The sequence below is a fragment of the Denitratimonas organivorans genome (assembly GCF_037478135.1).
In the GTDB taxonomy this organism is placed as follows: Bacteria; Pseudomonadota; Gammaproteobacteria; order Xanthomonadales; family Xanthomonadaceae; genus Denitratimonas.
In genome coordinates this window covers 1-56739 of sequence record NZ_JBBHDV010000016.1, presented here as the reverse complement: position 1 = coordinate 56739, position 56739 = coordinate 1, and the positions used below count along the sequence as shown (strand labels likewise).

General features: G+C 65.4%; 49 protein-coding genes, 1 tRNA gene and 1 riboswitch (1 of these 51 only partly in view). Of the genes, 27 read left to right on the top strand and 23 right to left on the bottom strand.

Annotated features, from left to right (window positions below; translation table 11 throughout):
- From WDB66_RS14015 to WDB66_RS14005, 3 genes are all read right to left on the bottom strand, one after another.
- Nucleotides 1-404: the 5' portion of a VOC family protein gene (locus tag WDB66_RS14015; protein ID WP_339399230.1), read on the bottom strand. It extends 16 nt beyond the left edge of the window; 404 of the gene's 420 nt are visible here — the first part of the coding sequence; it begins with the start codon at nt 402-404; its stop codon lies beyond the left edge, outside the window.
- Nucleotides 405-588: 184 nt separating this feature from the next.
- The gene (locus tag WDB66_RS14010) at nt 589-882 is read right to left on the bottom strand and encodes a ComEA family DNA-binding protein (protein WP_339399229.1); all 294 of its coding nucleotides are present in this window, start codon (nt 880-882) and stop codon (nt 589-591) included.
- A gap of 309 nt (nt 883-1191) precedes the next feature.
- A complete protein-coding gene (locus WDB66_RS14005) occupies nt 1192-1740 on the bottom strand; it encodes a phosphoribosyltransferase family protein (RefSeq protein ID WP_339399228.1) in 549 nt (182 codons plus the stop codon).
- Between the two features lie 226 nt (nt 1741-1966).
- Here WDB66_RS14005 and WDB66_RS14000 point away from each other — a divergent pair, with 226 nt between their 5' ends.
- Nucleotides 1967-2329, top strand: a complete 363-nt coding sequence (locus WDB66_RS14000; RefSeq protein ID WP_339399227.1) for an Hpt domain-containing protein — start codon at nt 1967-1969, stop codon at nt 2327-2329.
- Nucleotides 2330-2575: 246 nt separating this feature from the next.
- On the opposite strand, the gene WDB66_RS13995 is transcribed toward WDB66_RS14000, so the two are convergent.
- On the bottom strand, nt 2576-4315 hold the full coding sequence (locus WDB66_RS13995; RefSeq protein WP_339399226.1) for a M28 family metallopeptidase: 1740 nt from the start codon (nt 4313-4315) through the stop codon (nt 2576-2578).
- 179 nt (nt 4316-4494) lie between these two features.
- Here WDB66_RS13995 and WDB66_RS13990 point away from each other — a divergent pair, with 179 nt between their 5' ends.
- Nucleotides 4495-4632, top strand: coding sequence for a hypothetical protein (locus WDB66_RS13990; RefSeq protein WP_339399225.1), 138 nt, complete (start codon nt 4495-4497; stop codon nt 4630-4632).
- Nucleotides 4633-4747: 115 nt separating this feature from the next.
- Here WDB66_RS13990 and WDB66_RS13985 read toward each other — a convergent pair whose 3' ends face one another.
- The 4 genes from WDB66_RS13985 to thiC form a co-directional block, all read right to left on the bottom strand.
- A complete protein-coding gene (locus WDB66_RS13985) occupies nt 4748-8431 on the bottom strand; it encodes a class I SAM-dependent DNA methyltransferase (RefSeq protein ID WP_339399224.1) in 3684 nt (1227 codons plus the stop codon).
- A 119-nt stretch (nt 8432-8550) separates the two neighbouring features.
- A complete protein-coding gene (locus WDB66_RS13980; protein ID WP_339399223.1) occupies nt 8551-9006 on the bottom strand; it encodes a putative toxin-antitoxin system toxin component, PIN family in 456 nt (151 codons plus the stop codon).
- Nucleotides 8996-9247 (bottom strand): type II toxin-antitoxin system Phd/YefM family antitoxin, encoded by a 252-nt coding sequence (locus WDB66_RS13975; protein WP_339399222.1) that lies wholly within the window; start codon nt 9245-9247, stop codon nt 8996-8998. Before WDB66_RS13975 ends, WDB66_RS13980 begins: the two co-directional genes overlap by 11 nt.
- A 44-nt stretch (nt 9248-9291) precedes the next feature.
- Nucleotides 9292-11172 (bottom strand): phosphomethylpyrimidine synthase ThiC, encoded by a 1881-nt coding sequence (gene thiC, locus WDB66_RS13970; RefSeq protein ID WP_339399221.1) that lies wholly within the window; start codon nt 11170-11172, stop codon nt 9292-9294.
- Between the two features lie 97 nt (nt 11173-11269).
- A riboswitch (TPP riboswitch) is annotated at nt 11270-11367 on the bottom strand.
- A 122-nt stretch (nt 11368-11489) separates the two neighbouring features.
- Here thiC and WDB66_RS13965 point away from each other — a divergent pair.
- The 6 genes from WDB66_RS13965 (at nt 11490) to WDB66_RS13940 (ending at nt 20363) form a co-directional block, all read left to right on the top strand.
- The gene (locus WDB66_RS13965; protein WP_339399220.1) at nt 11490-13292 is read left to right on the top strand and encodes a S8 family serine peptidase; all 1803 of its coding nucleotides are present in this window, start codon (nt 11490-11492) and stop codon (nt 13290-13292) included.
- Between the two features lie 204 nt (nt 13293-13496).
- The gene (locus tag WDB66_RS13960; protein WP_339399219.1) at nt 13497-14540 is read left to right on the top strand and encodes a hypothetical protein; all 1044 of its coding nucleotides are present in this window, start codon (nt 13497-13499) and stop codon (nt 14538-14540) included.
- Between the two features lies 1 nt (nt 14541).
- On the top strand, nt 14542-14946 hold the full coding sequence (locus WDB66_RS13955; RefSeq protein ID WP_339399218.1) for a hypothetical protein: 405 nt from the start codon (nt 14542-14544) through the stop codon (nt 14944-14946).
- Nucleotides 14947-15010: 64 nt separating this feature from the next.
- Complete coding sequence (locus tag WDB66_RS13950; RefSeq protein WP_339399217.1) at nt 15011-16195, top strand: sialidase family protein; 1185 nt, start codon at nt 15011-15013, stop codon at nt 16193-16195.
- Nucleotides 16192-19827 (top strand): hypothetical protein, encoded by a 3636-nt coding sequence (locus WDB66_RS13945; protein ID WP_339399216.1) that lies wholly within the window; start codon nt 16192-16194, stop codon nt 19825-19827. Before WDB66_RS13950 ends, WDB66_RS13945 begins: the two co-directional genes overlap by 4 nt.
- Entirely contained in the window at nt 19824-20363 is a 540-nt protein-coding gene (locus WDB66_RS13940; RefSeq protein WP_339399215.1) for a hypothetical protein, read from the top strand. Before WDB66_RS13945 ends, WDB66_RS13940 begins: the two co-directional genes overlap by 4 nt.
- An 86-nt stretch (nt 20364-20449) precedes the next feature.
- Here the strand turns inward: WDB66_RS13940 and WDB66_RS13935 are convergent, their stop codons facing one another.
- Both WDB66_RS13935 and WDB66_RS13930 read right to left on the bottom strand, forming a co-directional pair.
- The gene (locus WDB66_RS13935) at nt 20450-23035 is read right to left on the bottom strand and encodes a tetratricopeptide repeat protein (protein ID WP_339399214.1); all 2586 of its coding nucleotides are present in this window, start codon (nt 23033-23035) and stop codon (nt 20450-20452) included.
- Between the two features lie 45 nt (nt 23036-23080).
- Nucleotides 23081-23695: a copper resistance protein NlpE gene (locus tag WDB66_RS13930; RefSeq protein WP_339399213.1), complete on the bottom strand. Its 615-nt coding sequence runs from the start codon at nt 23693-23695 to the stop codon at nt 23081-23083.
- 11 nt (nt 23696-23706) lie between these two features.
- Between WDB66_RS13930 and WDB66_RS13925 the strand changes: the two genes are divergently transcribed.
- Complete coding sequence (locus WDB66_RS13925; protein WP_339399212.1) at nt 23707-24489, top strand: hypothetical protein; 783 nt, start codon at nt 23707-23709, stop codon at nt 24487-24489.
- A gap of 148 nt (nt 24490-24637) precedes the next feature.
- Nucleotides 24638-25408, top strand: a complete 771-nt coding sequence (locus WDB66_RS13920; protein ID WP_339399211.1) for a hypothetical protein — start codon at nt 24638-24640, stop codon at nt 25406-25408.
- A 51-nt stretch (nt 25409-25459) separates the two neighbouring features.
- Here WDB66_RS13920 and WDB66_RS13915 read toward each other — a convergent pair whose 3' ends face one another.
- Nucleotides 25460-26080, bottom strand: a complete 621-nt coding sequence (locus WDB66_RS13915) for a carbonic anhydrase (RefSeq protein ID WP_339399210.1) — start codon at nt 26078-26080, stop codon at nt 25460-25462.
- Nucleotides 26081-26498: 418 nt separating this feature from the next.
- Here WDB66_RS13915 and WDB66_RS13910 point away from each other — a divergent pair, with 418 nt between their 5' ends.
- On the top strand, nt 26499-28721 hold the full coding sequence (locus tag WDB66_RS13910) for a carboxy terminal-processing peptidase (RefSeq protein WP_339399209.1): 2223 nt from the start codon (nt 26499-26501) through the stop codon (nt 28719-28721).
- A 93-nt stretch (nt 28722-28814) separates the two neighbouring features.
- Nucleotides 28815-29705, top strand: coding sequence for a drug/metabolite exporter YedA (gene yedA / locus WDB66_RS13905; protein WP_339399208.1), 891 nt, complete (start codon nt 28815-28817; stop codon nt 29703-29705).
- Between the two features lie 104 nt (nt 29706-29809).
- Here yedA and WDB66_RS13900 read toward each other — a convergent pair whose 3' ends face one another.
- Nucleotides 29810-30577, bottom strand: coding sequence for a DUF481 domain-containing protein (locus tag WDB66_RS13900; protein WP_339399207.1), 768 nt, complete (start codon nt 30575-30577; stop codon nt 29810-29812).
- Nucleotides 30578-30784: 207 nt separating this feature from the next.
- Here WDB66_RS13900 and WDB66_RS13895 point away from each other — a divergent pair, with 207 nt between their 5' ends.
- Complete coding sequence (locus tag WDB66_RS13895) at nt 30785-31234, top strand: acyloxyacyl hydrolase (protein ID WP_339399206.1); 450 nt, start codon at nt 30785-30787, stop codon at nt 31232-31234.
- 24 nt (nt 31235-31258) lie between these two features.
- Here the strand turns inward: WDB66_RS13895 and WDB66_RS13890 are convergent, their stop codons facing one another.
- The 4 genes from WDB66_RS13890 to WDB66_RS13875 all read right to left on the bottom strand — a co-directional run bounded on the left by WDB66_RS13890 (nt 31259) and on the right by WDB66_RS13875 (nt 35616).
- A complete protein-coding gene (locus WDB66_RS13890) occupies nt 31259-31909 on the bottom strand; it encodes a hypothetical protein (protein ID WP_339399205.1) in 651 nt (216 codons plus the stop codon).
- 185 nt (nt 31910-32094) lie between these two features.
- On the bottom strand, nt 32095-32907 hold the full coding sequence (locus tag WDB66_RS13885) for a BPSS1780 family membrane protein (protein WP_339399204.1): 813 nt from the start codon (nt 32905-32907) through the stop codon (nt 32095-32097).
- A gap of 51 nt (nt 32908-32958) precedes the next feature.
- On the bottom strand, nt 32959-34767 hold the full coding sequence (locus tag WDB66_RS13880; RefSeq protein WP_339399203.1) for a GspE/PulE family protein: 1809 nt from the start codon (nt 34765-34767) through the stop codon (nt 32959-32961).
- Between the two features lie 84 nt (nt 34768-34851).
- Nucleotides 34852-35616 carry a spermidine synthase gene (locus WDB66_RS13875; RefSeq protein WP_339399202.1) on the bottom strand — a complete coding sequence of 255 codons (765 nt, stop codon included), beginning with the start codon at nt 35614-35616 and terminating at the stop codon, nt 34852-34854.
- A 151-nt stretch (nt 35617-35767) separates the two neighbouring features.
- Here WDB66_RS13875 and glyQ point away from each other — a divergent pair, with 151 nt between their 5' ends.
- Entirely contained in the window at nt 35768-36661 is an 894-nt protein-coding gene (gene glyQ, locus WDB66_RS13870; protein WP_489670869.1) for a glycine--tRNA ligase subunit alpha, read from the top strand.
- Between the two features lie 136 nt (nt 36662-36797).
- On the top strand, nt 36798-38966 hold the full coding sequence (gene glyS / locus WDB66_RS13865) for a glycine--tRNA ligase subunit beta (RefSeq protein WP_339399200.1): 2169 nt from the start codon (nt 36798-36800) through the stop codon (nt 38964-38966).
- 146 nt (nt 38967-39112) lie between these two features.
- Here the strand turns inward: glyS and WDB66_RS13860 are convergent, their stop codons facing one another.
- The gene (locus WDB66_RS13860) at nt 39113-39493 is read right to left on the bottom strand and encodes a DUF6746 family protein (protein WP_339399199.1); all 381 of its coding nucleotides are present in this window, start codon (nt 39491-39493) and stop codon (nt 39113-39115) included.
- A 324-nt stretch (nt 39494-39817) separates the two neighbouring features.
- Here WDB66_RS13860 and WDB66_RS13855 point away from each other — a divergent pair.
- A tRNA-Arg gene (locus WDB66_RS13855) sits at nt 39818-39894 on the top strand.
- Nucleotides 39895-40281: 387 nt separating this feature from the next.
- On the opposite strand, the gene WDB66_RS13850 is transcribed toward WDB66_RS13855, so the two are convergent.
- A complete protein-coding gene (locus WDB66_RS13850; protein WP_339399198.1) occupies nt 40282-40515 on the bottom strand; it encodes a helix-turn-helix domain-containing protein in 234 nt (77 codons plus the stop codon).
- Nucleotides 40516-40626: 111 nt separating this feature from the next.
- On the opposite strand from WDB66_RS13850, the gene WDB66_RS13845 reads away from it, so the two are divergent.
- Genes WDB66_RS13845 through WDB66_RS13835 form a run of 3 tightly spaced genes read left to right on the top strand, consistent with a single transcriptional unit; the run spans nt 40627 to nt 43124 of the window.
- The gene (locus WDB66_RS13845; RefSeq protein WP_339399197.1) at nt 40627-40881 is read left to right on the top strand and encodes a hypothetical protein; all 255 of its coding nucleotides are present in this window, start codon (nt 40627-40629) and stop codon (nt 40879-40881) included.
- Complete coding sequence (locus WDB66_RS13840; RefSeq protein WP_339399196.1) at nt 40874-42208, top strand: Arm DNA-binding domain-containing protein; 1335 nt, start codon at nt 40874-40876, stop codon at nt 42206-42208. Before WDB66_RS13845 ends, WDB66_RS13840 begins: the two co-directional genes overlap by 8 nt.
- A complete protein-coding gene (locus tag WDB66_RS13835) occupies nt 42198-43124 on the top strand; it encodes an HD domain-containing protein (RefSeq protein ID WP_339399195.1) in 927 nt (308 codons plus the stop codon). The genes WDB66_RS13840 and WDB66_RS13835 overlap by 11 nt, the downstream gene beginning before the upstream one ends.
- Here WDB66_RS13835 and WDB66_RS13830 read toward each other — a convergent pair whose 3' ends face one another.
- From WDB66_RS13830 to WDB66_RS13820, 3 genes are all read right to left on the bottom strand, one after another.
- On the bottom strand, nt 43125-43583 hold the full coding sequence (locus WDB66_RS13830; protein WP_339399194.1) for a hypothetical protein: 459 nt from the start codon (nt 43581-43583) through the stop codon (nt 43125-43127).
- Nucleotides 43584-44090: 507 nt separating this feature from the next.
- Entirely contained in the window at nt 44091-45518 is a 1428-nt protein-coding gene (locus WDB66_RS13825; RefSeq protein ID WP_339399193.1) for a Cu(+)/Ag(+) sensor histidine kinase, read from the bottom strand.
- A complete protein-coding gene (locus WDB66_RS13820) occupies nt 45508-46191 on the bottom strand; it encodes a heavy metal response regulator transcription factor (RefSeq protein ID WP_339399192.1) in 684 nt (227 codons plus the stop codon). The genes WDB66_RS13825 and WDB66_RS13820 overlap by 11 nt, the downstream gene beginning before the upstream one ends.
- 206 nt (nt 46192-46397) lie before the next feature.
- Here WDB66_RS13820 and WDB66_RS13815 point away from each other — a divergent pair, with 206 nt between their 5' ends.
- Together WDB66_RS13815 and WDB66_RS13810 are read left to right on the top strand one after the other, a co-directional pair.
- Complete coding sequence (locus WDB66_RS13815) at nt 46398-46967, top strand: hypothetical protein (RefSeq protein WP_339399191.1); 570 nt, start codon at nt 46398-46400, stop codon at nt 46965-46967.
- 68 nt (nt 46968-47035) lie between these two features.
- Nucleotides 47036-47395 carry a four-helix bundle copper-binding protein gene (locus WDB66_RS13810; RefSeq protein ID WP_339399190.1) on the top strand — a complete coding sequence of 120 codons (360 nt, stop codon included), beginning with the start codon at nt 47036-47038 and terminating at the stop codon, nt 47393-47395.
- A gap of 115 nt (nt 47396-47510) precedes the next feature.
- Here the strand turns inward: WDB66_RS13810 and WDB66_RS13805 are convergent, their stop codons facing one another.
- Together WDB66_RS13805 and WDB66_RS13800 are read right to left on the bottom strand one after the other, a co-directional pair.
- Nucleotides 47511-48524 (bottom strand): copper resistance protein B, encoded by a 1014-nt coding sequence (locus WDB66_RS13805; protein WP_339399189.1) that lies wholly within the window; start codon nt 48522-48524, stop codon nt 47511-47513.
- Nucleotides 48525-48529: 5 nt separating this feature from the next.
- Complete coding sequence (locus WDB66_RS13800) at nt 48530-50347, bottom strand: copper resistance system multicopper oxidase (RefSeq protein WP_339399188.1); 1818 nt, start codon at nt 50345-50347, stop codon at nt 48530-48532.
- A 327-nt stretch (nt 50348-50674) separates the two neighbouring features.
- On the opposite strand from WDB66_RS13800, the gene WDB66_RS13795 reads away from it, so the two are divergent.
- The 6 genes from WDB66_RS13795 to WDB66_RS13770 all read left to right on the top strand — a co-directional run.
- Complete coding sequence (locus tag WDB66_RS13795) at nt 50675-51064, top strand: copper resistance protein CopC (RefSeq protein WP_339399187.1); 390 nt, start codon at nt 50675-50677, stop codon at nt 51062-51064.
- Between the two features lie 12 nt (nt 51065-51076).
- Nucleotides 51077-52000 (top strand): copper homeostasis membrane protein CopD, encoded by a 924-nt coding sequence (copD, locus tag WDB66_RS13790; RefSeq protein ID WP_339399186.1) that lies wholly within the window; start codon nt 51077-51079, stop codon nt 51998-52000.
- A gap of 25 nt (nt 52001-52025) precedes the next feature.
- Nucleotides 52026-52565 (top strand): DUF411 domain-containing protein, encoded by a 540-nt coding sequence (locus tag WDB66_RS13785; protein WP_489670868.1) that lies wholly within the window; start codon nt 52026-52028, stop codon nt 52563-52565.
- Between the two features lie 11 nt (nt 52566-52576).
- On the top strand, nt 52577-53833 hold the full coding sequence (locus WDB66_RS13780) for a TolC family protein (protein ID WP_339399185.1): 1257 nt from the start codon (nt 52577-52579) through the stop codon (nt 53831-53833).
- Nucleotides 53830-55242: an efflux RND transporter periplasmic adaptor subunit gene (locus tag WDB66_RS13775; RefSeq protein WP_066922002.1), complete on the top strand. Its 1413-nt coding sequence runs from the start codon at nt 53830-53832 to the stop codon at nt 55240-55242. Before WDB66_RS13780 ends, WDB66_RS13775 begins: the two co-directional genes overlap by 4 nt.
- Nucleotides 55154-56739 (top strand): efflux RND transporter permease subunit (locus tag WDB66_RS13770; RefSeq protein ID WP_339399183.1); only part of this gene is annotated, 1586 nt, incomplete at its 3' end. The genes WDB66_RS13775 and WDB66_RS13770, both read left to right, overlap by 89 nt.

Sequence of the window (56739 nt, the reverse complement as noted above, 5' to 3'; positions counted from 1 at the left end):
TTCGGCATCGAAGCCCAGGGTTCGGCCGGTGGCAACGCCGCACCTTTCTGCAGCAGTTCGATCGAGATCAGATCCGGCGAGCGCACGAAAGCCATGCGGCCATCGCGCGGTGGGCGGTTGATCGTCACCCCCATCGCCGCCAGGTGCGCGCAAGCGGCATAGATGTCGTCGACCTGGAAGGCCAGATGCCCGAAGTTGCGGGCGCTGCCGTAATCCTCGTCGTCGTAATTGAAGGTTAGCTCGATTTCCGCTTCCGGATTTTCCGGCGCACCCAGATAGACCAGGGTGTAGCGGTGCTCGGGAACATCGATGCGCCGGGTTTCCTGCAAACCCAGCCCATCGCGGAAGAAGCGCAGCGACGCATCCAAGTCGCGCACTCGCACCATCGCGTGGAGGTATTTCATCTGTGGCTCCTGTCGAACGTGGCGCCGCCGTCCGGCGCAGGCCGACACGATAGCGCGCCGCAGCACGAATGGCCCGACGCCACACAATGCGAAGCGCAAAAACACACTGCCCGCCACACGACGCCGTGCAGCGGGCAGCAAGACGCATCAGGGCCCGGGGGAGCCCCGCTGCGCGACAGGGCTGTTATCGGGGCACGTCGCGGTCGGACAAACCCACCACGATGCGGTCCCGGTTTTTTTCGAGCGTGGCCGGCCCGATGCCCTTCACGCGGACCAGTTCGTCGGGGTGTACGAACGGACCCACCGTTTCACGTGAACTGATGATCGCCTCGGCCCGGGTCATGCCCACGCCACTGAGCTTGGCGGCCAGTTCCAGCGCGTCGGCATGGTTGATGTCGACCGTATCGGCCGCCCACAGCGGCGTGCAGGCCAGCAACAGCACCAGCCAGGCGGCTTGGCAGCGTCGGATCAGGTGCATGGTTTACTCCCGTCAGGCGATGTCGGCCGCAGGAGTGCGACCGACCGGCACAGTCTGAGATTCGCGCGCGCGGCGTGGCATCGGCGCAATGCCGATTGGCGGCTCGGAGTTTTCCTGTTCTGGCCTAGGAAATTTCCTAGAAGCCTCTGAGCAAGGTGTTATTCCAGCGGCTTTCAACAGCCGAATGGCTGGCCATCCAGCTCTTCGGCAAGCTGTTGAAAAACTGGATCCCGGCTTGACCAGCTTCGCTGTTGGAAGCCGCCGGGATGACGTTATGAGACGTGATCAGAATTTCCCTGGCCGCCGGCTTCAGCCTTCAAGCCGCAGCAGGTCGATCGCGAATTCTTCCTCGAACGGCGGCACATTGCACTCGATGACATCCTGCGGCGCGATCTGCAATTTCAGCCCGACGATGTCGGCCTGCACCGGCAAGGTGGCGCAGCAGCGGTCCACCAGCATCGCCAGATGCACATCGCCGGCCTTGTGCGCGCGCAGGAATTCCAGCACCGCAGCGGCGGAATGGCCCTGGTACAGCACATCGTCCACCACCACCAGGCGGCGGCCGGAAAAATCCGCCTGCTGTTGCTGTGCCGTCGCACTCAGACGGGTATCGGGATGCAGCAGGGTCAGATCGTCGCCGTAGCGCTTGACCTCCAGATTAATTCGTTCGATCGCCCACTCCGGGCGCAGTTGCGCGATGCGCTGGTGCAAGCGTTCGGCCAGCGGCACGCCGCGACGCTGCAATCCGATCAGGGTCAGCGGTGTGGCATCGAAGCGCATCGCGATCTGGCGCGCCATCGCGTCGATCACCGCTTCAAGCGCGGCAGCGTCATACAGGCGGAAACGGGTCTGTTGCATTGGAGATCCTCACAAGCTGGCCCGGACCGGATCGCGGCCGTGCCCACATCGCACACAGGGGCCGCAGTGGCGCATTCCGGTGATGCCGGAGGCCTGCGGCAAGGCCGCACCCTACCGCAAACCCGGTTTTGCCGGCCACGTGCGCGCATCACCGCGCACATCGCGTTATGCTGCGCGCCATCGAAACTTTTTCGATGCATCCCGCCCAGCCTGCCCTGATACCGAGATGACCGCGCCGATCACCCTGCATCCTGATGCCCTCGCGCTGCTGAGTACCCTGGACCAGAGCCAGCCCGGCAGCAGTGCCAAGCTGATCCGCCTGTTCGCCGCCGATGCACCGGCCCTGCTGAGCCGGATCGAACTGGGGCACGAGCGCCGCGACGTGGCCGAGATCAACCAGGCCGCCCATTTCCTGCGCTCCTCGGCGCTGGCACTGGGCGCCACCGACCTGGCCGATGCCGCATTCCGGCTTGAACACATGGACGCCTCGCAATTCGGTGGCAATGCCGCCGAGCTTCGCCTGGCGCAACTGCGCGTCTGCCTGCGTGACACCCTGCTGGGCCTGCTGGAACTGTCGCTGGAAGGCTGAACCTTCCGGCTGCGGAATCGGCACCGCAGCGTCCTGATCCTGTTTTCCATCCGCGTCGTGATGGCGCCGTGCCGCCGGCATGGCGGAGATTTCCTGCACGCAGTTTTTCGGCGCGCAAAAGAAAGACCCGCTTCGCGAACGAAGCGGGTCCCTCCCTCCCCACATCTTGTTTTGCCGCATCCTACGGAGCCCGACGCCGATGTGCACGCTGCACTGCACATAAACGCCGGGCGTGACGCGCCTGCATCAGTCCGCAGCAGCTTCCGCACGCTGTGCATCGCGCACCGCGCGGAAGGCGTGGCCGCTGTACCAGTTCGGCCAGGCATCGCCATTGGCCAGCTGGCTGCCCAGTTCGTACAGCGCTTCCAGATCCTGCACCACGCCTTCCAGATCCCAGTCCGGATCGACCACGTCGCCGGGCATGTGATAGCGGTTGGCAACGTAGTCGGCAGCCACCTGGGCGCCGTATTCCTCGCCCTTTTCGACATGGTCGTTGCCGGCCTTGGCGTACAGCGCCGGCACCCCGGCCTTGGCGAAATTGAAGTGGTCCGAACGGAAGTAATAGCCCTTCTCGACACTGGCCTCGGCGTGCAGCACGCGGCCCTGGCGCTCGGCGATCGGGCGCAGCAGGTCTTCCAGCTCCGAGGCGCCGTAACCATTGACGACAATGTCGCGGGTCTTGCCGATGATGTTCATCGCATCCAGGTTGATCACACCGACGGTGTCGCGCATCGGGAAGCTCGGGTGCGCGACGTAGTGGGCCGAACCCAGCAGACCCGATTCCTCCAGCGTCACCGCCGCGAACAGCACCGAGCGCTTCGGCCGCTGCCCGCCACGCGCGAAGGCGTCGGCGATTTCCAGGATGCCAGCCACGCCGCTGGCGTTGTCGATCGCGCCGTTGAAGATCTGCACGCTGCCGTCAGGTGCGGTCTGGGTGCCCAGATGATCCCAATGTGCCAGATACACGATGACCTCGTCGGGCCGCTCGCTGCCCGGGATCAGCGCCAACACATTGTTGGATTCGGACGTGCTGACCGCGCTTTCCAGCGCCACCGACAGCGTCGCCGGCAACGGCACGGCGCGGAAGCCGGGCTTGTTGGCGGCCAGACGCATCGCCTCCAGCGCCATGCCGGAACGCGCGAACAGATCCTGCGCGGTGTCGGCGCTGATCCAGCCCTGCAACGGCAGGCGCGGTTCGGGATCGGCGGCTGCCGGCAGATCGAACTGCGGCCCGCTCCAGCCACCCTCGACCACGCCCCAGCCGTAACCGGCACCGTCGGTATCGTGGATGATGATCGCCGCCGCCGCACCCTGGCGCGCAGCTTCCTCGAACTTGTAGGTCCAGCGCCCGTAATAGGTCATGCGCTTGCCGCCGAACAGCGCCGGATCATCGACATGGAAACCCGGATCGTTGATCAGCATGACCACGGTCTTGCCCTTCACATCCAGGCCGGCGTAGTCGTTCCAGTTTTCCTCCGGCGCCACCACGCCGTAGCCGACGAACACCAGCTCGCTGGAATCCAGCTCCACCCGCGCCTGCCCGGTGCGCGTACCGCCGACCCACTGCGGGCCGAACTGCCATTCCACCGGCGTGCCGCGCACATCCAGCGTCGCATTCGCAGGCGTGGCGGTGGTCTGCACCATCGGCACCGGCTGGTACCAGCTGTCGCCGTTGCCCGGCTTCAGGCCCATCTCCTGGAAGCGGTCGCGCAGGTATTCGATGGTCAGCGTTTCACCCTTCGTGCCCGGCGCGCGGCCGGCAAACTCGTCGGACGCCAGCACCGAGGTGTATTCGAGGAAATCAGCCGCCGTGATTGCGGCCTGGAAGGTGTGCGCCGGGCGCGCCACCGCAGCGGGTGCGTCTGCTGCGGCTTCGGCACTGGACGCAGGCAACGTGGCCGGGGCATCGGCGGAAGGCTCGCTGGAACGGTCACAGCCTGACAGCAGCACGCAGGCCAACGCGGCCACCAACATCGGGTATCGCATGGTCATTTCCTCATTGGATGACAGACCGCGCATTGTAAGCATCGCGGGCGGCGGCTTGTGGAGCGGGTGTCTGCGCGATCCGACTGCCTTAGCTTTTCTGTCCCGACGGAAGTTCCGCGCCATTTCGGCAGCCCGGAAGTGTACAGATGGGATGCCGCGCTCGCTGATGATCAGACCCGATGATTGCCGCACATGCACATGCACATGCACATGCACATGCACATGCACATGCACATGTACTGGCGCTGGATGCAGCGCGGGTCGGCACCGCAGCGGCGCTGCGTATCCCCGGCTGGATCGACGGCAAGGTTGCGTGAGCACCGTACACATCGGCTCCGCCGCTATGCGGCTTGAGCCGGCCTACGGGAGCTGGGCGATCATGATCATGGGCAGTGCGGGATTGTCGTCGCCGACTTCCACGGGGTGATGTCTTCAGCCACTGAAGCGTCCGTCCTGTTCCGTGGCGCGGCCCAGGGCGGTCAGCATGTCCAGCAGTTGCGGCAGGCGTTTTTTCCACGGGCCGCGACCGCTGAAGCGGGCGGCGATGTCGTCGAGGGTGAGTGCTGCCGGGCTGGCGCCGAGCAGGTCGGCGATGGCGCGAATCTGGTCCACGGTGTCCTTGGGCCAGGGAATGGGTTTGATGGAGGCAGGCGCGATGGCGGGTGTTTCGTCGATTTCTGCTTTTGCTCCCTCTCCCCCGCTCGCGGGGGAGAGGGTTGGGGTGAGGGGGGCTTGTGGGTTCTGGAACTCCGGACGCAGCCAGCGCACCACGCCGCGGGCTTCTTCGGCGGCGCGTTCGGCATTGAGCGCGACGAGGCGTTCGAGGATGGCTTCATCGAAGGCGCGCTCGGCGTCGTCGCGCCCCTGGCCTTCGGATGGCGCCTCGTTGCCGTGCGCGACGCGCAGCAGCGGCAGCAGGTCGGACCAGCCATAGGCTTCGAGCACGGCGGCGTCCAGTTCGTCGTGCAACTGGCGCAGCACCGACACCAGACCGTGCTCGTGGATCGTGCGTTCCTTCGCGCTCAGCGCTTCGCCGCTGCGCAGCTTGTCGAGCACGTTGTACATGCCGGTCAGCGTCAGGCCGGGATGGGCGGCCTGCTGGCGTTTGCGGTGGGCGTCGAGTTGTTCGGCGAGGTTGCGAATGCGGTCGGACGGGGTATCGCCGAGGGTTTCAGTTTCGACGGTGGTGCCGTCGGCGTTGACGGGGGCGGCGCTGATTGAGCCGCTGAGTTTGTCGGCGGAGTGGAAGCCGGGAAAAGGGAAAGTTTCGAAACAGGAGCTTTGGTTATAGCGCGGCCGGTCCTCAAGCGTTCCACCGGAGTGCAAAGCCCAGACGCCGTGCACAGCACTGGAGAGAACTCCTAAGCCAACTGCGTCCTGCAAGAGCACGGGTACCAGTCCTTGATCAGGCAGTGCAATCGTGTCCAAGAAGGTGAACAGGCGATGCTTCGCTGTCATTGGCGTGACGAGGTAGCGAGGAAGTCCCGCAACTGCTTCTCGAAATTCAGATCTAGGCTCTGCAAACACCCACCAGCGTTTGCGATAAATCTCGCGCGCATTCTGCTCGCGCTCTGGCTTGACACGATCCAATAGCCACTGATAAAGCGCGGGCGCCTTATTCCTTGCCTCTTCCTCAGACAACCCGAACAGATCGACCACGAAGGCCTCACGCGGCGTTTGGGTCAGGTCACGTCCGTTAAAGAAGGGACGGACAAGATGGCGGATAGAAGGGGAGCTCACGGCCCAGAACTGCTCCGCTTGAGTGCGATCCACGACAAATCCAGCTCCGACCAATGTGATGCCGCGAAGAGCCAAGCCTCGGTTTGCTAGCAACCTGATGGCAGCGCTTAAGTTCGTTCCCACCGTGAGATCTTCGTTGATGCGGCCTCTTCTGGAGTCGAGCTTTACCGCCAATTCGCCGTCTGATACAGATTCTTCTGACACCGAGACTTGCAGCAATCCGCTCCGCTGTGCAGCTGGTAAACCGACCGTCATCGCGATTCTCACCGCCGCCCCATCCGCCGTATCCACCCACGGATGGTCTGGAATCGCGAACACCAGCGACAGCGGCTGTTTCTTGTCGGCCAGGTGCGGCTCGATCACGCGGCGGTTGAACGACTGCCGGATCGAGTTGGTGGTGATGAATCCGAACCGCTCCGCTGCACCGCGACGGGTGAGTTGCGCCGCGTGGTGCCACCAGAACATCACGAAATCCGCCGATTCCGGAACCTCCGGCCATGCGCCGCGCAACGCTTCCACGTATCCATCGCCGAGCGCGGTGCGCATTCGCTTGTTGCCAATAAATGGCGGATTGCCGACGATGAAATCCGCCTCCGGCCACGCCGCCTTGCGCGGGTTCAGATACTTCTCCACGGGCTTGCGCGCGCTTTCATCAGGCACCTTTTCCCCGGTCACCGGCGAGATCTTCATGGTTTCGCCGTCCCAGCGCGTGACCGGCACGCCGTGTTCGTCGGTGACCAGTTCCACGCGATCGTAGGCCAGCACCGCGTCGCGGTTCTCGATGTTGCGGAAGTCGCGGATCACCGGCACCGGCGGGTTGACGTCGCCACGGGTGCGGAAGTGCCATTGCAGGTAGCCGATCCACAGCACCACTTCGGCAATCGCCGCAGCGCGAGGGTTGAGCTCGATGCCCAGCAGGTTGTGCGGGTCCACGGTCTGGGCTTCGGTGGAGATGGCGCGTTCGGCGTCGATATCCAGGCCGGTCTGTTCGACCACGCCGCGCGTGGACAGGCCGAATTCCTCCAGCGTGTTGAGCACTTCGCCTTCCAGCCGCTTGAGGTGTTCCAGCGTCACGTAGAGGAAGTTGCCGCTGCCGCAGGCCGGATCGAGCACGCGCACCGCACACAGGCGGCGGTGGAAATCCAGCACGATGTCGCGCGCCTTGCGCAGTTCGATGTTGTATTGGCGCAGGCGCTCGGCATTGGATTTCAGGCCGCTGCTTTGCTGGCCGGTTTCACGTGCCTGTTCGGCTTCGGCCAGTTGCACCAGCGCGGCGGCCTTGGCATCGCTCCATTCGGTGCGCAGCGGTTCGATCACCGTGGGCAGCACCAGCCGCTCCACGTAGGCGCGGGGCGTGTAGTGCGCGCCGAGCTTGTGGCGTTCTTTGGGGTTGAGCGCGCGCTCCAGCAGGGTGCCGAAGATGGCCGGCTCGACGTGTTTCCAGTCGGCGCGTGCGGCGTCGATCAGCAGGTCGATCTGCGCGATGTCGAGCGGCAGGGTGTCTGGCTGCTTGAACAGTTTGCCGTTGAAGCGCAGCACGTCGTTGGCGAGCACGACGGAAAAGCCGCCGCTGTCCATGTCGCGCCAGAGCTGGGCGAGCATGCGCATGGCGATATCGGGTTGTTCGCGGTGCTTGTCGAGCAGGTCGCGGAAGCTGTCGGGTGGCAGCAGGCGCACATCCTCGGCAAACATGGTGAACAGGCAGCGCATCAGGAATTGCGCGACCGATTCGGCGGCGTGGCCACTGTGTTCCAGCGATTTGGCCAGTTCGGCCAGTTTGGCGGCGATGTCGCGGGTGACGCGGGCCGATTCGCGTGAAGGGTCGAGCGAGAGCGGATCCAGCCAGACCCGGCGCAGGCGTTCACGGATGGCCGGATCGGCCAGGTCGGCAAGCTCGATGCGGTGGTGGCGCGGATCGGGATACGGGACGTAGCTGCCGCCGCTGCGCGAGAACTCGGAATACAGCTCGATGCGGTGGCCGACATCGACCACAACGAGAAACGGCGGGCGGCCTTCGGAAGCGGGCAACGCGCGCGCGTAGTTCTGCGCCTGTGCATGGGCGCGCAACATCGCCTCGTCGAAACTGCGCGTGTGCGCGCCGGCCTTCAGTTTCTTCGACTCCAGCACGAAGGCGCCGCGCCGGTAAAGATCGATCCGGCCGGCGCTGGTGCTGCCATCAGCGTGCTGGAACGTGAGCGGACGCTCGAACATGTAGTCCAGCTCGGGCGTCGGATGCGGACGCTCGACGCCGAGCAGTTCGCACAGCCCGATCAGGAAACTCTGCGAGGTGGAAAGTTCGGAGGCGGTGACGCCTTGCCACCGCGTGATAAACGATTCGACGTCAGCGTCGGAAGAGTTCGCCCGATCCACGGCCATATCAATGAGTTCCCCGTTGGGAACGAGAATAGCTCACTCCGGCCGATACACCTCGCCGCCCTGTTCGCGGAACTGCTTTGCCTTCTCCGCCATGCCTTTCGCAAGACGGCAGCCGCCTCTTATTTCGCTGGAGCGCCATCCCATTCGCGCAGGGCGTCGGCCGGGGTCAGGATGCGAAAGCCCACGATGGCGGAAAGATCGAGCAGATCGGCGTCGCCTGTGACCAACAGTGGTGCGTGTGCGGCGAGTGCGGCGCGGATGAAATGGTCATCGTCCGGGTCGCGGGACCAGGTTTGTTGGGTCAAGTCGGACGGAATCTCGACCCAGTCGGCAACGGCGCCCAAGTCATGCAGGATGCGCTGGCGCAACTCGATGCCGAGGTAACGATCAAACTTCGGTCGCCACAAGCGCGATTCCAGTTCCGCGAATGTCGCTTCGGAGAAGACCGGACGGCGCGTCTCCAGGACCTGCCGTGCGACCAGTGCCGGGGCACCGGATGCCGACAGTGCCGAGCTGATCCAGACGTTGGTATCGACCACCACCCGGAGCAGATGCCGGGCGCTTTCAGCTCTCATCGGCCAGCAGGTTTGCCAGAACGTCTTCGTTCATTCCCGCACGCGCTGCCGCGGCTGCGGATTCGTCCAGCGTTCGGTGCAAACGGTTGGCATAGAAGGCACGCATGGCTTCGTAGTCCTGGGCACTGACCATGACGCCAACAATCCGTTCGTGACGCATCACGCGCACCGGCTCGCGCTGAGCGCGGTCCAGGAACTCCCCGAAACGGGTCTTGGCTTCGTTGGCGGTGTAGGTGCGCATGGCGAAAATCTAGCCAAATCGAACGATTTGGTCAAATCGCGCGATCATTCCGGGCGATACACCTCGCCGCCCTGTTCGCGGAACTCCCTGGCCTTTTCGGCCATGCCCTTCGCCAGCGCCTCGGCGTCGGCGGCCACGCCTTTTTCGGCGGCGTAGTCGCGCACGTCCTGGGTGATCTTCATCGAGCAGAAGTGCGGGCCGCACATCGAGCAGAAGTGGGCGTGCTTGGCGGCGTCTTTCGGTAGCGTCTCGTCGTGGAATTCCTGGGCTTTTTCCGGATCGAGCGAGAGGTTGAACTGGTCCTGCCAGCGGAACTCGAAGCGGGCTTTGGATAGCGCGTTGTCGCGGGCCTGTGCGCCGGGGTGGCCTTTGGCCAGATCCGCAGCGTGGGCGGCGAGTTTGTAGGTGATGATGCCGTCGCGCACGTCCTGCTTGTCGGGCAGGCCGAGATGTTCCTTCGGCGTGACGTAGCAGAGCATGGCGGTGCCGTACCAGCCGATCATCGCGGCGCCAATCGCACTGGTGATGTGGTCGTAGCCGGGCGCGATGTCGGTGGTGAGCGGGCCGAGGGTGTAGAACGGCGCTTCGCCGCATTCGGCCAGTTGCTTGTCCATGTTTTCCTTGATCAGGTGCATCGGCACGTGGCCGGGGCCTTCGATCATGGTCTGGACATCGTGTTTCCACGCGATCCTAGTCAGTTCGCCGAGCGTTTCCAGTTCGGCGAATTGCGCGGCATCGTTGGCGTCGGCGATGGAGCCGGGGCGCAGGCCATCGCCGAGCGAGAAGGCCACGTCGTAAGCCTTCATGATCTCGCAGATTTCCTCGAAGTGGGTGTAAAGGAAGGATTCGCGGTGATGCGCCAGGCACCACTTGGCCATGATGCTGCCGCCGCGCGAGACGATGCCGGTAACGCGTTTGGCGGTGAGCGGAACGAACGGCAGGCGCACGCCGGCGTGGATGGTGAAGTAGTCCACGCCTTGTTCAGCCTGTTCGATCAGGGTGTCGCGGAACAGTTCCCAGGTCAGCTCCTCGGCGCGGCCATCGACCTTTTCCAGCGCCTGATACAGCGGCACGGTGCCGATCGGCACGGGACTGTTGCGCAGGATCCATTCGCGGGTTTCGTGGATGTGTTTGCCGGTGGAAAGATCCATCACGGTGTCCGCGCCCCAGCGGATCGCCCAGACCATTTTTTCCACTTCCTCGGCGATGGAGGACGTCACCGCGCTGTTGCCGATGTTGGCGTTGATCTTCACCAGGAAGTTGCGGCCGATGATCATCGGTTCGCTTTCCGGGTGGTTGATGTTGCACGGGATGATGGCGCGACCACGGGCCACTTCATCGCGCACGAATTCCGGCGTGATGAACTTGGGCAGATGGGCACCGAAGGATTCACCTGCATGCTGGCGCAGCAGGTGCGATTCGCGGAGTGTGTCGAGCTTCTGGTTCTCGCGGATGGCGATGAACTCCATCTCCGGCGTGATGATGCCGCGCTTGGCGTAGTGCATCTGGCTGACGTTGACACCGGATCTGGCGCGGCGCGGTGCGCGCAGGGCGGGGAAGCGCACCGCGTCGAGCTTTGGATTGGCAAGCTGCGCACGGCCGTATTCGGACGTGATGCCCGGCAGTTGTTCGCAATCGCCACGCTCGGCGATCCAGGCCGCACGCAGCGCAGGCAGTCCCGTGGTCAGGTCGATGTTCGCGTTCACGTCGGTGTACGGGCCGGAGGTGTCGTACACGGTGAAAGGCGCGTTGATTTCGGCACCGAACAGCTTGGGTGTCTGCGCCAGTTCGATCTCGCGCATCGGGACGAGAAGGTCGGGACGCGAGCCCTGGATGTGGACCTTGCGCGAGCCGGAAATCGGGCGCGTCACATCGTTGGAGAGCGCCTGGGTGCGCAGGATGAGATCGGAAGGCTGGGCATTCATGGGCAGTGTCCTCGATGCTTTGATGAAAGACCGCACGAAAAGCACGGGCTTTTGCGAAGGGGTTCGCCAAAGCAGAGGCACGCGGCGCAGCCTGCGGGCGGCATCGCATGAAGTCTCCCTACGCCGGTATCAACCGGATCAGGTTCCAAGGGACTCTCTCAGCCCGGCCTATGCCGGGCACCCCCGCTTCGTGGCGTGCATTCAAGCACGTTCCCGGCTTGGGCGCGAGGCGAGATGCGGTGCGATGAGCCAGTTTCGTGCCGGTTTGCGCCTAAGGAGGCAGGGCATGGGCCCGCAATCCTCAGGAAATCACCGTCATGCAATCGTCATCGCGCTCTTTTCCCGCACGTCGTCCTCTGGCGCTGCTGACGCTCGGGATGTGTCTTGTTGCTTCCCATGGGCATGCGGCAGGTGCGCAGGCCAAGGCTGATCCTGCGTCCACTGCGGGGCGGGTGATGTTCGCACCGGTTGGAAAAACCTTCGAGCATGATGGCTTCATCGTCTATTACCGCGACGATGCAGAGCCCGGTGATGCCTCCAGCGCGCAGGCGCGGCAAGTGCTCGGGCATCTGGAGGATGATCTGGCGCGTGCTGCCGGCGAACTGGGCATCTTCGCCAGGGCCGAGCGCCGCATTGCCACCGGCGGTCATGTGCTGGCGGTGGACGGCGCGATGCTGGATGCGGAGACGGCCAATCAATTCATGCTCGAACTGGCGAAGAATCCCGATGTGGTCTCGGTGGAGCCGAACCTGCGGATGTACTCGGCTGCATTGCCGAACGATCCGCACCTGCAATACCAGTGGGGCCTGCTCGGGCCAGCGGGCGGCATCAATGTGGAACCGGCGTGGGGGCTGGCCGGGACCAACGGCGTCGTGATCGCGGTGATCGATACGGGCCGCACCCTGCATCCCGATCTGGATGCCAAGACGCTGGCCGGCATGGACATGATTTCCGATCCGAACAACAGCCGCGATGGTAACGGGCGCGACAACGATCCCACCGATCAGGGCGACTGGAACACGGCAGGCCAGTGCGGGCCGGATGCGCCGCAGCGCAACTCCTCCTGGCACGGCACCCATGTGGCCGGCATCGCGGCGGCCATCACCCACAACAGCGAGGGCATCGCCGGCACCGCGCCGGGCGCATGGCTCCAGCATGTGCGCGTATTGGGCACCTGCGGCGGCAACCTGGCCGACATCGCCGATGGCATCGTCTGGGCCAGCGGCGGCAACGTCCCCGGCCTGCCGGCCAATGCCAGCCCGGCGCGGGTGCTGAACATGAGCATCCAGGGCGTCAGCGCCTGCGGCCCCACCTACCAGAACGCCATCAACAGCGCGCGTTCGCGCGGCTCGGTGGTGATCGTGGCGGCAGGCAACCATGCCATCCCTTCCTCCGAATCCACCCCCGGCAACTGCCAGGGCGTGGTCACCGTGGCCGCCAACGGCCCGGCCGGCACGCGTGCGGTGTATTCCAACTACGGCCCGGCCAATGACGTGTCCGCACCGGGCGGGGACAGCAGCAGCTCGCAACTGGACGGCATCCTGTCCACCATCAACCTCGGCACCACCGTTCCGGCGGCGGCCGGTTACGACATGATGGACGGCACCTCGATGGCCACGCCCTACGTGGCCGGTGTCGCGGCGCTGATGCTCTCGCGCAACATCAACCTCACCCCGGACCAGATCGCCAACCTGCTGCGCAATACCGCGCGCCCGTTCCCCACCTACTTCGGCGGCGGCGGTGGCACCGGCATCGTGGATGCGGGCGCGGCGCTGGCCGCCGTGGCCGGTGCCAGCATCACCCAGTATCCGGTCAGCCTGGCCCTGCTCGGCGCAGGCCAGGGCAACGTCACCAGCGCCCCGGCGCGGATCAACTGCGGCAGCGCCGGGGCCGCCTGCTCGGCACGCTTCAACGCCAACAGCACCGCCACCCTCACCGCCGTGCCTGCGCCCGGCCACAGCTTTGCCGGCTGGCTCGGAGCCTGCACCGGCACCAACCCCGTCTGCACCCTGACGATGAATCGCGGCCACGCCGCCCATGCCGTGTTCCTGCCCGGCGGCGGTGGCGGCAACGGCATCTTCTGCGATGGCATGGAAGCACAGCCACAGGCGTGCCCGTAGGGCGCGCCTGCGCGCGCGACGTGGTGATCGGGGGGGCCTTCCCCGCTCCCCAACCCCTCTCCCGCACGGGGAGAGGGGCTTTGGGTTCGAAGCATCGGGCGATGGGGGAATGCGGCTTCAATCGCCGCCCTGACCAGAATTTTACCGCTCTTTTACCGAAACTTGACCGTTCTTTCATGACGTTCGCGGGTTTTCTGGCGCACGGTGGCGGCTCCGATCCTGACAGATGGAGTGCCCATGTCCCGCCTTGCCCGCTTCCGCCGCTGCGCCATCGTGCGCGTCGCATCGCTTGCCTTGCTGCCCGCCGGGTTTGCCGTCCACGCCGGCGAACTCACGATTCCTCACAGTTTTTCCGCCGGCACACCGGCACAGGCCGCGCAGGTCAATGCCAATTTCGCCGCCACCAGAACGGCGGTGAACGACAACGATGCCCGCATCGCCGCACTGGAAACGCACCTGGCAGCGCTGCAATCCCAGGTGGCGGCACTGCAATCCCAGGTGGCCGCCATCGAGGTCAGCGACGTGATGGCGCTGGCACCTTACCTTTCCTTGGCCAATGTCCCGGACCCCAACGATGCAGGGGTGAGCTACGCCACCATCCGGCTTACCGGGGTGAACCTGCAAATCAGGAACGGGATCAGCCCTTACGCGACGACCCCGAACGGATTGGGCAACCTCATCATCGGCCACAACACACTACACACGGGCACCGCCGGCTCGCTCTACCGGTGTTCGGATGGCGAGTACGACGATGGGCCGAACTGCGTGTTCAACGGCGGCACCTGGGCCGTCAACCATCGCAGCGGCTCGCACAGTCTCATCGTCGGTGAAAGGCATCGTTACAGCGCCTTCTATGGCGTGGCTTTTGGCGAAACCAACTCCGTGACAGGCAATTACGCCACGGTGACGGGTGGGTACGGCCATATCGCCAGGGGCCGGCATGCAGTGGTTTCCGGAGGCTATATGAATGAGGCCAGTGGCCAGTACTCCAGCGTAAGCGGCGGCCAAGCGAACACGGCCAGTGGCCAGAACTCCAGCGTAAGCGGTGGCCAAGCGAACACGGCCAGCGGCGACAAGTCCAGCGTAAGCGGTGGCCAATCGAACACGGCCAGCGGCGACAAGTCCAGCGTAAGCGGTGGCCAAGCGAACACGGCCAGCGGCGACAAGTCCAGCGTGAGTGGCGGTAACCACCGTTCGGCAACAGGGCAATTCAACTGGCGCGCCGGCACCCTGCTGGAGAACAACTGACATGCGCCGCGCCTTTCTCGCCGCCGCCGTGCTGGTGGCCGCGCCTGCCGGGGCCACGCCGATCTTCCAGGATGGGTTCGAGGGCGATGCGCCGCCGTGCTGCACGCTGGGCGGCCAGGTGGCCGGCCTGTCCGGCAGTGGCCTGGTGCTGCGCCTGCAAACCACTGCGGTGGACGAAACCCTGCCCATCGGCGGCAATGGCCCGTTCCAGTTCAGCGCCCTGCTGACGCCGGGCACGGCGTACAGCGTGAGCGTGCAGAACCAGCCTTCCGGCCAGGCCTGCACCCTGGATCAGGCCAGCGGCACGATGCCGCCCGCGCCGGTGACCGATGTGCAGGCCAGTTGCGCGGCGTTGCCGAGCGGGCTGGTCTGGAACAGCGGCACCTGGGGGGAAAGCTGGCAGTGAATGCGCCGGTGCCTTCGTGCCGATGGGCTGCCTGGGTTGAATCATGAGATTTCGAGGTGATGAGATGAGAATCCTTGCGCGTTTTTCCGTTGCTGCAATCGCCGGCGTGCTGGCGCTGTGTGCGAGCCTGCCGGTGGCAGCGCAGTTCCACGATACCTGGCTGGTGAGCCAGCACACCTGCCCTGGCGGGAGCGGCACCGATGCCCTGTTCCAGGACCCGGATGGGCGCATCTGGGTCGGCTGCGGCTCGGCGGCGACGGGCTACGGGCTGTCGGTGAGCTACGACATGGGGGCAAGCTGGGAGCCGCCGCAGGCAACGCCCGCCGGCATCCTCAACGAGTTCCGGGTCAGCTCGATCAGCCTGGGCCGGGACGGCCACCTCAAGATCGCCGGTTTCGACGCCACCACCAAGAACATGGTGCTGAGCCTGGATATTTCCGGCACCCCGGCCCCAGGTGCCGTTTATGCCGCAACGCCGGTGCTGGTGGGCGTGGCCCAGGTGGGGCGGCAGTTCCACGTGGGCACGTACCGGGAAAAGCACAACCGCTCGATGGCCGAGGCGCTCACAGGTGCATCGGTGCTGCATGCCCCCGACGGGACGGGCAGCAGCGCATCGGACTGGACGACGATGAGTCCCGGCGGCCAGATGACCGATCTGGTGGTGCACGACAACCGCTTCTGGGCCACCGGCAGCACCATCAGCGAGCCGCCGACGTTGTTCCTGCCGCCGGAAAACCAGAACGCCACCGCCCCCATGACGCCGGCCGTGCCGGTATTGCCGACATCCTGGAGCGGCGAACTCTGGGGGCTGGCGGTGAATGGCCAGCGCCTGGTAGCCACGGGCGTTCACCAGGGGCCGACGCGGGGAAAAATCCTGGTCAGCGGGCCGGACCCGCGCGACATGAACGGCTATGCGGAGGTGGATATTTCCGCCGCTGTGCTGGGTACGCCCTCGGTACGCACCTGGGGGCGTGGGGTGTGCATGCGGGGCGACACCGTGGTGGTGGTGGGCGAACGCCGGCCGCTGTCCAGCCATACCGGCCTGGTGCTGCTTTCCGGCAATGGCGGAGCCGGCTTTTCCGACATCACCCCGGACGATGTGGACAGCACCGTGTCCAAATGCCTGTTCATGGCCGATGGCTCGCTGCTGGTGGCAGGTTCCGGCGGATTCGTCGGCGTGCTGCCGGCGGACGCGGGAATTTTCGCCGATGGCTTCGAAGGCCCGTTGATCTGGAGAGAAACACCATGACGAACCGAAGGATATTCCAAGGGCCGGTGGCCTGGCTGGCGCTGCTGCTGGCCTTCGCCGCGCCGGTGGCGGCCCTGACCGAGGACGACGGCTATCGGCCCGAACCCAACAGCATCGTCCACACACTGACGAGCACTCCATTCGGAACCCTGGTGGGCGGCAACTTCACGGCCATCGCGGGCGAGTCGCGCGGCAAGTGGGCGATGCTGGATGCGGCCGGAGAGGCGACGCCCTATCCAAAGCTAGGCTTCAGCAGCGGTGTCGTGCTGGCCGGACTCCAGACCACGAATGCAAGCGGCGTCGCGGAGACGGTGATCGCCGGCAGCTTTGCCGGACATATCCGCCGTTTCAACGTTCTGGGAGAGCCCGCTATTCCCTGGTCCGCTCCGAACCCGGACGGCACCATCCGCGCACTGGCGGAACAACCCGTGACCTCGGGTGCGCCCGGCATCTACATCGCCGGTGAGTTCTCGACCGTCAACGGTCAGACGCGCCGCCGCGTGGCCCTGCTGAACGCCAATGGATCGCACAGCACCAGCTTCCTGCCGCCGAACTTCACCGGCACGGCGCACGCGCTGGCGGTTCAGGACGACGGCAAGCTGCTGGTGGCCGGCAGCATCGGCATTGCCGGGCAGATTCCGGCCCGGCGGCTGTACCGGCTCAATGAGGACGGGTCACTCGACAACGGCTTTCAAGCATCGGGTCTGGCCGGCGGCAACCGCACGGTTCAGGCGCTGCAGGTCGAGGACGATGGCCGCATCCTGGTTGCCGGCGAGGTCGACGGTGATGGCTTTGTCCTGCGCCTGAACGCCGACGGCAGCCTGGACGGGGACTACGAGCCGCCCAGCCTGAACGGCCCGGTCTACGCGCTGGATCTGCTGCCCGACGGCCGCGCCCTCATCGGCGGCGATTTCACCAGCGGCGTGGGCCCGCGCAGCCGCATCGCCCGCCTGAACGAGGACGGCAGCGTCGACAACGGCTTTGCCCTACTGGTCACCCCCAACGCCGCCGTGCGCGCGGTGCTGGTGCAGGACGATGGCGCGGTGCTGCTCGGCGGAGCCTTCAATCAAATCGGCGGCCTCGGCCGCAACCGCCTGGCGCGGCTGGATGCGCAGGGGCGGGTGGATCAGCTTCTGGAAGCAGGCCTATTCAATAATCAACCGAGGGCGATTGCGGTACAGAGCGATGGCCGGGTTCTTGTCGGGGGGAGGTTTTTTGATATCAACGGCGCCAGCCGAAGACATCTGGCACGCCTGCATCCCAATGGCGCCGTGGACAGCAGTTTTGCGCCCATCATCAGTCGCACTGTTGAAGCCGTGGTCGTGCAGAGGGATGGGCGAATCCTGATTGGCGGGGGCTTTGAAAGGGTTAATGGCGTGGCCCGTTATCGACTGGCCCGGCTGCATCCAGATGGCAGCCTGGATACCAGCTTTCAGGCGAGTGCCAACAGCGACGTCTCCGCGATCCATGTCCTTGATGACGGGAAGATTCTGATCGGCGGCTATTTCACCCAGGTCAATGGCGTGGCCCGTCAACGACTCGCCCGGCTGCATCCGAACGGCGCGCTGGATACCAATTTCAATCCCAATTGGAATCAAACGGAGTCTCCAGGTTATGTCGTTGCAATTGCTGTGGATGACAATGGTTGGGTGTTCTCGTGTGGTATTGGTCAATCCTCCTCGCGTCGTCTCGCCCGCTTCACCCCGACCGGTCAGCTCTGGACGAGTTTTGACCCGACGTTCATCAGCCAATATCCTCAATGTTGGTCGATCGTTATGGCCGTAAATAACGTTGCTGCAGGGGGGGACTTTAGATACTCATTCGGTGGTACGCAGCGCGCCTGGTCCATGATCGATCAGGACGGCAACCATACCGTGACAAGTCCTTTCGGTGGCGGCCGGATTTTTTCGGTCCAGAAAAGAGGAAACGGCTATCTCACTGTCGGCAAACTGATTATTGATGGGGAAGATCAAGCGGTTGCTCTGCTTAACGCTGCCGGCAATGGCTTGCAGACGGGCGTGCAACCGTATACTTCGGGGGAAGTAACGTATGAACCACTCGGCCTGCAGATGACCGCCGACGGTCGAATTCTGGTCGGGCGTTCGCTGAATGCTGGTGAATACTTCCTTGTCCGTCTCGCCAACCCCGACGGCCTGCCGTTGCGCCAGCGTATTGTCTGGGGCACACCGGGCAACCCCGAGCGCCTGGTCTGGGACCGCATGACCGGTTTCGGCTCGGCGCCGGCGCTGCTCGGTACGCCCCGAGTGCTGGTCTCGCAGACCTGCTGCGATGAGGACGACTTCGTGCCGGCCGCCGGGGGCGGCTGGATGAGCCGCGACGGGGATGACTGGCGCCTGGAGGGGTTTGCCGGCCTGCCGGGCAAGTTCTACGTGCGCATCGAGTACCGCGCCGGCAACTCGAAAGGATCCTCCACCTTCCTGACCCCCATCCAGCGCCTCTACGGCGAGGTGCCGCCGGGCGTGGACACGGCCGATCTGTCGCTCAAGCTGGTGATCGATCAGGACCCGGTCGAACCGGGCGATGTGGTGATCGTCGATGTGCTGGCCGGCAATGCCGGTCCCGACCTGGCCGGCCTGCCCTCGGTCACCCTCGATCTGCCGGCCGGCTACACGCTGATCGACTTCGACGACTCCGATCAGGGCACCTTCCTGCCCGGCGACATGCTGTGGAAGCTCGACGACCTGGCCGGCAGCGGCCCGGGCGCCGGAGCGCAGCTGCGCCTGCAGCTGCAGGTGACACAACAGACGCCTCATACAATCGAGGCGCAGATCTTCGCCGCCGAGTTCGATCCGAACCTGAACGACAATGTCGCCACGCTGACTCCTGACGTGCAGCGCAGCCGCTCCGACCTCAATCTCGTCCACACGGTGGACCCGCAGTTCGCGCTGCCGGGCCATGAGGCGATCTTTACCGTGCTGGTCGAAAACCTCGGCCCGGACCCGGCCAGCGGGGTGGAAGTGAATTACCTGCGCCCGACCGGTTACAGCTATGCCAATCACAGCGCCAGCCAGGGCAGCTACAACTCGGCCAGCGGCCTGTGGCAGGTCGGCACGCTGGCGGCCGGGCAGTCGGCGACCCTGCTGGTGCGCACGCAGGTCAACGGCAGCGGCGGTTTCACCAGTTCGGCCCAGGCCAGCAGCCATTCCGAAGACCCCGATCCCTTCAACAACCTGGCCTTTGCCGTCGTCGATCCGTTCACCGACCTGGCGCTGGACATCCAGGCCGACACCGATGCGGCCACCCTGAACGAGCAGGTGATGCTGAGCATCACGGTCGACAACAACGGCCCGCGCGAGGCCGATGCGACCAGCGTGCTGCTCGAACCGCTGGCCGGCGGCCTGATGCCGGTCGATCACTTCGTCACCCACGGCGACTACGAACCGGTCACCGGGGTGTGGAGCATCGGCCCCCTGGCCCCGGGCGAACGCGCCGAAATGCAGTTCGAGGGCCAGGTGATCGTGCTGCAGGACACGGTGATGGCCGCCACGGTCGGCAGCGATGCCTACGAACTGGTGCCCGGCGACGAAAGCGGCAGCGTGACCATCCTCTACGGCCAGCCCGGCGGCGGCGCGATCTTTGCCGATGGCTTCGAAGAAGGAGGCACGGAATGAATCGCTGGATGGCGCGTGTGAAAAAGGAACGCCCGGCCGACCTGGCCGGGCAGACGCTGGTCGCGGCCAGTTATTTCCAGGGGCTGGGCAGCGCTGCGGCGCAGTTGACCTACGGGCTGGCCAAGGCCGCAGGCGAACTCAACCCGCTGATGTCGCGCGCGGATGCCGAACAGCGCGCCGCCAGCCAGTCCCAACAGGTCATCGCACGCACGCGCGAGGGCTTCCACCGCCCGCCCGGCTCGCTGGCCGCCGGGTTCCCGGACAGCAAGGGGGTGCTGGCGGTAACCGACAGTCTGTTGTTCGTGTTCGGTTACCACCAGGGTATTTTCCGCACCCGCATCGAGGCTCCGCAGGTCTGCATCGCGCTGGAAGACCTGACCGGCTGGTCGCATGTGCGCGGCAGCTTCGCCTGGACCCTGAACCTGTCCTTCAACGACGATTCGGATGTCGGCCTGGACCTGCCCATCGCCAACCAGCCAGGAGCGTTCATCGAGGCATTGGGTATTCCGCAGGCAGCCGCGCCGTCGGGGACGTAGGTCGCGCCTACGCGCGCGGCGTGGCGAGCGTGGGTGCCACGCCGTCGGGGACGTAGCCCCGACCTGCGCCGGGGGAGGTGCCCGGGTTACATCGGCAAGGCGTCGTGCGGCAAGGCGATACCGCGTGTTTGCAGGATGGCGCTGGCGCGGCTGGCCGCTGCGCCGCCGCGCAGCAGGTCGGCGCGCAGGGCGAGCAGTTCGAAACCCTGGTGGCGGGCGCTGGCGGCGACGCTGCGCAGGGCGTCGTCGCGGCCCTGTTCGCGGATGGCGGCGCGGACCAGTTCCATGCGCAGGGTCTGGTGCGCGTCGGCGTGGGTTTCGCGGATGGGTTCGAGGCGGTCGAGCAGGGCCAGGGCGGCCTGGTGGCGGTGCTGGGCGGCCAGGACGGCGGCCAGGCTGATGCCGGCCTGCATGGCGTTGCCGAGTTTTCCGGCCTCCAGCAGGGCGCTGCGGACCTGGCGCAGGGCGGGTTCGGCCTGGGTCAGGTGCCGGTGCCGGGCCTGGAGGTCGGCCAGGTCCAGGGTGCTCAGGCGCATCCAGTCGGCCAGGCCGGCCTGTTCGCGCAGCGCCAGGGCTTGGCGAAAGCCGGTTTCGGCGGTTTCGTATTCGCCCCGCACCGCAGCCAGCCGTGCGCGCGCGGTGAGCAGGGCGCTGCGCGGCTGGACGCTGAGGCTTTCGGGGGTTTCCAGTTGGTCGAGCAGGGCGGCGGCGCTGGCCGGGTCGGCCTGGGTCAGGTGCAGTTCGGCCAGGCTGATGACGGCCTGGGCGTGGTGGTCGCGGGCACCGACGCGCTGGAAGGCGTCGATGGCTTCGAGGAAGCGGGCCTTGGCCTGGGCCAGGTCGCCTGCGCCACGGTCTTCCACACCCATGTTGAATTGCAGGCGGGCCACGTCGGGCAGGACGCCCAGTTCGCGGAAGTGCGTCAGGGCGGTGGTATTGGCCTGGCGGGCGGCGTCGGCGCGGCCGGCCCAGCCGTGCAGGATGGCGAGGTTACTCAGGGCGGTGGCGATGCCGCGCCGGTCGCCGATGTCGGCGAACAGGGTGTGGGCGCGTTCCCAGTGGCCCTGGGCTTCGTCGCTGCGTCCGCTGCGGGCGAGCAGGGTGCCGGTCTGGATGCGGGCGGCGGCTTCGCCGATGCGGTCGCCAGCCCGGATGTAGGCCTCCAGCGCGGCCTGGCCGGCGTCGGCGGCGCTGTCCATGTCGCCATGGGTCTGGTGCGCCAGGGCCAGGATGTTGCGGGCACTGGCCAGTTCGCGCAGGTCGCCGTGCGCGATGAGGCGTTCGATGGCGGTGTCGAGGCGGGCGATGGCGTCAGCGGGGTTGCCGGCGCGGATCTGGACGTAGGCGGCTTCGCGCAGGGCGCGTGCGGCGAAGGTGTCCTGGCCCAGGTGGGTGGCCTCCTGGGCGATGTGGTCGAAGGCGGCCAGCGCCACGTCGAACTGGCCGGCATCGCGCGCCAGGGTGGCGCGCAGCAGGGCGGCGGCGAGGGCATCGCCGGGGGTGATGCCGGTGCCGGGGAAGTCGGGGGCGTCCAGGCGCTGGCGGGCGAGGTCCGGCTGGCCCAGGAGCAGGTTGGCCCAGGCGGCCTGGAGGCTGGCCTGGTGGCGCTGGCTGGGCGAGGCGGCGTGTTGCAGGGCCTGTTCGGCCGCTTCCAGACGGGCGCGATGGTTGCCCTGGGCGGTGGCCAGGCTGGCCTGCATCAGGGCCAGGCGGAAACGGTCCAGGGCCGGGGCAGGCAGCGCGGCGAGGCGATCGAGCGTGGTTTCGGCCTCGCTCAGGCGGCCATGGGCGAGCAGGGCCTGGGTCAGGCGCAGGCCGCTGTCGGCATCGCCGGGGTTGAGTTCGAACAGGGCCTGCAAGGCGCTGGCGGCTTCGTCCCAGTGGTAGTTCAGGCCGTGCAGGAAGGCCGCCGTGCGCAATTGTTCCACGCGCGGCAGGGCGGCGGCGGCCTGGTCGGCGGCCTGCGCCCATTGCAGGGCCTGGCGGCGGTTGCCGGCACGGACCAGGATGTCGGCCAGCGCGGCCATGCTGGCGGGAGCATCGGGTTCGTGGGCGAGGCTTTTTTCCAGAAGGAGGCGGGCGTTGTGCAGGTCGCCTTGGGCCGAGGCATCGAGCCCACGACGATAGTCGTTGAGCGCCTGCGGGGTTCGGGGATGGCCGTCATGCATCACGTGGTGCTGTTGTTGCCGAGCAGGGATGGCACCGTGGTCTTCGACAGGTGCCCAGGGCCGCCAAATCAGCAGGCCGATGACAACAACGACGGCAAGCGCCGGCAGCACCAACACCAGTGGAGCGGCAGGACGCCGCTGCGGCGTTTCGGTGCTGGAGGCAGGGTCTGGTTCGACGGCAGGGGCTTCTGCTGTGTTGCGCTGGACAACGGCGTTGAGACGGTAGCCCAGGCGCGGAAGGTTCTCGATCAGTTGCGGGTGTTGTGCCGATTCACCCAACGCTTGGCGCAGTTCGTGGATGGATTGCTTGACGACACCCGCACTGACGGCCTGTCGGCCCCAGACTTGATCGAGCAGGGCATCGCGACCAAGCAACTTGGGTGAGGCTTCGATCAGGGCCAGAAGCAGTCGCGCGGTCATCGGGCGCAGCGGAATCTGGCCCTGCGGTCCATGCAGTTGCAGTGTGTGGGCGTCGAATGAAAACGTATCGAAGCGATAGTGCATGGGGCGATTCTGGACTATCCGGTCCGGTTTGGCCCAACCAGGGGCTCAGGGCTGGCGATGCAGGCGCATCTGTGCAGCCTGCTCGGGCTCTGGCCAGGTGCCATCGGCGAAGCGGCGCAGCAGGCTGCCTTCATGCACGGCGAAGAAGGCGTTGTCGCCGGCTGCATCAAGCTGGATGTGGTTGCCGTCGTAGGTCCAGGCGAAGCTGCCATTCGTCACGCGCGGTTCCGCCTCGCGATCGAGATAGCGCACATGCAGTTCGTAGCTGCCGTCTGATGCAAGGATCAGGCGGTTTTCGATGCCGGGACAGTCGGCACAGGGCAGCACGCCGACATAGGTGCCTGCCCAGTCCAGTGAATTGCGACTGGTGTGGATGGGGTCGGGCGTGGCCGGCTCGTACTCCGGGAGAGGTGTGCTGGCGCAAGCGGCCAGTGTGATGAAAAGCAGGACGAGAAAGGCATGACGCATGGCGGTGCTCTCGGGAACGGGCGCGTGGCGCCATCTGGCGGCGGGAGTTGCGTGATGCCTGGGCAGCATCACGCAAATCAGGGTAGTGGCATGCAAAGGTAGCGTTTTGTGGTCGAGTTGGCACACGGGTGTAATGATGCGGTGCAATAGTCCGTGGCATGAGGTGCCTGCCATGGTGCCGGGATCGTCCAAGGGGATCTGCCATGTTGTTTCGTGCCTGTGTTCTTGGCATCACGATGCTGGTGATGCTTCAGGTGCCGGCTCCGGTGCATGCTCAGGAGAGCGATGCGCTGCGCGAGATCGAGCAGCTCGGCGCATCGCTGCACCAGATTGATCGTGCGGTGCGGGTGGCGGCCAGGGAGGGCGAAAAATCGCGTGCGTTCCGGCGCGATGAGCGGGTGCAGGGGTGGGTGGCCGATATCCGCTCCGATGCCATCTCCATCGTTTTCGTGGGTGTCGATGGTGGCGTTCCGGTGGGCCTGTATCGCATCGCGATGGATCGTTCCGGCAGGGTGATGCAGGCGCTGGAGCGGATTGATCCTGCGCCGCTGCAAGGGCATCTCGCGATGCAGTACAGCATCGGCAGGAAAGCCGAGGGCGTGGAGCGGATGCAATGCGCCAACGAGATCGAAACCCTGGTGCTGCCCGATGCCGAAGGTTGGCGTGCCTACGTGCTGCCGCGTGCGGCATTCCCGGATGTGTACCTGCTGGGCGGCAGCTATCGCGTCGAGCTGTCTTCTTCCGGTGATGCCGTGACCGGCGTGCAGGCACTTGCTTCCGAGTGCGTGATTCTCCAGAACAAACCCACTTCCGGCGCGCTGCTGTTCGCCGAGGACCGTGCCACCTTGCCGAACGAGCTGCATGTCTACATCAGCCAGCAGGCCGGCAAGCCGCTGTATGTGACAACCACGCCGAATGGCCGCACCTGGCTGATCCAGGAGGGTCGTATCCACCCGGTGACCGGGATTCCCGCCAGCGCTGGATAAGTCCGCCGCGCGTGCCGGCGCGGCTGCAATTGCTATAGTGCCTTTTTGTTGCAGTGCGATGCGCGCCGTGTGGTCGCCTTGCACGCAGTCGCCGGACGCCGCCCACGCGGCACACCGGTGGCGTCCGATGACAAAACAGGAGGGTACGATGCGATTGTTCAACTATCTGATTTTCAGTGTCTTTGCAGTGTCGGCGGCCGCTGCGGCACAGGCTCAGGACGCATCGACACTGCGCCAGATCGAGCAGCGCGGGAAGGCATTGCTGGAGCTGGACCGGGTCGCGCAGGCCGCGCTGATCGAGGCCGAGGAGACGCGCTCGTTCCGCCGCGACGATGATGTTCTGGGCTGGGTCTGGGAACCGCGTGGCAGTGCCTACACGCTGACCTTCGTCGGGCAGAATTCCGACAATGAAGTGGTCGGCCGTTTCCGCATCGCGATGAGCAGTTCCGGCCAGCCGCTGGACGAGCTTGAACGGCTCGAACGGATGCCGGTGCCGCCGCGCCTTGCAGCCCAGTTCCACGCCCGCCAGCGTGCCGAGCGGGTCGATCATCCGGAATGTTCCACCACCTACGACACCCTCGTGCTGCCCGGCGATGACGGCCGCTGGCATGCCTATCTGATGCCGCGCTCGGCGTTCCCCGATGTGCATCTGCTGGGCGGCACCCTGCGGATCGACATCAGCGCCGACGGCAATGCAGTACAGCAAGTGCTGCCGCTGGCCGCCGATTGCGCGCTGTTGCAGGATTCGGCCGACGCGCCGGCGTTGCAGGTGACCGATGCCGGTGCCGCGCATCCGAACGAACTGCACGTCTACGTGGCGCAGATGCTGGGCAAGCCGCTGTACGTGACGACCACCGCCAATGACCGCACCTGGCTGATCCAGAACGGCCAGGTCAGCGAAGTGGCCACGCCCGAATGAACCGGTGCGCGGCGTTCACGCGCCGCGCCTGCGTCACTTCAGCACTTCACTTCATTCCAGCCCGCGCGGGCCTTCCAGAAAGGTGACCTCGCCGGTCTGGACCGAATATTCGGCCCCGACGATGCGCAGACCATCGTTGAGGATCAGCGATTCCAGCACCGGCGAGCCATAGCGCAGATGGCTGACCGAGATGCCGATGTTGGCGCGCATGCCCTGCAGCGCCAGCGCCTCCGGATCGTTGCGCAGATCCGTGTGCAGCAGGCCTTCCAGCGCCGGCCGCACCCGGTCCACGATCGAACGCAGGTTCGGCGACTGGCTTTCGGCCGGGGTCTGCAACTGCTCGATCGTGGCGCGGATCGCTCCGCACTGGGTATGACCCAGCACCACCACCAGACGCACGCCGAAACGCTCGGCAGCGAACTCGACGCTGCCGATCTGCGACGGCGAGACGATGTTGCCGGCCACCCGGATCACGAACAAATCGCCCAGGCCCTGGTCGAACACCAGCTCGGCCGGCACCCGCGCATCCGAACACCCCAGCACGATCGCGAACGGCATGCGGTTGCAGTCCAGCTCCAGCTTGCGGGCCACGGTATCGGAGGCGGCCAGACTTTCGACAAAGCGGCGGTTGCCTTCGCGCAGGCGAATCAGGGCCTGGTCTGCCGGGATCATCGGGAACTCCTGTTGGGATGGATGCAAGGGTGAAATTTTCCCGCAATTGCGGTGCGATGTCCGGTGTCGGCAACGACGCGGGCATGGGGCGCTGGCGGCGACTGGCTCCGTGCAGCCGTGAGCCGGGAGAGAAGTCGGCCAACAGCGGCGGATATTGTATACCCGTGGCGTCGGCCAACCCGCAGGTGTGGCTGAACTTTCCCGTGCCAGCCACGCTCAAAGCACGTCACCACACATGAACCTGCGGGGCACCACCCGCCGTCGCGGTGCATGCAGGACTGGTGTGTTCGCCATCGCGCCCTGATATCCGTTCATTCTGGCGCTTGCCGAACCGGCGGCCAGTTGGCAGGCTGGCAACCGTATCGCCGCCGTGCGACCCCGGGAGATCCCCGGCTTTTCCGTCTTCAAAGGTTTCCCCATGTTCGCAAAGCGCTCGTTGATCGCCCTGGGTCTGGCCCTGTTCATGGCCGCCGGTGCACAAGCCCGCAGCACGCCGGCCGAGCCGGTCACGCTGGCACCCACCGCCACCCAGCTGGACACCGCGACACTGGTCACGCAGCTGCTGAGCAACAGCCGTTACCACTACCAGCCGCTGCCGCTGGACGATGCGCTGTCGGCACGCATCTACGACCGTTATCTCGAATCGCTGGACCGCGACCGCATGTTCCTGCTGGCCGCCGACGTGGAAGGCTTCGCGCCGCTGCGCGACAAGCTCGACGATGCATTGCGCAACCGCCAGCTGCAGCCGGCCTTCGACATGTTCAACGTCTATCTGCAGCGGGTCGGCGACCGCACCCGCTTTGCGCGCGAGTTCCTCAAGACCGAAATCGATTTCAGCGTCGACGAAACCTGGGACTTCGACCGCAAGAAGGCGCCCTGGGCGCAAAGCAGCGACGAACTGGACGAGATCTGGCGCAAGCGCGTCAAGAACGATGTGCTGCGCCTGAAACTGGCCGGCAAGGAAGCCGACGCGATCCGCGAGACGCTGGACAAGCGCTATGCCAACTACGAATCCCGCGCCCGCGCGATCCGTGGCGAGGACGTGTTCCAGACCTTCATGAACGCCTACACCGGCGCAATCGAACCGCATACCTCGTACATGAATCCGCGCACCACCGAGAACTTCAACATGTCGATGCGGCTGTCGCTGGAAGGCATCGGCGCGGTGCTGCAGATCAATGACGAGGAAGTCACCGTGGTGCGCTCGATCGTGCCCGGCGGGCCGGCGGCGATGTCCGGCCAGGTCAAGCCCGGCGACCGCATCTATGGTGTCGGCCAGGGCAAGGACGGCCCGATTGTGGATGTGGTCGGCTGGCGTCTGGACGATGTCGTGGACCTGATCCGCGGCAAGAAGGACACCTGGCTGCGGCTCGATGTGCTGCCGGCCGATGCCGGCAACGACGGCGAACACCGCACCGTGACGCTGGCGCGGCAGAAGGTGAAGCTGGAGGAGCAGGCCGCGAAGAAGTCGATCATCAGCGTCGGCGAGGCCAAAGGTGAAGACACGGGCGAGGACCAGCGCGTGCAGCGCGTGGGCCTGATCGAACTGCCCACCTTCTACCAGGATTTCGAAGGCCGCCGCCGCGATGAACCCGACTACCGCTCCGCCACCCGCGACGTGGCACGCCTGCTGGAAGAGCTGAAACAGGAAAAGGTCGATGGCGTCATCATCGATCTGCGCAACAACGGCGGCGGCTCGCTGACCGAAGCGATCGAACTGACCGGTCTGTTCATCGATTCCGGCCCGGTGGTGCAGGTGCGTGATGCGCGCGGCCGCGTCGATGTGCAGCGTGACACCTCGCGCGGCACCACCTGGGATGGTCCGCTGGCGGTGATGGTCAACCGCGCCTCGGCCTCGGCTTCGGAAATCTTCGCCGCCGCGATCCAGGACTACGGCCGTGGCCTGGTGATCGGCGAGCCGACCTTCGGCAAGGGCACGGTGCAGAACCTCGTGGATCTGGACATGTTCGTGCGTGGCGAGCAGTCCGGTTTTGGCCAGTTGAAAATGACGGTGGCGCAGTTCTTCCGCATCGAAGGCGGCTCCACCCAGCACCGCGGCGTGACCCCGGACATCGATTTCCCGGTGACGCTGGATGCCGAGGATTACGGTGAAAGCAGTTACGATAATGCCCTGCCCTGGGCCCGGGTCGACGCTGCGCCGCATTCGCGCCAGGCCAATTTCAAGCCGTTGCTGCCGCTGCTGGAAACCCGCCACCAGGCGCGCGCGCAGAGCGACCAGGAATTCATCTGGTGGACCGAGGACGTGGCCGAATACCGCCGCCAGCGCGCCGACAAGTCGGTATCGCTGAACGAGGAGGTCCGCCGCGCCGAACGCGAGCGCAACGAGGCCCGCCGCAAGGCACGCGAGGAAGCGCGCAAGGCCGCCGGACTGGCCGACAACGGCCACGACTCCAACGAGGACGACGGCCTGCAGGCCGACGAACGCGATCTGGTGGCCGAAGCCGCGCGCGATGCCGAGGAAGAGAAGAAGGACACCCCGCCGGACGTGCTGGCACGCGAGGCCGCGCACATCCTGGTGGACGCGATCAACCTGCTCGATACCGATCGCACCCTGGCCGCACAGGTGCTGCCGCCACCGCTGGCCGATACGGCACTGGAACCGGCCGAGCGCGTCCGCTAAGCGGGCGGCAACACCGCTCCAACTTCTCTCCCACGCAACGGCGCCATCTGCATCCAGATGGCGCCGTTGCCTTGATCCCGGCCTCTGCTGCCCATGTCCGCGCCCGTTCCGTCCGCTTCCGCCCGCCCATGGGCCATCGCTGCGGCGCTGTTTTCCCTTTACGTGATCTGGGGTTCGACCTATCTGGCGATCCGTTTCGCGCTGGAGGGTTTTCCGCCGTTCCTGCTGGGTGCGATCCGCATGGGTCTGGCCGGGGCGCTGATGTACGCCGTGCTGCGCGCAACCGGCACGCCGCCACCCACACGTACCCAGTGGCGGCAGCTGTGGTGGCTGGCGATCTTCATGGTGCTGCTCAGCAACGGCCTGGTGAATTACGCCGAACAGGAAGTCTCCTCCGGCATGGCGGCGGTGGCGGTCGCCTCGATGCCGCTGTGGGCAGCGCTGTTTGCGTTGCTGCGCGGCCAGCGGCCCAGTGGCAACGAATGGGTCGGGCTGGCGATCGGGTTTGCCGGCGTGCTCTGGCTCAATGCCGGCAGTTCGCTGACCGGCACCCCGCACGGCATGATCGCGCTGCTGATCGCGCCGGTGGCCTGGGCCTGGGGTTCGATCTGGAGCCGCGGGCGTGATCTGCCGACGCCGTTCGTGTCGGCCGCCGGGCAGATGCTGTGCGGTTCGGTCTGGATGCTGGGCGCCGCGCTGGCCAACGGCGAACGGATGACGCAGTGGCCATCACTGGATGCCGTGCTGGCATTGGGCTATCTGGTGACCTTCGGCTCGATCATCGGCTTCACCGCCTACATCTGGCTGCTGCAGCACGTACGCCCGGCGCTGGCCACCAGCTATGCCTATGTGAACCCGCCGATCGCGGTGCTGTTCGGCGTGCTGCTCGCAAACGAAGCCTTCGATCTGCATGAGCTGGGCGCGATGGCGGTGATTCTGGTGGGTGTGGCGATCATCACGCTGGCGCGCAGCAAGCCGCGTTGACGCGCCGCCACCAGCATTGCGCCGGGCATGAAAAAGGCGGAACCGCCGCAGCGATCCCGCCTTTTCACAACTGCGTATAGCGTTCCGGCATCACGCCGGCGCGATCACTTGAAGTTGTAGACCAGGTTGAGCTTGGTCAGCTTGTCGGTCTTCTCGATGCCGGGGCCGACATCGGTGTTGTGGCGTACGTCGAACCCGGCCTTCAGCGCCAGCTTCTCGCTCATCGCCACCGATACGCCAAAGGCATTGCTGGCGAAGGTGTTGTCGCTGCCGGCTTCGATCAGCAGCGTGTTGAACAGCGTCGTGGTGTCGGTGATCTGGTGCTTGTAATCGAGCAGGCCGCGACCGATCAGTTCGCTTTCGGTTTCACCGGTGCTGGCGCTCTTGGCGCGGCGGTAGCCGGGGCCGACTTCGGTCAACAGGCTGGTGCGCTCGTTGTCGATGAACTGGTGGCCATAACCCATCGAGAACGTGGTCTGGTATTCGTACGGTGCGAAATCGTCATTCTCGTAACGCAGCGCGGTGATCCAGGAGCTGACCTTGCTGAGCTTCAACGCACTGCTGGCACCGGCTTCGTAACGGTTGGCGGACAGCTGCATGCGGTCCTCCTCGACCCCGTCACCATCGAAATCGCCGGTGACCTCGGCCTTGTTGCGCAGCGCGCTCAGGTAGAACGAATGCTTCCAGGCGTCGTCCTCGTTGACGAAGGCCAGCTTGCCGTTGGCGTTGTCCGAGCGTGCATTGCCACGCGCCATCGCCAGACCGAATTCACCAGTACCGGACCAGCCCGACTCCTGGGCGGCGGCGGTCAATGGCAAACCTGCAGCCAGGGCCGTGGCCAAGGTGGCGAGAAGCAGGGTCTTGTGGGTCATGGTGCTGGTCTCCGTGCGGGGCGTGGCGCCGGCTGGCGCGAAAGGGGCGTCATGCTATGGGTGGCGGTGGCCAGCGAGGTGAATTCATCCTGACTGGCAGCCGAATCCGGATGGCTCGCTGTCAGCAAAAACTCAGCTTCCGCCGCCTTGCTGCGGACTGCCGCCCAGTATAATGGCGCGTTACTTTTTCCCCTCAGAAACACAGCCATGCGTCATTATCTGCTCTCCGTGGCCACCCTGATCGGCCTCTGTGGCGCCCTGCCTGCCACGGCCGGACTCCACGTCGGTCTTGGCCCGGTGGACGAGATCCAGGGCAAGGGCAGCAAGATGCTTGCGGTGAGCTGGGAAAACGAGGCGCAGCATCCGTGGGAAGTGATGGTCGGGGTCATCGACGAGCGTGATTCCACGATCATTTCCACCCCGCGCGTGTATTTCGGCTCGGTCTCCAAGCGTTTCACCTGGAAGGGCTGGTTCGCGCAGGGCGGCATCGCCGCGACCAACTCCAATACTGAGGTGTTGTCCGAGCACTGGCAGTTCATGACCGGCATCGGCTACCGCCACGGCCGCTTCACCGTCTCGCTGCGCCACCTGTCCAATGCCAACACCGGCGGCCGTAACCGCGGCGAAAACCTCCTGCTGTTCCAGTACGGCTTCTGATCCGGCCGCGCGAGCCGGCTACCGTCAGCGGCAACGGCGCCGTTCGCGGTCGATCAGCACCTGCAACTCGTCCTCGCCGATGCGCTCGTTGCGCGCGGCCAGGTCGCGGATCTTGCTTTGCGTATCCGGGCACGGGTTGTAGTTGCCGCCGAACAGCGTGCCGATGGTCCTGAGAATGTCCTCGGGCGTGATCGAGCGGCGCAGCATGATCGGGTTCGGGGTATAGGACTCGGCCCGGCCCGGCACCCGCGCGGTATGGCGCTGCATCGGATCGCGCTCGAACGGCATCGCCTGTTCCACCTGCGTACGCGCCGCCGCACGGATCGCATCCATCACTTCCATCGTGTCGGGCGTGCGTTGCGGCGCAGCTGCGGCCGGTGATGGGGATGCCACAGGCGGGTCCGGCGGAGCCGAAGGCGTGGCGCGTGGCAGCACAACAGGCGGTGATGCACGCGGGCGCTGCGGCGCCTCGGGAAACGGTGGCGGAGGTGGCGGCGGCTGCATTGCCGGTACAGCCGGGATGAACTCCACCTGCAAGGCGCCATCATCGCCGCGATCGCGCGCCGGATCGCGCAGCATCCACAGGCCCAGCACCACGTGTGCCAGCACGCAGGCGCCCAGCACCGCCAGGCGTATCCTTCGGTCCTGCTGTGGATCGTCCGTGGGTGATGCCATGCCGCGTCCTTGTCGAGGGCCGCGACGCTAGCGCATCGAGGGTTAAGCGGTAGTTAGGGCCGGTTTCAGGCTGTGCTTGAGTGTGCAGAAACGGCCCCTGCTTTCCCCTTCGCGCGCGAACACGCGAAGGGGAAAGGCCATACGAACCGCTGCCGGGAACCAGCCCGGCAGCGGTTGGGTACGCATCAGGCAACCATGCCGCCACCATCCTGTGGTGGTGTCGGCGGCGTTTCGGGTGCCGGCGGGGCCGGCGGCAGCTCGGCTGCGCTGTCGGCGTAGACATCCTTCCACGCCAGATACATCGAGGCGCCAGCCAGCGGCACCGCGACCAGCGACACCAGCACCTGCGCCAGCAGGCTGGAAATCAGCGCCAGGATGCCGGTCACCACCACCACCGCCAGAACGAACACCACCAGATACAGCAGCACCGCACCAACATTGGCCAACGTGGCTCGCATGCTCTGCTTCATCGCGGCGAACGCGTCATTGCTGACGAACATCGTGTCCGGGATGGCGAAGAAGGCCAGCGCGAACACCAGCAGGCCCAGTGCCAGCATCACCGGCAACAGCACCAGCGCGCCCACGCCCATGGCACCGATCAGCGCCGCTGGCGATTCCATCGCCGCCGACATGCCGGCACCGGCCAGGCTGACCAGGATCACCACCGTCAGCAGGATCACCAGCACCACACCGGCGATCACGCCCGGCAGGCACAGCAGCAGCAGCGGACCGATCTTGCCTTCCAGCTGGAAGCCACGGAACAGGTCGCCAACCTCGGCATTTTCACCCCGGTCCTGACGGCGTGCGGCCCAGGCAATGCCGCCGTACAGCGTCGGCCCAATGATCGCCAGCGCCAGCGAACCCAGCAGCGGGACCACCGAGATGATGGTGTAGATCAGTCCCATCAGGATGAAGGGGCCGGGATTCTTCAGCATCAGCGTGATGCCGTTGCTGAGCCAGGCAAGGCCGTTGCCGGCAGGTACGGTGCGGATGGTCATGGTGTTCTCCTTGGATTGAAATCGGGATTCGGGGTTCGAGATCCGGGCGGGTCATTCCGGCGGCGGCAGCACGTCCAGCACTTCGGCGATCGTGGTCAGGCCCTGCGCCACCTTCTGCGCGCCGGCGGCACGCAGCGTCTGCATGCCATCGGTGACGCAGGCGCGGGTGAAGGCGGCCTGATCCATGTCCTGCCGGATCCCGCTGCGCAATGGCGGCGTGATCAGCAGCAGTTCGTACAGACCGACGCGCCCGAGGAAGCCACTGTGACGGCATTCCAGACAGCCGCGAGCGGCCTGCCCGGTGGCGGGCTTGGCGATATCCAGCCCATCGGCCAGCACCGCCCAGCCATCCTCGTCCAGCGGCGCCGGCTTCTTGCAGTGCGGGCACAGGGTGCGCACCAGACGCTGCGCCAGCACGCCGTTGAGGGTGGACTGGATCAGGTAATGCGGCACGCCCAGATCCAGCAGCCGGGTGATCGCCGAAGGCGCATCGTTGGTATGCAGCGTGGAGAGCACCAGATGCCCGGTGAGCGAGGCCTGCACCGCCATCTGCGCGGTTTCCAGGTCGCGGATTTCACCGATCATGATGATGTCCGGATCCTGCCGCAGCAGGGTGCGCACGCCGGAGGCGAAATCCAGTTCGATGGCCTGATGCACCTGCATCTGGTTCAGTTCCGGCGCGATCATCTCGATCGGGTCTTCGACGGTGCAGACATTCACGTCCGGCGTGGCGAGGCGCTTCAGCGTCGAATACAACGTCGTGGTCTTGCCGGAACCGGTCGGGCCGGTCACCAGCACGATGCCGTGCGGGCGGCGGGTCAATTCGTTCCAACCCTCGGCCTCGGCCGCGTCAAAGCCCAGTTCCTCGGTGGATTTGACCGCGGTATCCGGGTCGAAAATACGCATCACGCATTTCTCGCCGAACGCGGTGGGCATCGTCGACAGGCGCATTTCCACTTCACGCCCGCCCGGCGAGCGGGTCTTGATGCGACCGTCCTGCGGCCGCCGCCGTTCGCCCAGATCCATGCGCCCGAGCACCTTGATGCGGCTGATCGCGGCGATCATCACCGGCGTGGGCAATTCGAACACCTTGTGCAGCACGCCGTCGATGCGGAAGCGCACCCGGCTGATGTCGCGGCGCGGCTCCAGGTGGATGTCGCTGGCACGCTGTTCATACGCGTACTGCAGCAGCCAGTCGACGATATGCACGATGTGGCGATCGTCGGCGCCGACTTCCCCGGCGCGGCCCAGTTCCACCAGCTGCTCGAAGCTGGGCATCGAAACCGTTTGGTTTTCGTCGCGCTGGTCCTTGGCACCCCGCACCGACCGGGTCACGCCGAAAAACTCCATCATGTAGCGCGCCAGATCCAGCGGATTGGTGACCACCACAACGATCTCGCGCCGCAGGATCTGGGCCAGATCCGGCTGCCAGCGCAGATCGGTCGGCTCGCTGGTGGCGATCACCACGCGCTCGGCATTGACCGCCACCGGCAGGATGCGATGGCGCTGCGCATAGGCGTGCGAGATCAGCGCGGTGACGGCCGGTACGTCGATCTTGGTCGGATCGATGCGCAGATAGCGCACCCCGGCCTGCTGCGCGAGCCAGTGGGTCAGGGTTTCCAGATTCAGTTCGGCATCGGGCCGGCGCCGATTGCGGAATTTCAGATTGGCGATCAGCACCAGCGGGTGAATGTCCACGCCGGTGCGCTGCTCGCGGACCGCCTGACGCGCTCGACCCATGTCGTCATGACTGATGAAGCCATCCTCGGCCAGCGCCGTCAACACCCTTTCCAGACTCAGCCGGGTGTTGTCGGGAAAACGTCCGGGCACGGCCGGGCGCGGCGGTGGAGAGCTGGGCATGCGCGATCAACGGCAGCGCGGCGTGGCCGCAGGATGCACCCAAGTCTACCCGAGCACGGCGGCGGCCATGCGTGCCGGAAGACCTCAGCCCGGCATCGGCTTGCGCGCGCTCAAAAAGGTCCACAGATCGCGGTAGGACGGCACCAGCACATCCTGTTCGCAGCGGTTCTCGAAGTGGGCATCGACTGCCTCGCGGATCAGCGGCAGCAGGCGGCGGCGCTCGTCGCGGTCGGCGGCATCGGCGCGGCCATGGCCGCAGCACTGCATGCTGAAGACACCGCCGGGTCGCAGCGCGGACGCGATCTTGGCGACGATGTCGGTGATGAAGGCGGCGCGGCTCTGGTTCTCGCGCACCGGGTCCATCGTCAGGTCGTAGATCACCGCATCCAGCCCGCGCGCCTGCGCGATCCAGGCGAACGCATCGCCAACCACGACGTGGGCGCGGGGGTTGTCGAAGGCTTCGCCGCAGACCGCCGGCAGGTATTCGCGACACAGCTCGATCACGCGCGCGTCGATCTCGATCATCGTCAGTTCGGCCGGCACATGGTCCAGCGGTTCCAGACTGCGCAGCAGTTCGCCCAGCACCCCACCATCGCCGCCACCCAGGATCGCGATCCGTTCCAACTGCCGCAATTCCAGCAGCGGGCTGACCATCGCCACGCCGTAGGCGGCGTCGGATTCGGAGATCTGCAGGTCGCCATCCAGATACAGCTGGCCCCCGAAAACCGGGTGCCGGGCGATGCGGACCTGTTGCAGACCGGTGTGCTCATCGGCCAGCAGCACGCTGCCGTCGGAGCGGCGGGGGACAACGGAAGAAAGTCCGGCGCGGAGGCCGTGGGATACGGGCATCGGGGTTCCTTGGTGGGTGGATGACAGATTCCATCCTCGACAAAGCCTTGCCCCGGCGCAAGTTCGAAGCACCCCGGGATCGCGCCCGCGCCCCGCGTGGCCGGCGTCTTGCCCTTATAATCGAACGCTTTTCCGCCGCATGTGCACCGCAATGACCGGACCCACCTTCCAGGACCTGATCACCCGCCTCAACGCCTACTGGGCGGCGCAGGGCTGCGTGCTGATCCAGCCGCTCGATCTTGAAGTCGGGGCCGGCACCTTCCACCCGGCCACCTTTCTGCGCGCGCTCGGGCCCGAGCCGTGGAACGCCGCCTATGTGCAGCCTTCGCGCCGCCCCACCGATGGCCGCTACGGCGAAAACCCTAACCGCCTGCAGCATTACTACCAGTACCAGGTGGTGATGAAGCCGAACCCGGACAACATCGTCGAGCTGTACTTCGATTCGCTGAAGGCGCTGGGCATCGACCCGCTGGTGCACGATCTGCGCCTGGTCGAGGACAACTGGGAATCGCCCACGCTGGGCGCCTGGGGCCTGGGCTGGGAAGTCTGGCTCAATGGCATGGAAGTCACCCAGTTCACCTACTTCCAGCAGGCCGGTGGTCTGGAATGCAAGCCGGTGCTGGGCGAAATCACCTACGGCCTGGAACGGCTGTGCATGTACCTGCAGGAATGCGACAACGTCTACGACCTGATCTGGACGGTCGGCCCCCAGGGTCCGGTGACCTACGGCGATGTCTATCTGCAGAACGAGCGCGAACAGAGCGCCTACAACTTTGAACATGCCGATGTGGCCGAGCTGTTCCACCGCTTCGACGCCTGCGAGGACGAGGCGCAGAAGCTGGTCGAACTGGGCCTGCCGCTGCCGGCCTACGACCAGGTCTGCAAGGCCAGCCACAGCTTCAACCTGCTCGACGCGCGCCGCGCGATTTCCGTCACCGAACGCCAGCGCTACATCCTGCGCGTGCGCAAGCTGTCGCAATCGGTGGCGCAGGCCTACTTCGAGCAGCGCGAGAAACTCGGGTTTCCCGGTGTGAAAGCGGCCTGAAACCTTTCTATCGGGGATCGGCCGCGGATAAAACCTCCGCATCCGGCCGCCCTGATGACCGCAGCGATTCCTTCCTTCATCCGCCTTCGGGCACCCTCTTCCGGGCGGAGAGGGAAAGAAACACAGAGACTCCGATATGCAACCGTTGCTGATCGAACTGGGCACCGAAGAACTCCCCGTTAAGGCATTGCCCGGGCTGGCGCAGGCCCTTTTTGATGGCGTCATCACCGGGCTGGAGAAGCGCGGCATCGCGATGCAGCGCGGCGACGCCAAACCCCTGTTCTCCCCGCGCCGGCTCGCGGTGCTGCTGCCAGGTGTGGCAACGCGGCAGCCGGACCAGTCCAGCGAGCTGCTCGGGCCGTATCTGAACATCGCGCTGGATGCGGACGGCCAACCGACCCGCGCATTGCAAGGCTTCGCCGCCAAGAACGGCATCGACTGGACCGCGCTTGAGCGCACCACCGATGCCAAGGGCGAACGCTTCGTGCACCGTTCGGTGCGCGCCGGATCGGATACCGCGCAACTGCTGCCCGAAATCCTGCTCGAAGCCATCGCCGCAATGCCGATCCCCAAGCCAATGCGCTGGGGCGCGCACGAACATGCCTTCGCGCGGCCGCTGCACTGGCTGGTGCTGCTGCTGGGCGATGCCGTGGTGCCGGCCAGCCTGTTCGGCATCGCCTCCGGGCGCGACAGCCGCGGCCACCGCTTCCATCATCCGGACGCGATCAGCATCGCGTGTGCCACCGACTACGTCACCGCGCTGGAAAGCGCCTTCGTGCTGGTCGATCCGGAACAGCGCCGCGCCCGCATCCGCCAGCAGGTGGAAAGCGCCGCCGCGCAATGCGGCGGCGTGGCGCGCATTTCCGACGACAACCTGGAACAGGTCGTGGCGCTGGTCGAATGGCCTGCACCGGTCACGTGCAGTTTCGAGCAGGAGTTCCTTGCCGTGCCGCAGGAAGCCCTGATCGAAACCATGGAGATCAACCAGAAGTTCTTCCCGGTGCTGAGTGAAAGCGGCGCGCTGACCGAGCACTTCATCGGCATCGCCAATATCGACTCGAAAGACGTGAGCAAGGTGCGCGCCGGATACGAGCGCGTGATTCGCCCGCGCTTTGCCGATGCCAAATTCTTCTTCGATGAAGATCTGAAGCAAGGCCTGCATGCGATGGGCGACGGCCTGAAGACCGTCACCTATCAAGCCAAACTCGGCAGCGTGCACGACAAGGTGCAGCGTGTCGCCGCACTGGCGCAGGCGATTGCCACGCAGGTGGGCGTGGATCCCGAGCTCGCGCGCCGCGCCGCCGAGCTTTCCAAGAACGACCTGCAATCGCGCATGGTCAACGAGTTTCCCGAACTGCAGGGCATCGCCGGGCGCCACTACGCGCTGGCCGGCGGCGAACCGGAGGCCATCGCACTGGCCATCGACGAAGCCTACCGCCCGCGCTATTCCGGCGACGACATCGCGCTCTCGCCGCTGGGCAAGGTGCTGGCGATCGCCGAGCGGTTGGATACGCTGGCCGGTGGTTTCGCGGCGGAGCTGAAGCCGACCGGCAACAAGGATCCGTTCGCACTGCGGCGCAATGCGTTGGGGTTGGCGCGGACGATGATCGAGTCCGGTGTTGATCTCAGCTTGAAGCGACTCTTGAGCCACGCAGAGTTGCTGGCGTTCCTGGCTGTCAGCAAGCAGGACTACAAGAAGTACGAGAGCCTCGCTAACGAACTCCAAGATCACGACATTCCCTTCGATCCTGAAGGTTTCAAGAAGCAATACTCCCCTAAGAAGGAAGGGGCGAACGATCTCTACGCCTTCATCCTCGACCGTCTGCGCGGCTACTACGCCGACAAGGGCGTGCCCGTCACGCACTTCAATGCCGTCGCGGCGCTGCAACCGGCCTCGCTCTACGACTTCGACCGCCGTCTGGATGCCATCGGCCAATTCGCCGCGCTGCCGGAGGCCGAAGCACTGGCAGCGGCCAACAAGCGCATCGGCAACATCCTGCGCAAGGTGGAAGGCGAGGTATCCGACGCCATCGACACCGCCGCGCTGGTGGAACCGGCTGAAACCCGTCTGGCCGAAGCCCTGCTGGGCGTGGAAGCCGCCGCCAACGACGCCCTGGCCGAACGCAACTACGTCACCGCGCTCAAGCATCTGGCGCAACTGCGCGCCCCGATCGATGCCTTCTTCGACGATGTGATGGTGATGGCCGAAGACCCGCGCGTGCGCGCCAACCGCCTCGCCCTTCTCAAGCGCATCGCCGACCGCTTCCTCAGCGTGGCCGACATCTCACTGCTGGCCAGCGGCTGATCCAGCACATGAAAAACCCGGCAAGGACACACTCTTGCCGGGCTCGATTCAACTCCGCGCTGTTGGCCGCCGGCAGCGCCGTGATCCGGCGATAAAGCACAACGCAGCCTGCGTACGGACCGACCGTCAGGCGCCAGCCCGCACCATCACTTCACGAGGGTGCGCGACACCTTCAGGTACTCGGCGCCGGCCTTGCGCACGGTCTCCTCATCAGCGTGTTCGGACGCCACGTGCACCTGCTCCAGCGTCTCGGCCAGACCGTCCAGATCCTTGCGGATCTTCTCCAACGCGTTTTCCAGCGTGTAGGTCAGCTGATGGATCGCGTCCATCTGCTCCAGATCCATCTTGCCTTCCGCCGCCAGCACCGCCTCCAGCTTGGCGTTGTACTCGGAGAAATTCTTCACCGCCTGCTCCAGCGTCTCGGACGCCTCGCCGCGATAGTGGTCAGGACGCGCATCGTCGGCCAGCGCCGGCTGGGCGAAGAAAGCAGCGGAAACAAGCAGCGGAAGCAGACGCAACGAAGACATGGCGATTCCTTGAGAAACAGTGGAGGGAGAAAACCTGTTAATGATAACAGTTCTCATTAGAAGCATGACAAGGGCCACCACCCCGACTACGCCATCGCCCGACGCGACAACCCGTCCACCCCGCAATCACGCTGATCAGATCACGCTGATCACCCGCTGCCGCCCAATCCGTGGCAAAATAGCCGGCCGCCGCACCCTGCGCGCCGCGCCTGCGACCCACGGCATCATCGCCGCAGATCGCCCGGCCGGCCCGCCCGGGACTTCGCAGCCAGCAACGAACACGCTGGCACCGCATTCCCCGCAGCGGACACGTGACAGCACAACGCGCCTGTAGCTCAGCCGGATAGAGTAGTGGCTTCCGAAGCCATTGGTCGGGGGTTCGAATCCCTCCAGGCGCGCCATCTTTGATGGCACTTCGTCACGATTCCCAACCCTTTGCGCGCAGCGCTTTCGGCCGTTCGGACGATGCGCGAGCCTGCGGTTCGCTAGCTCATCCACTCTCCCTCTCCGGGCGCGCCAAAAGGTCTGTGCCCATTCTGTGCCCACACTGTGCCCCGTTTTTCTTGCGGGCGGCTGCCGTGTGAGCACTAGCCTCGGTGCCCACGATCTCATGCGCGGATGACCTTGGTCACCCTGAACCTCGGCGGCTTCCCCGGCAGAGACGACTGCCCTTGTCCCTGAATAGCCATGAGACCGCCGCTACGCGACTGCGAGTGTCAAGAGCGACGTGGTGGACAGCCAGCCGATGGACATCGGCTCCTGCTAGACGGGTCTCGCATGTCTGCTGATCAGATCGAGTGATCTTCTTCGACATAGGTCAGCAGGTCGCCCGGTTGGCAACCGAAGTACCTGCAGAGCTTGTCGATGACATCCGTCCCGATATTCGCCCCAGGTTGATTTGCGATCTTCGACAAGGTGGCTCTGTGGACGCCAGTGGCTTGGGCGACCTCTGCCAATGGCACGACACGACGTTCCTTGAAGGCTTTGTCGGCAATCAGCTCTGGCAGGCGGAATCGAATCATTGTGAATGAAACCTGAATAATGTCGCCAACAATCGACGCTCGTCGTTGACATTCGACTGTCGTAGTCTATTATCACCGTCACACGTCGCTTACATGCGACACCCGTTGACGATGAACGACAAGGAGCGCGCCGTGCAAACTTACCTGACCACCGAGGAACTTTCCAGCCGGATTCACTACGACGTCCGCACGATCCGTGATCGGCTCAAGGACAGCGTCCTGCTGGAAGGCGTCCACTACATTCGCCCGTTCGGCGGACGGAAGCTGCTGTTCCTCTGGGAGGCAATCGAGCGCGACATTGGCCAGGCGTCCACGCGCCGTGCCCCCGTGATTCCGATGGCGAACGGAGGACTGGCCCGTGGCTAACATCCGCACCCGCCGGGAGACCGGCTGCCTGTTTCTGGACTTCCGCTATCGCGGGGTTCGGTGCCGCGAGCAAACCGCTCTTCAAGACACACCCGCCAACCGACGGACGCTGGAGTCGCTGGCAAATCGCATCAAGCGTGAGCTCGCCAAAGGGACGTTCGACTACGCCCTCTTCTTCCCCGACAGCCCGCGCGCCGCACAGTTCGCGGCGCCGCAGACCGCCTCACCCCGGAGCGAAGCGCGCGCTGATTCATCCACATCCCTTCCGGCGTCCACGGGCCCAGTCCCGACCTTCGGAGAGTTCGCCGAAACCTGGTTCGACGAGAACAAGCCCCGCTGGCGGGACACCCACGCTGAAACCATCCGCGGCACGCTGGACCAGCACATCCTGCCCGCTTTCAGGGCTCGGCAACTGGGCGAGATTACCCGCGCGGACCTGCTGGCATTCAGGGGCGAGCTCGGGAAGCTGGCGAAGAAGAACGGCGACACGCTATCCCCGTCACGCATCAACCACATCATGACACCCCTGCGCATGCTGCTGGCCGAAGCTTCGGAGCGGTACGAGTTCGTCACCCCGTTCCGCAACATCAAGCCGTTGCGGTTGCCAAAGCTGGACATCCAGCCGTTCTCGCTGGAAGAGGTCCACCGGATCCTCGATACGGTCCGCAAGGACTGGCAACCCTACCTCGCGGTCCGGTTCTTCACCGGCATGCGCACCGGCGAGGTCAACGGGCTTGAGTGGAAGCACATCGACTTCGACCAAGATCTGATTCTGGTGCGCCAGACCATCGTCAAGGGCAAGCTGGAGAACACCAAGACCGACGGCTCGATGCGCGATATCCCCATGGTGCCGGCCATCCGCGCCGCCTTGCTTGAGCAGCGCAAGCTAGTGCCCGAAGATTGTCCGTGGGTCTTCGCCCAGCGCAACGGCGAGCCGATCAGTCTGGTCAACTTCACCAACCGCATCTGGCATCCGTTGCTTCGCCACGTTGGCCTGACGCGTCGGCGTCCTTACCAGACCCGACATACCGCCGCGACGCTGATGCTCGGATCCGGCGAGAACCCGGAGTGGGTGGCCCGCATGCTCGGCCATGCCAACACGGAGATGCTGTTCCGCGTCTATTCGCGCTATGTGCCCAACCTGACCCGCAACGATGGCCGCGCCTTCACCGGACTGGTCAGTGCCGGTGCGGCAATCCGGCCCGGCACCCCCGCGCCCGAGGGAACGCTGCCTGCATCGTTGACGATGCTCAGCCGGCCGCAGCTCGAGGCACTGGTGCGTTCGCTTTCCGGCCAGTCCAAGGAGGATCACTCCCATGGCGACTGAAGCCACCCCTCTCAAGGTCAAAGTGATCCGCGGCATCCTGCCGGGCACGCTGGACGAGTACGCTCTCGAGACGCCGGACAAGGTCTGGCAGCTGCGCGACGAATCGACATCGCCGATCGATTGCCTGATTCCGTCGGCGGAACTGCTGCACTCGCTGCTCTCCCAGCCGATCACCACGTTGACTCTTCAACTCGCATACTGGCCGGTAGACTCCAGAACGCAGCCCAGCCCGCTGCCCATCCTGATCGGCGCCTCGACGGATAACCGTCCGGACGATTCGCTCTACTGCCTTCCCATGGACATCTGCCCGGTTGAAGGCACCTACATGGGCACTCTTGAGCTCATCGAATCCATCAACACACCTCCACTGCATCGCATGCTGTTGCGGATCTTCCGCCAGCGGGACGTCATTGCCCGCTACTGGACGATTCCCGCCTCCGCACGCCACCACCACACCTTCCCGGGAGGGCTTGCCTTCCACAGCCTCGAAGTTGCGCGCGACCTGGCAGAGCAGGCGGCCGTGGGTGGTCATGAGCGCGACCTGTGTGTGGCTGCAGGCCTATTGCACGACATTGGCAAGGTGTGGTCCTACACGTCGGACATGTTCCTCAACAATGCCGCCCGTGCAATGGGGCATGAACTCGTTGGCCTGTCGCGGCTCGAGCGGGAGTTGAAGGTTCTCGAATCCGAATGGCCGGACGGTGCTTACGCGATGCGGGTCCTGCTTAGCGGCTGCGGTCGCATGCGACAGGATGGATCAATGCCGTCGGCGCTGGTGGCCAGATTGAAGGCCGCCGATCAGCGCAGTTGCGAACTGGACCGCAACAGCAAGGACCCATCACTCGTATGGAGGCCGAGTCGGTGGTTACCACCGCTACCGCCCACGTTCGATCCGAACGAACCAGGTGCGGTCTAACTACGAGCTGGTCAATGTGAGCGGCGCTGACGTGCGACACCCCAGCGCAAGTCGAGCTTCGGTGTTGGGGTCGTCCGCCCAAGGTAAGAAGAACGTGGTGCCTTCGGGCTGCTCGAATGGCTCGATGAACCACTGTCCTTCTTCCGGGTGGAGCGTCAGCTTCACCCCAGAGGACCGGATCTCCGGGTGGTCAGTGACCTGATACGTCGAGACGAACCCGATGCCGAATCGTCCGATGTTCTCGCCACGAGAAAGCTTTCCCCCGCTGCCTACATCCGCGATCCGGTGATAGTCGCAGCTGTAGTTGTTGCTGGCGATAAAGTTGCAAGGCCGCGTGTGCAGATCGCCGCAGTAGGTGAACTTGCCACTGTTGATGACAAGAAGGCCGCGGTCTGTGATGTCGAAGACAACGGACTCTGCCTTGGCGTCATCCGCGTTCTGGATGAGTTCGAGAGCCATGACGTCGCAGCCCTGCAGCCCTGCCAAGTGGCTACGTGTGTTTCCAAGCAGGTTCGCGGTGTACGAGCCGGGCACAGCAAGATCAGATTCTCGGGATCGTTGGTCAAAGCCTGTGCCTCGAGCGCACCATGCCCAGCATCGGCTCCCGGACCCCGGGGACTGGCTGGCATGATGTGCGCCACGTCGCCTTGCTTCATCGGCTGGCCCACGCGGTAATCGTGAGTCAGATCGAGGCCGCACATCTCGCAATGGCCGGCGGCCCGAATCCAGACCAACTCCTTGACCTTCCGGTCAGTTGGATAGCGAAAGGCCCCGGTGGGTGGCCTGGGTGGTGTCTTCTTCTTGCCGGCAGCCATGCTCTCCTCCCTTCCCTGACCCCACATGGGGCCGACCAAAACGTGATTCAAGTCACATCTTGGCCAGTTTGGCCGGAGCGGGTCTCACGAGGCGAGACGCCACCGCCACACCTCCCGAGTACCGGGCCGAGAAGCATCACGCGAAGGTCGATCAGCGGCGCCGATCCCCAGCCAGAAGGGGAAATACCGCATAGAACCGGGTCGAAGTGTCGTCGGACTCTGCGTACACCTCTCCTCCATGTGCGTCGACGATGGTCTTGACGATCGCCAACCCCAGTCCGGCGCCGTCGCCCTTGCGTTGCCGGGAGGGGTCCGCCCGATAGAACCGGCTGAACAGGTTCGCGAGGTCTTTTGGGTCGATGCGGGGACCAGGATTCTCCACGCAGATCGTTGTGGCGTCCGCGCCCTGGCTGACGCGAACGCTCACCTCCTTGCCGGAAGGGGTATAGCGGATCGCATTGGAAAGCAGGTTGCTCAGCGCCCTGCGGAGCATTTCCTTGTCCGCATGGACGTGGCTCGCCGTGCCCAGCAACTGCAACGAGACGCCGCGATCTTCAACCCAGGCATCGAAGTACTCGAACAGTCCCTGGATGGTCTCGGCCACATCCAGTTCCTCGACACGGATGTTTTCGGGGGAGTTTTCGGTCTGTGCCAGGAACAGCATGTCGTTGATCATGCGATTCAGGCGACCCAGCTCCTCGAGGTTGGAATACAGGATTTCCCTGTACTCATCCGCTGGGCGGACCTGGCCAACAGCGACCTCGGTTTGCGTTGTCAGGTTGGTGACCGGCGTTCTCAACTCGTGGGCGATGTCGGCTGACACGTTCGCCAGCTGGGCATAGCCGTCCTCGAGCCGACCCAACATGGCGTTGAAGGAAGAAATGGTTTCTTCCAGCTCGATGGGAACCTCTCCCGGGTCGAGCCTGACGTGGAGGCGGGATGACGTAATCGCACGGATCTTCTGATTGGTCTTCCGGATCGGGATGTGCCCCCAACGCACCGCGATCCACGCCACGAGGATCGCAAGGCACATAACCACAAGTACTGTCCAGCCCTGGATGCGCTTGAAGTCGCGGATGAATGCCAGGTGCACGCCAATGTCCATGGCCACAGCGATCGTGTAGCGCTCCCCCAACCGCTGATCGTCGCCAACACGAAGGACGGCCCCCCGGTAATGGTGGCCTGCCTCCTCCCACACGGTCATTCGCTGGCCCGACTCCAGCCGAAGGGGCTGCTGGTTCTCGACAAACCGCCGGAGGTCGGGACCATCTTCGGGTGCGTACAGCGTAGTTCCTGCGGAGTCGGCGACATAGTAATAGACACCGTGATGACCCCGTACGGCCCGCTCGAGCGCGTCTTGGTCGCCTTCCAGCGCCATCTCCCCCAAGGCCTTGATTACGGAATTGGAGATGACCTCGAGCTCTTCCTCGTCCATTTCTGCGAAATGCAGGTCCAAGGATCTCACGCTGATCCAGTTGAACACCAGGAAGACGAGCAGCATGGCGATGCCGACCAAGCCGGTGACACGCCAGGCTAGCGACACGGGTCGCCGCAGCAACCGCCGGTCTTCACTCCCCATCCGGGACATCCAGCGTGTAACCCATTCCACGAACCGTTTGGATGAGCTTGGGTTCGAAATCATCATCGATCTTCGCGCGCAAACGCCGTATTGCGACGTCGATGACGTTGGTGTCGCTATCAAAGTTCATGTCCCATACCTGGGACGCGATCAGCGAGCGAGGCAGCACCTCCCCTTGCCGCCGCACCAGCAACTCCAATAGCGCAAATTCCTTGTTGGTCAGGTTGACCCGCTTGCCTGCCCGGATTGCGCGTCGACGGGGCAAATCAAGCTCCAGGTCCATCACCCGCATTCGGTCATGCTGTGTGGGCAGCGCCCCGCGCCGCAAGAGGGTACGCACCCGCGCCAATAGCTCGGCAAAAGCGAACGGCTTGACCAGGTAGTCGTCCGCTCCGAGTTCAAGCCCTTCGACGCGATCATCCACGTCCGAAAGCGCGGTCAAAAACAGAACCGGCACCTGGTTGCCTGCGTGCCGGACCGCGCTCAGGATCCGGCGACCATCAATGTCGGGCAACATCACGTCCAGGATGATGAGATCGTAGGTCTCCGTCATCGCCATGTGGTGCCCATCCAGGCCGGTGCGGGCCAGATCCACCACGAAGCCCGCCTCCATAAGTCCCTGGCGGACGTAGTCCGCGGTTTTGTTTTCGTCTTCGACGACCAGCAGTTTCATGTTTATTGACGGGCCCGAGGGGAGCGGATTGTCCATTGGTAGCAGCTGGTAGCAGCCTGGTAACGGTATCCGGGCGAGCCTGCCGCCCACATGACGCGAACATTACCAATATGTAATGCTGGAGTCAGCGGGACGACAATGGGCGCCGCTAGCATGGGTTACACCGTGCCGAAGCGCGTTCGGCCTCATGCAATGAGGTGCGCCCGTTGTCCCGACCGCTGCCCTTTCTGCGATCTCCCCGTCCGCAGTTTGTTCGTGGCCTCAAGACCGCTGCGGTCGTTGTGCTGCTGGTGGCGCTGGTGGCTTGGCTCGAAGGCCTGATTCCGACCTTCGGCGCAGCGGCCTTTCTGCTGATCCTTCTTGTGACCATCGGCGTGTATACGGTGCTGGAACGCGACCGGGATTGCTGCGAAACCTCTGCCGGGCCAGCCAGCATTCCCCACGCGGAACATCTCGGGGATAGCGCCCCTGTTTCGCCACTTGAAGCCGAGGCGGCAGCGGCCCGGGAGACCGGGCAGCACCCGGCCAAAGCGACTGATCCGTCCGTGGCGACAGCGCACAGCACGAACGGCGGGTGTTGCAGCGCCAGGCCTGACCACTCGCGCGAGTCGGGACTCCCCGGGAAGGAGCATCAAACCCGCGATCTGAGCCAGCTACAGGAACCGCCTGGAAATCCTCCCGGGACGGGTTGCTGTCACCCCGCCGAAGTGAACAACCCGTTGATGGTCGAGGCTGTAAAGCATGACAGCGCGACCGGGGTATCTCACAACCACTGACTGCGTTCAAAAGGGGGCGGTGATGCGGGCACGCCGATTTCTTGCCCGTCAGGAAGAAGGAGATCCACATGACTCACCATTCCGCCGCTGACAGACCCCAGGCAATGAACGAGTGCATCGACAACTGTACGCAGTGTCATGCGATTTGCCTGGAGACCATCAACTACTGCCTGACCAAGGGAGGCGACCATGCCGCGCCGGAGCACATCAGCCTCTTGGCTGCCTGCGCCGACATCTGCGCGACCAGTGCCGACGCAATGTTGCGTGGTACGAGCGTGCACGGCGTAATCTGTGGTGCCTGCGCCGAGATATGCCGCCGATGCGCGGATAGTTGCGAGTCCATGGGCGAGGACGAGCAGATGAAGCGCTGCGCGGAGATCTGCCGGCGCTGTGCCGATAGCTGCGAGGCCATGGCGTCCGCGGCCTGATTTCAACACTCAAGGTCCGGCCTCAAGGGCCGGACCTTGGATCTGTGGCGAAAGCTGCGGCGGTGACTGATCCTGCCATCGGTTGCGGAGGCCATGGCGCGCACGGTGAGGTTCGTCAGAACCAGATCCTCAGCCCCACAACCCATTTGCTGTCGTTGCGCGGCTGACCCGCCATTGCACGCAAATCCGCGGTGCGTCCATGGCTCCATTCGCGCTCAAAACCGATGTACGGCGCGAACTGGCGACGGATCTCGTAGCGCATTCGCAGACCGCCTTCCACCGTGCTCAGGCCGGAGCCCACCAGCTGTTCCGGGTCGGACTTGCCGAATGCGGTGGCTTCCGCCTTCCAGGTCAGGATCAGGCGGTTGGTGAGCAGCATCTCGTACTCGGCTTCAACGTTCAGTGCCGTGCGGCCGCTTTCGCCGATATAACCGGTCGCTTCCACCTCGAACAGATAAGGGGCCGTCCCTTGCACTCCGAACGCGGCCCAGGTTCGCGACGGCCCGGCTCCGAAATCCTGACGAATGCCCGCGACCAGATCCCACCATGGCCGGACCGGACGCCCGTAGAGCACCTCCAGCCGCCCACTTTCAACGGTCCCGTCCAGGGCATGGCCTTCGGTGCGCAGCCAGAGACGGTGCAAGTCGCTGCCCATCCATGCGCTGGCCTCCCAGCTGAGATCGGTGCCGGCGTTGGTGTCCGATGTTTCGAACTGGTCCAACAGCCAGAAAGAGTGCCGACTCGAACCGTGTTGGTGGTGCGGCTTCAAGGTTGGAAACGCGGCGGCGCGGTCGGCATCGGTAAGTGCTGGGATGGGATCGCGCGGTTCGTGACTCGGCCGCCTGCCCTCCTGGGGGTGGGCCATATCCGGCTGATCATGGATATTGCCAGGGTCGCCAGACTCGTGTGTCAGGGCATGAGCGCCATGATGCAGATGATGTGCGGAGTCATGCCCCGCTTCGTCGGGCACGGCGTGTGCGGCCCCCTGATCTGCGTGACCGCGGGCCGTACTTTTGGATTCGGCAACCGGTGGAACGTCGGAATGCTCGTGAGCGTGATCTTGCTGGGCCTTGGCCGCCATGGGGGCTGCCAGGCTGGCAACCAGCGCAAGCCACAGTGCGGATTTCACCGGCCTCATTCCTCTACCCTCACTTCGCGGAACATCCCCGCTTCCATGTGATAGAACAAATGGCAGTGGTACGCCCAACGCCCCAGTGCATCGGCCCGGACGCGATAGCTTCGCTTCGTGCCAGGCGGCATGTCGACCGTGTGCTTGCGCAAATGGAAGTTGCCCTGCTCGTCCTCAAGGTCGCTCCAGAGGCCGTGCAGGTGGATGGGGTGGCTCATCATGGTGTCGTTGACCAGCACGATCCGCATGCGCTCGCCATAGGTCAGGCGCAGCGGGTCAGCATCGTTGAATCGGATGCCATCAAACGACCAGGAGAACCGTTCCATGTGGCCGGTCAGGTGAAGTTCCACCGTACGTCCGGGTTCGCGTCCATCGGGATCATCAAACAGGCTCCTGAGTTCCGCATACGTAGCCACATGGCGCCCATTTTCCCGCAGCCCGATGCCGGGATCGGCGAGCTTGGGCTCTGGCGTCATGGTCTGCATGTCCACCAGCGGATTGTCGGTTTCGCTGTCCGGGTGTTGCTGCATACCGCCACCGTCGCGGGCGGCGTGGCCGTGGGACGCATGCCCGCCGTGGTCGTGGTGCGACTGTGCCGTTCCGGCGTGTTCAGCTGCTGGAGAACTCCCATGACTACCGCCATGCGCGCCATGATCGCCATGGCCCATGTCCGCCATGGTCAGAAGCGGACGCGGATCGACGGCCGGGACAGGCGCCCGAAGGCCGTCGCGGACCGCCAGCGTGCCGCTGACATAGCCCGTGCGCGCATTGTCCTGGGCGAAGATGGTGAACGCATCCTGCCCCGACGGCTCGACGATCACGTCAAACGTCTCGGCGGCGCCCAGCCGGATCTCATCGACAGTCAAGGGATGCACATACTGGCCATCGACGGCCACCACGGTCATCTTGAGACCCGGGATGCGCACGTCGAAATAGGTCATCGCCGAACCGTTGATAACGCGCAGGCGGATCTTCTCGCCCGGGCGGAACAGCGCCGTCCAGTTGCCCAGCGCCGTGACCCCGTTCATGAGGAACGTGTAGGTGTGGGCGTTGACGTCGGAGAGATCCGTTGGCGTCATGCGCATGCGCCCCCACTCGCCCCTGTCGCGCAGTGTTTCCCGCAGGCCTTCCTGGCGCACGTCCCGGAAGAAGTCGCCGACCGTACGTTGGTAATAATTGTCGTACTCGGAGAATTTCTTCAAGCGGTCAAACAGCCGGGCGGGATCCATGTCGGTCCAGTCCGACAGGAAAACGACGTAGTCCCGGTCATAGGTGAACGGCTCCGGGTCAATCGGATCGATGATCAGCGGGCCGTACATCCCGCCCTGCTCCTGGAACCCGGAGTGGCTGTGATACCAGTAGGTACCGCCCTGGCGAACGTCGAATTCGTACAGGAAGCTCTGCCCCCGATCGATGCCGTCGAAGCTCAGGCCCGGGACCCCATCCATGTTGGAAGGCAACAGGATTCCATGCCAGTGGATCGATGTGGCCCCACCGTGGATCGACCCAAGCGGAAGGTCGTTGCGGACCCGCAGCTGCACCCGGGTACCTTCCTTCCAACGCAGGATCGGACCCGGTACTGAACCATTGATGGTGATGGCCGGTCGGGTCTTGCCGGTGTAATTAACGAGTGTCTCGCCGATGCTCAGATCAAACTGGGTGCCTGCCAGCACCTCGGGTTGGCCTGGCGAGCGCAATGCCCAGCTTTGCCTGGGCCACGCGCCCAATGCCAACAGGCTGCCGCCTGCGGCCAGGCCTTGGACGAACCGGCGGCGGGTAAAGGCCGGCCCTTGAAGGCCGACATCAGGGGTACCAAGGGACATCAGGATCTCCAAATCATTGCGCTTCCACCCCGCACCCCCCAGACGACAAGCTACGCCCGGGACGGCAAGGCGGAGGCATGAATCTAGGCTGCGGCGACTGTCCAGACGCTGACCCCAATATTACTTTTGTGTCATGTCATCCCCGCCGCGGTCGTGGCGCGGTGAACGGTGCTGGCGACCAGGCGCTGCCGCGGCCCGGCATGGATGACAGGAAAGTAATGAATGGGTCACTGGGGTGACAGCGGCGTCCCCCTAGGCTGGAAAGGTGGTCCCCGCCGGGGGCCTTCCAATCCTGCCTCCTACCGTGGGGCGAAGCCGGGTGACGCCATGAATCGTACTCTCAACCCCCGCTCCTGGGCCTTGGGCATCAGCCTCGCCGCTGGCCTGCTGGTTTCGACCGTCGCCCAGGCCCACATCGCCCTCGTCGACTCTTCTCCTGCTGTCGACGCCGTGGCCAGTTCCGTGACCCAAATCGACCTCGTCTTCAGCGAAAGGCTGGTCGAGCGCGGATCCAGGGTGCAACTGGAGCCAATCGGGATGGACGGCCAGGCGAGCGCGGCTGCTTACCACGCGACCATCGAGGTGATCAACGACGGCACCACGCTGCGCGTGAGCCCCCATCACACGCTTGATGCCGGTCGTTATCAGGTGCGCTGGAGGGTTGTTGGCGAAGATGGTCATCCGGCGACGGGTGACTTCATGTTCACCGTCGAGTGATTGGCCGCTGCCATGGCCCTCGCTGTCGATTACGCACTCCGGTTTATTCAGTATCTGGACCTGCTGCTGCTGTTCGGCATTCCTCTGTACGCCTGGTATGCCCGCGGGGCGCTCCGCCACGCTGGACTGGACTCGACATATCCCCCTGGTGCCCCGTTACGCATCCTTCTGCTGGCTGCAGGCTTGTTGGGCGTAGGCCTGCTGGCTCTCGAAGTGGTGCGAGCTCCGGCTGCCATCCTGGGGTTGAGCGCATCGGAGCTGGTGCTCGATGACTTCCGCTGGTATCTGCTGGATACCGCGGCAGGTCGGGCCACGCTCGTCCGCCTGGTAGCGCTGCTGCTGGTGGTATGGACGCTCGCTGGACAGCGCCTGGTCCGCAACGCGCTGCCTGTCCGGAGGGTCAGCCTGTTTGCCGGCATTGCGCTGGCGACACTCGCCTGGAACGGCCACGCCGCCGCTGGAGATGGCGCCGCGGGAAGCGCGCGCCTGGTCGCGGGAGTCGTCCATCTTCTGGCCGCCGGAGCCTGGCTTGGAGCCATCGCAGCGCTGCTGGGGGTGCTTGTGACCCGCCATGCCACCGGTGCCAGAGAGATCAGGTCGCTCCTGCATGCATTTGCCCTGCCCGGATCCGTGATCGTTGGCCTGTTGGCGGCGTCGGGGGCCTTCCATTACGCGGATCTTCTCGGCTGGTCCGGGACGATGCTTTTCGAGGGGAGCTACGGGCGGCTGATGGCGCTCAAGCTCGCGCTCTTTGGCGCAATGCTTGTGCTGGCGGCGTTGCACCGGTGGTGGCTGGTGCCCCGACTGGAACGGAAGGAATTCGGGCCTGTGCGTCCGCGGCGACGGCTGCAATGGAGCATCGGAATGGAGGGACTGGGCGCACTTCTTATCGTGCTCATCGTATCCGTGCTCGGCCTTCTCAGCCCGTATCAGTAGACACCTTTGGTTCTTGGGAGAACTCATGAATATCCGGATTATCCGCTTCACGCCATGGCTGGCATTGGCCCTGTTTTCGGTGGTGGCCTGCTCCAACGATGCCGCGTCGACGACGCTCACGACCGCGTCGGGCTCGAATGCGCCTGCGACCGTCGGCGCGGACATGGACCGGACAGTCGACATCTCACAGCTTCCGGTGATGGTCGTTCACAAAACGCCCTGGTGCGGCTGCTGCGGCGCCTGGGTGGAGCACATGCAACATGCCGGGTTTGAAGTCGAGGTCCATGACATGCAGGACCTCGGCCCCGTAAAGGAACGCCTGGGAGTTCCCTACGCCAAGGGCTCCTGCCACACCACCGAGATCGGCGGGTACCTGGTGGAAGGCCATGTGCCTGCCGAGGACATCAAGCGGCTGCTACGGGAGAAGCCGGATGCGGTTGGGCTGGTACTGCCTGGCATGCCGATGGGATCGCCCGGCATGTTAGGGCCCAACGGCCAGCGGGAACCCTTCACTGTCGAACTCGTCCGGCGTGACGGGACGACCGAGCCGTTCTCGAGCCACTGAGGGGAAGACCCATGCAAGCTCCCCGTCTCCGCCTGTTCGGCTGGGCCGTCGCCAGCGTGCTGTTTGCGTTCTCGCTCTCGAGCGTTGCCGCAGAACCCATACCGGGCCGGACAGTGGATTCGGTCCGGGCCTGGCTGATCGAACGCAACCCGGAACTGCGCGCAGTTGGACTGGAGGCTGAGGCGGCGGAAGCGCGTGTTTATCCTGCCGGCGCACTGCCTGATCCCTCCGCCTCACTCACGCTTCGCGGTCCGGATGTGCCTTGGCAGCGGGGCGAAGGCGGGCGCGAAGTCTCCTACGCCCTGCGCCAGCGCGTCCCGCTCTGGGGCAAGCGCGGCCTGGCGCGGACCGTCGCCAGCCAGGACGCGGTCGCGCTCGGCCTCGACCGCGTCACCGCGACGCGCGACCTCTTGGCTGATGCCGAGGCGGCCTACGTACGCTACTGGCACGCAGACCAGGCGGTCGCTGTGCTCGATCGGCGCATCGTCCTCCTCCGCCAGATCGAAGAGATCGCCGGCGTTCGCTACGCCCTGGGCCGTGCGGCACAGCAGGACGCGATCCGTGCCCAGGTCGAGCAGACCAGCCTCCAGCGCGAGCGGATCGAGCGCCTCGCGGCCAAACAGGAGGCAGTCGCTACGCTCAACGCCGTGCTCGGCCGCCGCTCCGACGCGCCCTTGGCCACGCCCGACGAGGCGCCCGGCTTGTTCGTGCGCAGCGCGTCCCTTGCCGAAGCCCTGAACGGCGCGGATGCGCATCCGGCGGTACGGTCGCAGCAGGCCCGCGCCGAGGCCGCCCGCACGAACGTGGTGCTGGAGCGTCGCAACCGGTTTCCCGACATCACCGTGGGCGTTGGCGCGATGCAGCTCGGCAACGGCATCGAAAGCACCGAGCTGATGCTCGAGGTCGAGATCCCGTTCCAGCAGCGTGCGCGCCGCGAACGCGAGCGCGAGTCGCGCCTGCTCGAAGACGCGGCGCTGGCCCGCAGAGATGCCACGTTGCGGGCCGTCGAGGAAAGCGGCGCCTCCGCCTGGTCGCAGTGGACCAGCGCACGCGAGCGCCGCGCGCTGATCGAGAACACGCTGCTGCCGCAGGCCGACGCCACCTGGCAGTCCGCGCTGGCCAGCTACCAGGTCGGCGAAGTCGACTTCGGGACGCTGCTGGAAGCACTCAATGAATGGCAGGGCGCCGACCTCGCACGGGTCGATGCACTGCGTGACGAACTGTTGGGCGCCGCCGCCGTGCGCGCCATCGAAGGAGAGATCCGATGACCCGTGTCCAGACCCTGTCGCTCGCCATCGGCGTCGCACTCGCCGCCCTCGCCGTCGGCTGGATGGCGGGCCGCGCGACGAACGATGCTCCGAGCGCAGCCACGTCCGCCGAAGCGCCGGCCGCGGAACGCAAGGTGCTCTATTACCGCAATCCCATGGGCCTTCCGGACACCTCGCCGGTGCCGAAGAAGGACCCGATGGGCATGGACTACATTCCGGTCTACGCCGGCGACGCGCCTGCCGCGGCGCCGGGAACGGTGGTGATGCCACCCGACAAGGTGCAGGCGCTGGGCGTGCGCACCGAAGCGGTCCAGCGCGCAGTCCTGGCTGCGACCGTGCGCACCAGCGGCACCGTCGAGGTTGACGAGACCCGGCAGTACGCGATCGCGCCACGCTTCGAAGGCTGGGTGGAGCGGTTGTACGCGAACCAGACCGGCATGCGGGTCCGCGCGGGGCAACCGCTGCTGTCCGTCTACAGCCCGCAGCTGGCCGCGGCGCAGCAGGAATACCAGCTGGCCGACGAGACCGCCCGCAGGCTGGCGGCGTCCGACCCCGCGAGCGCGGCGTCAATGATCCGGCTGCGCGATGCCGCCCGCACCCGCCTGCGCAACTGGGAAATCAGCGACGCGCAGCTCGGCAAGACGGCCCTGGTGCTCACCGCACCCGCGGACGCGGTCGTGATCGAGAAGCCGGTGGTCCAGGGCGCGCGCTTCGAGCCGGGCGAGACCATCCTGCGCCTGGCCGACCTGTCGACGGTGTGGGTGATCGCCAAGGTGCCCGCGGCGCAGGCCGCGGACATCAAGCCCGGCCAGGCGGCCCGGTTTGAAACCGTGGCCCTGCCTGGCCAGGTGGCCGAGGGCGAAGTCGCCTTCGTGCAGCCCATCATCGATGCCATGACCCGCACGGTGGACGTGCGCATCGCGCTGCCCAACCCGGCCGGCGATCTGCGTCCAGGGCTCTACGGAACGGTGCTGCTCGAGGAGCCGGGGTCCGGACCGGTCCTGACCGTCCCGCGCTCGGCCGTGCTCGACAGCGGCACCCGCCAGGTGGTGCTGGTCGAGACCGGCCCCGGCAGTTTCGCGCCGCGGGATGTCACCCTGGGGCGGCGCGGCGGCGATCGTATCGAGATTCTGGACGGGGTCGCCGAGGGCGAGCAGGTCGTTGTCTCGGCCAACTTCCTGATCGACGCAGAAAGCAACCTGCAGTCAGCGCTCCAAGGACTTGAAGGTCACACAGGACACGGGACCCCCTCGGGCACCACTGAGGATCCGCACGCCGGGCACGGTGAGGACGCCGCTGACCCGCACGCAGCCCATGGTGATGAGGTTGCTGATCCGCACGCCGGCCACTCCATGCCCGCCGCCCCGGAGAAGACTCCGCCCTCCCCCAGCAGCCACGAGGGGCACTGACATGCTTGGCCGCCTCATCGAATGGTCGGTCCGCAACGTCTTCCTGGTCCTGGTGATGACACTGGCGATCGTCGCCGGTGGCATCTACGCACTGATGAATACGCCGCTGGATGCCCAGCCGGACCTGTCGGACGTGCAGGTGATCGTGTTCACCGAGTATCCGGGGCAGGCGCCCCAGGTGGTCGAAGACCAGGTCACCTATCCGCTGACCAGCGCCCTGCTCGCGGTGCCGAAATCAAAGGACGTCCGCGGCTTCTCGTTCTTCGGCGCCTCCTTCATCTACGTCATCTTCGAGGAGGGCACGGACCTGTACTGGGCGCGCTCGCGCGTGCTCGAAAACCTCAACGTCGCGTCGAAGAACCTGCCGGCTGGCGTGGCACCGGCGCTGGGCCCCGATGCGTCAGGCGTGGGCTGGGTCTACCAGTACGTGCTGCAAAGCGACCGCCACTCGCTGGATGAACTGCGCGCCATGCAGGACTGGTACCTGCGCTACCAGCTCACCACCGCGCCCGGCGTGGCCGAGGTCGCCAGCGTCGGCGGCTTCGTGCGCCAGTACTCGATCACCGTCGACCCCGTGCGCCTGCGCGAGTTCGACATCCCGATCTCACGGGTGTCCGAAGTGATCGCCGCGAGCAACCGCGACGTCGGCGGCCGCGTGATCGAAATGGCCGAGACCGAGTACATGGTCCGGGGACGTGGCTACCTGCGCGGCATCGAGGACATCGAGAGCCTGGTGCTGCGCGCCGAAGGCGGCGCACCGGTGCTGATCGGCGACGTCGCCCGGGTCGAACTGGTGCCCGACGAGCGCCGTGGCATCGCCGACCTGGACGGCGAAGGCGACGTCGTGGCGGGGATCGTCATTGCGCGGTTCGGCGAGAACGCCCTGGCCGTGATCGGCGGGGTAAAGGACAAGATCGCGGAACTTGCACGCGGCTTGCCCGAAGGCGTCAGCGTCCAGGCGGTCTACGACCGGTCCGACCTGATCGTGCGCGCGATCAAGACCCTGCGCACGACATTGCTCGAGGAGAGCCTGATCGTCGCGCTGGTGTGTCTGGTGTTCCTCTTCCATGCCCGCAGCGCGCTGGTCGCGATCGTCATGCTGCCGGTCGGCGTTCTGATCGCGGTGATCGCCATGCGTGCGCTGGGCATGAACTCCAACATCATGAGCCTGGGCGGCATCGCGATCTCGATCGGCGTGATGGTCGATGCGGCGATCGTGATGATCGAAAACGCGCACAAGCACATCGAACGCTCCGACGGCTCCCGCAGCCGGGCCCAGCTGATCATCGACGCCTGCCGCGAAGTCGGGCCGGCGCTGTTCTTCAGCCTGATGATCATCACGGTCTCCTTCCTTCCGGTGTTCGCGCTGGAGGCGCAGGAAGGGCGCCTGTTCAAGCCGCTGGCCTTCACCAAGACCTTCGCCATGGCCGGCGGCGCGCTGTTGTCGGTGACCCTGGTGCCGGTGCTCATGCTGCTGTTCGTGCGCGGCAAGATCGT

What these genes read in the sequence shown, in the direction of transcription:
- WDB66_RS14010 (WP_339399229.1), bottom strand. Translation starts at nt 882, where the DNA reads ATGCACCTGATCCGACGCTGCCAAGCCGCCTGGCTGGTGCTGTTGCTG.
- WDB66_RS14005 (WP_339399228.1), bottom strand. Translation starts at nt 1,740, where the DNA reads ATGCAACAGACCCGTTTCCGCCTGTATGACGCTGCCGCGCTTGAAGCG.
- WDB66_RS14000 (WP_339399227.1), top strand. Translation starts at nt 1,967, where the DNA reads ATGACCGCGCCGATCACCCTGCATCCTGATGCCCTCGCGCTGCTGAGT.
- WDB66_RS13995 (WP_339399226.1), bottom strand. Translation starts at nt 4,315, where the DNA reads ATGCGATACCCGATGTTGGTGGCCGCGTTGGCCTGCGTGCTGCTGTCA.
- WDB66_RS13990 (WP_339399225.1), top strand. Translation starts at nt 4,495, where the DNA reads ATGATTGCCGCACATGCACATGCACATGCACATGCACATGCACATGCA.
- WDB66_RS13985 (WP_339399224.1), bottom strand. Translation starts at nt 8,431, where the DNA reads ATGGCCGTGGATCGGGCGAACTCTTCCGACGCTGACGTCGAATCGTTT.
- WDB66_RS13980 (WP_339399223.1), bottom strand. Translation starts at nt 9,006, where the DNA reads ATGAGAGCTGAAAGCGCCCGGCATCTGCTCCGGGTGGTGGTCGATACC.
- WDB66_RS13975 (WP_339399222.1), bottom strand. Translation starts at nt 9,247, where the DNA reads ATGCGCACCTACACCGCCAACGAAGCCAAGACCCGTTTCGGGGAGTTC.
- thiC (WP_339399221.1), bottom strand. Translation starts at nt 11,172, where the DNA reads ATGAATGCCCAGCCTTCCGATCTCATCCTGCGCACCCAGGCGCTCTCC.
- WDB66_RS13965 (WP_339399220.1), top strand. Translation starts at nt 11,490, where the DNA reads ATGCAATCGTCATCGCGCTCTTTTCCCGCACGTCGTCCTCTGGCGCTG.
- WDB66_RS13955 (WP_339399218.1), top strand. Translation starts at nt 14,542, where the DNA reads ATGCGCCGCGCCTTTCTCGCCGCCGCCGTGCTGGTGGCCGCGCCTGCC.
- WDB66_RS13950 (WP_339399217.1), top strand. Translation starts at nt 15,011, where the DNA reads ATGAGAATCCTTGCGCGTTTTTCCGTTGCTGCAATCGCCGGCGTGCTG.
- WDB66_RS13945 (WP_339399216.1), top strand. Translation starts at nt 16,192, where the DNA reads ATGACGAACCGAAGGATATTCCAAGGGCCGGTGGCCTGGCTGGCGCTG.
- WDB66_RS13940 (WP_339399215.1), top strand. Translation starts at nt 19,824, where the DNA reads ATGAATCGCTGGATGGCGCGTGTGAAAAAGGAACGCCCGGCCGACCTG.
- WDB66_RS13935 (WP_339399214.1), bottom strand. Translation starts at nt 23,035, where the DNA reads ATGCACTATCGCTTCGATACGTTTTCATTCGACGCCCACACACTGCAA.
- WDB66_RS13925 (WP_339399212.1), top strand. Translation starts at nt 23,707, where the DNA reads ATGTTGTTTCGTGCCTGTGTTCTTGGCATCACGATGCTGGTGATGCTT.
- WDB66_RS13920 (WP_339399211.1), top strand. Translation starts at nt 24,638, where the DNA reads ATGCGATTGTTCAACTATCTGATTTTCAGTGTCTTTGCAGTGTCGGCG.
- WDB66_RS13915 (WP_339399210.1), bottom strand. Translation starts at nt 26,080, where the DNA reads ATGATCCCGGCAGACCAGGCCCTGATTCGCCTGCGCGAAGGCAACCGC.
- WDB66_RS13910 (WP_339399209.1), top strand. Translation starts at nt 26,499, where the DNA reads ATGTTCGCAAAGCGCTCGTTGATCGCCCTGGGTCTGGCCCTGTTCATG.
- yedA (WP_339399208.1), top strand. Translation starts at nt 28,815, where the DNA reads ATGTCCGCGCCCGTTCCGTCCGCTTCCGCCCGCCCATGGGCCATCGCT.
- WDB66_RS13900 (WP_339399207.1), bottom strand. Translation starts at nt 30,577, where the DNA reads ATGACCCACAAGACCCTGCTTCTCGCCACCTTGGCCACGGCCCTGGCT.
- WDB66_RS13895 (WP_339399206.1), top strand. Translation starts at nt 30,785, where the DNA reads ATGCGTCATTATCTGCTCTCCGTGGCCACCCTGATCGGCCTCTGTGGC.
- WDB66_RS13890 (WP_339399205.1), bottom strand. Translation starts at nt 31,909, where the DNA reads ATGGCATCACCCACGGACGATCCACAGCAGGACCGAAGGATACGCCTG.
- WDB66_RS13885 (WP_339399204.1), bottom strand. Translation starts at nt 32,907, where the DNA reads ATGACCATCCGCACCGTACCTGCCGGCAACGGCCTTGCCTGGCTCAGC.
- WDB66_RS13880 (WP_339399203.1), bottom strand. Translation starts at nt 34,767, where the DNA reads ATGCCCAGCTCTCCACCGCCGCGCCCGGCCGTGCCCGGACGTTTTCCC.
- WDB66_RS13875 (WP_339399202.1), bottom strand. Translation starts at nt 35,616, where the DNA reads ATGCCCGTATCCCACGGCCTCCGCGCCGGACTTTCTTCCGTTGTCCCC.
- glyQ (WP_489670869.1), top strand. Translation starts at nt 35,768, where the DNA reads ATGACCGGACCCACCTTCCAGGACCTGATCACCCGCCTCAACGCCTAC.
- glyS (WP_339399200.1), top strand. Translation starts at nt 36,798, where the DNA reads ATGCAACCGTTGCTGATCGAACTGGGCACCGAAGAACTCCCCGTTAAG.
- WDB66_RS13860 (WP_339399199.1), bottom strand. Translation starts at nt 39,493, where the DNA reads ATGTCTTCGTTGCGTCTGCTTCCGCTGCTTGTTTCCGCTGCTTTCTTC.
- WDB66_RS13850 (WP_339399198.1), bottom strand. Translation starts at nt 40,515, where the DNA reads ATGATTCGATTCCGCCTGCCAGAGCTGATTGCCGACAAAGCCTTCAAG.
- WDB66_RS13845 (WP_339399197.1), top strand. Translation starts at nt 40,627, where the DNA reads ATGAACGACAAGGAGCGCGCCGTGCAAACTTACCTGACCACCGAGGAA.
- WDB66_RS13835 (WP_339399195.1), top strand. Translation starts at nt 42,198, where the DNA reads ATGGCGACTGAAGCCACCCCTCTCAAGGTCAAAGTGATCCGCGGCATC.
- WDB66_RS13830 (WP_339399194.1), bottom strand. Translation starts at nt 43,583, where the DNA reads ATGGCTCTCGAACTCATCCAGAACGCGGATGACGCCAAGGCAGAGTCC.
- WDB66_RS13825 (WP_339399193.1), bottom strand. Translation starts at nt 45,518, where the DNA reads ATGGGGAGTGAAGACCGGCGGTTGCTGCGGCGACCCGTGTCGCTAGCC.
- WDB66_RS13820 (WP_339399192.1), bottom strand. Translation starts at nt 46,191, where the DNA reads ATGAAACTGCTGGTCGTCGAAGACGAAAACAAAACCGCGGACTACGTC.
- WDB66_RS13810 (WP_339399190.1), top strand. Translation starts at nt 47,036, where the DNA reads ATGACTCACCATTCCGCCGCTGACAGACCCCAGGCAATGAACGAGTGC.
- WDB66_RS13800 (WP_339399188.1), bottom strand. Translation starts at nt 50,347, where the DNA reads ATGTCCCTTGGTACCCCTGATGTCGGCCTTCAAGGGCCGGCCTTTACC.
- WDB66_RS13795 (WP_339399187.1), top strand. Translation starts at nt 50,675, where the DNA reads ATGAATCGTACTCTCAACCCCCGCTCCTGGGCCTTGGGCATCAGCCTC.
- copD (WP_339399186.1), top strand. Translation starts at nt 51,077, where the DNA reads ATGGCCCTCGCTGTCGATTACGCACTCCGGTTTATTCAGTATCTGGAC.
- WDB66_RS13785 (WP_489670868.1), top strand. Translation starts at nt 52,026, where the DNA reads ATGAATATCCGGATTATCCGCTTCACGCCATGGCTGGCATTGGCCCTG.
- WDB66_RS13780 (WP_339399185.1), top strand. Translation starts at nt 52,577, where the DNA reads ATGCAAGCTCCCCGTCTCCGCCTGTTCGGCTGGGCCGTCGCCAGCGTG.
- WDB66_RS13775 (WP_066922002.1), top strand. Translation starts at nt 53,830, where the DNA reads ATGACCCGTGTCCAGACCCTGTCGCTCGCCATCGGCGTCGCACTCGCC.